Here is a 56330-nt window from a genome sequence, read left to right as displayed (position 1 = left end):
AGCCAGTCGGTGGTCGCGAAGTGGCTGGCCCGCAACTATCGCATTCCCGATCTCGGCCTCAACCTGGACAAGACCATTTCAGAGGGCGCGTTCGATCAACCCTATGAAATGCCGAACGTGTGGATCGGACAACGCGTGATCGAATTGCCGATGCCCGTCGGCTTTTTTCGCTCGGTCGGGCATTCGCATCAGGCGTTCTTTATCGAGAGCTTTATCGACGAACTGGCTGCGTTGGCGCAAAAGGACCCCGTTGCGTTTCGCGCGAGTCTGTTGACGCGGCATCCACGTCATCTCGCCGTGTTGCAGAAAGTGGCGAGCATGTCGGGCTGGCGAGCGTCCGCCGTGTGGTCAGAGAAAGGCATCAAGCATGCGCGCGGTGTCGCGCTTCATGAAGCATTCGGCAGCGTAGTGGCGCAAGTCGCGGATGTGTCGCTCGAAGCGGGCAACACAGCGAAGGTCAATCGCGTGTATTGCGCGATCGATTGCGGCTTGCCAGTGAATCCGAATCTGATCCGTCAACAGGTGGAAGGCGCGATCGTGTTCGGGCTCTCCGCCGCGTTCAAAGAAGAAATCACGCTCTGCAACGGCGCGGTCGTTGAGGGTCTGTATAGCCAGTTCGACGTGGTGCGCATGGACGAGTGCCCCGACATCACTGTCGAGATCATGCCGTCGAGAAGTCATCCGCAAGGCGTCGGCGAGTCCGCGGTGCCACCTGTCGCGCCGGCCGTCGCGAATGCGCTATTCGCGTTGACGGGTACGCGCAGCTACGCGTTGCCGCTGAACACGAGGCTGTATTCAGGGGGCGCAACATGCTGAAGCTGAACATCAACGGCAAGACAGTGGACGTGCATTCTGATCCCGCGACACCGCTGCTTTGGGTCTTGCGCTGCGAACTGAAAATGACGGGGACGAAGTTCGGCTGTGGCGTTGGCGTATGCGGGGCGTGCACCGTGCACGTCGGCAAAGAGGCGAAGACCTCGTGTCAGGAAAAGCTCTCGGATATCGGCGCGAACCGCATCACGACGATTGAGGGTCTGCAAGGGACGCAAGCGCGCGCACTGAAGGAAGCGTGGACGCATGTCGATGTCGTGCAATGCGGCTATTGCCAGAGCGCGCAGCTCATGGCCGCAAGCGCGCTCATCCAGCGCAATCCGACGCCGAGCGTGAAGGAAATAGACTGCGCGATGCACGGCATCATTTGCCGCTGCGGCACCTATCCACGCATCAGGCAGGCGATTCTCGAAGCGACGGGGCAAGCCAAACGTACGTGACGTTACCCCGTCTCGCCTGCTGCAACGGTCTAGTTGTTTCCGTGCGAGTACAACGTCAGCTTGTTGCTGACCGACGTGACGCCGGGTACGCCCTTGGCCACTTCTGCTGCCTGCGGAATCTGCGCTCCATCGGGGACGCTGCCCGACAACACCACCGCGCCGCCGCGCGCTTTCACGAAGACATTCGATACGTTGAAGCCGGGCGCCTTCGACAACGCCTTGCGCACATCGCGGCCGAGTTTCTTGTCTGCGGGAGTCGCCTTCTTCGAAGGTGCCGCCGGAGTGGAGGCCATCGACATCGAATCGCTGGCTTGCGCGTACACGTTCGACGTGAGCATGACGCAACCGGCGACAGCGAGCAGCGTCAGGACGTTGCGGATCTTCATGATTGCTTCTCCTTGTTTGCTTGTGGGACCGCTCAGTAAAGATAAGCCAACAATTCGCTTCCACCAAAGCTGCGTTTGCTTTCTCAGGGAAAACCCGCAGCCATGCACTATCTCAAATTGAGATAACGCTTATTCACGCTATTGCGTTGCTCGATAGAGGCGCCGACGGCACACTTTGACGCACATCAAAGACACGCACCACGCAGTGCAAACATTTTTTTTTGCATGGGACGGGAGTAAGCGCTAAAGCGCTAACTCCCGTCGACACAGGAGACACACATGCGTACTCAAGTCGGCATCATCGGCGCCGGTCCCGCTGGACTGCTTCTTTCCCATCTTCTCCATCTGCAAGGTATCGATTCCGTCGTGCTCGAATCGCGCAGCCGCGAGCAGATCGAATCGACGATACGCGCCGGCGTGCTCGAACAGGGGACGATGGATCTGCTCACGGAAACAGGCGTGGGTGAGCGCATGAAAGCAGAAGGCGCGCTGCATCATGGTTTCGAGCTCGCATTCGAAGGCAAGCGCCGCCGCATCGATCTCACCGACCTCACGGGTAAAGCGATCACGGTGTATGCGCAGCACGAAGTCATCAAGGATCTCGTGGCGGCACGGGTGGCGGCGCAAGGCGCGCTGAAATTCGAAGTGTCGGACGTGTCGCTGCACGATATCGACGGCACGACGCCGAGTATTCGCTATCGCCATCAAGGCGAGGCGCACGAACTGCAATGCGATTTCATCATTGGCTGCGACGGCTCTCAGGGCATTTCGCGCAACGCTATTCCCGAAGCGCTGCGCCGCGATTATCAGCGTGTGTATCCGTTCGGCTGGTTCGGCATTCTGGTCGAAGCACCGCCTTCATCGGATGAACTGATCTACGCGCGCCATGAGCGCGGCTTCGCACTCGTCAGCACCCGTTCGCCGAACGTGCAGCGCATGTATTTTCAATGCGATCCGAAAGATACCGCCGACAACTGGTCCGACGATCGCATCTGGGCTGAAATGCACGCGCGCGTCGATTCCGACGACGGCCATCAAGTCGTAGAAGGCAAGATCTTCCAGAAGAATATTGTCGGCATGCGCAGCTTCGTCTCGACGACGATGCAGCACGGCCGCCTGTTCCTTGCGGGTGACGCTGCGCATATCGTGCCGCCGACGGGCGCAAAGGGCCTGAATCTGGCCGTCTCCGACGTGCGCATTCTGTCCGACGCATTGCGCGCGTTCTACAAGGAAGACCGCAACGACTTGCTGAATAGCTATAGCGAAACGGCGCTCAAGCGCATCTGGCGCGCAGAACACTTCTCGTACTGGATGACGCGCATGATGCACCGCCTCGACGATGCGTCGCCGTTCGAACAGCAATTGCAGGTCGCAGAACTCGAGCACGTGACGACCTCGCGCAGCGCGGCGATTTCGATGGCCGAGAACTATGTCGGCGCGGTGCCGGTATAAGCGGCACGCATTCAGTTCAATGACAGATCGGTGTGCGCGGCGGCCTGGAATTCCTTCGGCGTCGCGCCCGTCTGCTTGCGAAAATAGCGGCTGAAATACGCCGCATCTTCGAAACCGAGCGCGTGCGCGATCTGCTTGATCGTCAGGCCCGAATAGACGAGATCGCGCTGCGCTTCGCGTATCAGATGTTCATTCACGAGCGACATCGGCGAATGGCCGAGTTCGTCGCGGCAAATGCGGCTTAGCTGCGCCGTCGTAATGCCGAGCTTTTCCGCGTAGAACTCGACAGTGCGATGCTCGCGGAAATGCGTGGCAACCAGTTCGCGAAAGCGCTTGATCTGCCCGCTTCGACGGTCGGCGACGGCGCTCGTCGCGGGCATCGCCGCCGCGTCGCCCAATCTCGCCACTTGCACGAAAAGTGCAATCATCAACGACATGCCCGCGGCGATATGGCCGCGTGCATTGCCGCGGTATTCCTGTTCGAGCAGCGTAAAAAGCGGCATCAAGGTGTCGTCGCCCGCTGACGCCTTCACGGGGATCACGGCAGGGCGCTGAAATACGGGCAGCAGCCCCGGCGACACCGCCTTCGAAATCGACTCCAGCGCGCGCTGCGCAGCCGTAATCACTAGCCCGTCGATCTCGGGCGAAAACACAAAAGCATGCACCGTTTGCGCGGGCAAAACGACGATGCACGGCGGCGCGAGCGCGTGCTTCTCGCTTTCGATCACGACATGCCCGCTGCCGCTTCGGATGTACAGAACCTGCAGCAACGCGTCGTGCCGATGCGCGGCGATATGCCAGTCGTTGGGCCGGCTGCGCTCGGGAATCCATTCGAAATTGAACGCGTCGAACCACGGTGGCCGCGCGGATTCGCCGTACAAATCGTAGTTAGGGATTTTCCTCATGCTATTTCCTCTGCCGTGTACGGATTGTCCTGCGATGCGTGCTCTTTGTCCAATCTCGACGAGCGGCGCGTCCCTATACTTTTCTCCATGAACCGAGCAGACCCTTTCGGGGTTCGCCGATAAAGATAAGTACATGGAGATTGGGATGACTAAACAAAACAGCGCCGAATGGCTCGCATTGAATGACAAGGTCTGTGTCGTCACGGGCGCAGCGGGCGGCATAGGCAGTGCGATTGCGAAGGTGCTCGGTGAAAGCGGCGCGCGTCTCGCGTTGCTGGACCGCGAAGCAGGCAAGTGCGAAGACCTCGCTCAGACACTTGGCGCGAACGGCATCGAAGCGTTTGCATTCGCCTGCGATATCGGCGACGTAAAAAGCGTCGAAGCGGCAGCGGCAAGCGTCGAAGCAAAACTCGGCGCAGCGGATGTGCTCGTCAACAATGCGGGGCTGTTGCGGCCAGGTGGCATCGAAGACATCGCGCTCGATGCATGGAACGCGATGCTGCAAGTCAATCTCACCGGCTACATGCTGTGCTCGCAGGCATTCGGCCGCGCGATGTTGCGCAAGGGCGCGGGCAGCATCGTGCACGTCGCGTCGGTGGCTGCGCATCATCCGCAGACCTGGAGCGGCGCTTATAGCCCCGGCAAGGCAGCCGTCGCGATGCTGTCGAAGCAGATCGCGGCCGAGTGGGGACCGCGCGGCGTGCGCAGCAACGCGGTTTGTCCGGGGATGATCCGCACGCCGCTGTCGGCGTCTTTCTACACACAAGGCGATGTCGAACAGCGCCGCAGCGCGATGACGGCGAGCCGCCGTATCGGCGAACCGGTCGATATCGCGGAAGTGGTCGCCTTTCTTGCGAGCCCGCGTGCGGGCTACGTGAATGGCACGGAACTCGTCGTCGACGGCGGACTGGAATGCATGCTGATGGACCTGGTGCCGCGACCCGGTTACGACGCAAAGGCCAACCCGGCGCGCTAGCAACCAAAAGACATCTGGCAGGAGACAGTCATCATGAATTCCAACACCCAATCACCCGCGCCACTGACGTGCGATGTGCTCGTCATCGGCTCGGGCGCCGGCGGATTATCGACGGCGATCACGGCGCGCAAGCACGGGCTCGATGTCGTCGTGATCGAAAAGGAAGCGTATTTCGGCGGTACGACGGCGTTCTCGGGCGGCGTGCTGTGGATACCGGGCAACCGGCACGCACGCGCGAACGGCGTGAACGATACTCGCGAGGCTGCGAAGACGTATATGCGCAACGAAACAGGCGCGTTCTACGACGAAGCGGCCGTCGATGCATTCCTTGACACCGGCCCGCACATGCTCGATTTCTTCGAACGCGAAACGGAAGTCAAATTCGTGCCGACGCTCTATCCCGACTATCACCCGAATGTGCAAGGCGGCGTCGATATCGGTCGTTCGGTGGTCGCGGCACCGTATGACGCGCGAGGGCTTGGCGACGACATTGCGCGTCTGCGTCCGCCGCTAAAGACGATCACGTTCATCGGCATGATGTTCAATTCGTCGAATGCCGATCTCAAGCATTTCTTCAACGCGACGCGCTCGCTCAAGTCCGCCGCCTATGTGGCGAAACGCCTGGCGAGCCATCTGAAGGATCTCGCCCTTTATCGGCGCGGTGTGCAGATCACGAGCGGCAATGCGCTGGCGGCGCGGCTCGCGAAAACAGCGCTTTCGCTGGGTATTCCGATTCACACGAATACGGCTGCGCAGGAACTCACGCTCTCGGACAATCGCGTAACGGGCGCGATCGTCAAAGGTCCGCAAGGCGAGATGCGTATCGCTGCGCGGCGTGGCGTCGTGCTTGCATGCGGCGGCTTCTCGCACGACATCGCGCGCATTGCCAAAGCGTATCCGCATGTGACGCGCGGCGGCGAGCATTGTTCGCCCGTGCCGAAAGGCAACACGGGCGACGGCGCGCGCATGGCCGAAAGCGTCGGCGCTCAGGTGCCCATACGCTATCCGCAGCCCGCTGCGTGGATGCCTGTGTCGCGGGTGCCGATGCGCGACGGCACGTTCGGTGTGTTTCCGCATCTGCTGGATCGCTACAAGCCGGGCATCATCGGCGTGACGCGCAAAGGCAGGCGCTTTACGAACGAAGCGAACTCGTATCACGACGTTGGCGCGGCGATGATCGAAGCATGTCGCGGCGAAAAAGACACGGCGATGTGGCTGATCTGCGATCACGCGACGATTCGCAAGTACGGACTCGGTTACGCAAAGCCAGCGCCGGTGCCTCTGGGGCCACTGCTGCGCAATGGTTATCTGGTCAAAGGGCGCACGCTTGCCGAACTCGCACAACGCGCGGGCATCGATGCCGAACCACTCGAAGCCACCGTACGCATCTACAACGAAAGCGCAGTGCGCGGCGAAGACCCCCAGTTCGGGCGCGGTTCGACATCGTTCAACCAATATCTCGCCGATCCCGAATGCAAGCCCAATCCTTGCGTCGCACCGATCGGCGACGGCCCTTACTACGCGCTCAAAGTCGTGATGGGCGACCTGGGAACCTTCGACGGTATCAACACGGCCGTTACGGGAGAGGTGCTGGATGCGCGCGGCGCCGTGATCGACGGGTTGTACGCAGTCGGCAATGACCGCGCGAGCGTGATGGGCGGCAACTATCCGGGCGCTGGCATCACGCTCGGCCCGATCATGACCTTCGGCTACATCACGGGACGACGCCTGGCGGGTATCGCGGACAACGCGGCGAGCGCGCAACAGAAGCGCCAATCCGAAACGGTATAGAGGATAGAACCATGAGTAGCGGCAAACCTTTTGTCGACCATCGCATTTACACGATCCGGCCGCGCGGCATGGCGGAGTTCATCGAAGTATTCGATCGTCTTGCGATGCCGATTCAGTTGAAGTACCTCGGCGCGCCGGTTGGTTTCTATATGAGCGATATCGGTGCGCTCAACCAGGTCGTGCATCTGTGGGGCTACGAGAGCATTGGCGATTACGACCAGCGCCGTACCGCACGCGACGCGGACCCCGAATGGCCCGCCTATTTGCAGGCATCGGCGCATCTGATCGTCGCGCAGGAAAGCAGGATTATCCGGCGCGTCGAATTCAGAAGCCTTACCGCGCTGCGCTAGAAGAAAAAGAACAGGCAGCGACATCAGATACATGCGCAGGAAGTATCAGACGCATTCAAGGAGACACGCAATGCAGCAGCCCAAACACACGGTCGATGTGCAGAACTTCATCGACAGCCAACGTTTTTCGCCTTTTCAATGGACGATACTTGTCCTCTGTTTTCTGGTCGTCGCGGCCGATGGCTTCGACACGGCCGCAGTCGGTTTCATCGCGCCTTCGCTGGTGCTGGACTGGGGCGTCACGCGCGCGGCGCTGGGGCCCGTGATGAGCGCCGCGCTCGTCGGGCTGGGCATTGGCGCATTGGGCGCGGGGCCGTTGGCCGATCGCGTCGGCCGCAAGACAGTGCTGGTTTTATCGGTGTTTTTCTTTGGCTTATGGAGTCTCGCTGCGGCACGGGCGAACTCGATTGAGTCGCTGACCGCACTGCGCTTCATGACAGGACTCGGACTCGGCGCCGCGATGCCCAACGCGGTGACCTTGATGTCCGAATACGCACCAGCCCGTATTCGCGCGGTCGCCGTGAATGCCATGTTCTGCGGCTTTTCGTGCGGACTTGCGATTGGCGGAATCGCGTCCGCGTGGCTTATTCCGCATTTCGGCTGGCATAGCGTGCTTGTTGCAGGCGGAGTTGGACCGATCGCGTTGACGCTCGTGCTTATTCTGTTGTTGCCTGAATCCGCGCAATTCATGGTGACGAGAAAGCGCGGCGACGCGAGCATTGCGCGGGTACTTTCGCGTGTTGCGAAGGACGCGCGTCTTGGCGAATGCCGGTTCGTTACGGGTGAGCAGTTGGTTGAACATCGCGGGTCTGCATTGCGCGTGGTGCTTTCTTCGCGGTTTCGCTTCGGCACGTTGATGCTGTGGCTTGCGTATTTCATGGGGCTGTTGATCTATTACCTGTTGACTAACTGGCTGCCTACGCTCTTCAAGGACACTGGCTTCTCCGGGCAGAACGCGGCGCTGATGACTTCGCTGTTTCCGCTTGGTGGTGTGCTCGGCAATCTGAGTGTAGGCTGGTTGATGGACCGTTTCAGGGCGAATCGCGTCATTGCGTGCACGTATGTCATGGCGGCCGTGCTGGTTATGCTCGTGGGGCGCGGTCTTGGGCATCAGGTTTGGCTCGGTACGCTGATCTTTCTGACGGGCACGGTTGTGACGTCCGCTGTGACGTCGATGTCGGCGCTCGCTGCGAGTTTTTATCCGACTGAAGGGCGGGCTACGGGCGTCGCGTGGATGCTTGGGGTGGGGCGGATTGGTGGTGTGGCGGGGGCGCTCGTGGGCGCGACGTTGATGGGGCTGGGTTGGCAGTTTGGATCGGTGTTTAGTTTGCTGGCGGTGCCAGCGGCGATTGCTGCGGCGGGTGTGTTTGTCGTCGCGGGGCGTGCGAGGGAGTTGAGGCTCGAAGAGGTTGAATTTGCGCCAGCGGTGGAGTGAAGTGTTTTTTGCTTGCAGCGCATGGGCGGGTTGTCTTTGTGTTTGGTTTGCTTGTGTTTGCGCTGGCGTCCGCGTGATGTTATTGGTTCGCTAGCGTTGCCCCTGTGCGGGGCGGCACCTACTTTTCTTTGCCGCCGCAAAGAAAAGTAGGCAAAAGAAAGCGGCTCACACCGCCAGCCCATGTTCCTATCCACGGGCCCCCAACGTCCCCACGCTTCACTCGGCAGTGCCTTGGCCAGTTCTCGTTGCCATCGATTCGAATGTATGCCTCACCCGCTTCGAATACCCGTACTTGAGCAAGCGGCAGCGAATGGTCTGTGCCGCCCAGGTGGCAAACTGTGTGTAGGTGGTCCCGTCGTATAGCGTGGCGCTCTTACAGCGTGGAACGCGTGCGTTACAGGTCCGAAGTAAGGCGTGTGCAGCACGAATGGCCGACACACAGTTTGCCACCTGGGCGGCGGTGGAATAGCTGGTACGGCGTGCTGTAGTGCGGGAGCGTGAAGCGGGTGAGGCGCACCGCAAGCGCGCTGGCAACGAACGTGGGTCACGTGGTTGCCGTGTGAAGCGTAAGAACCTTTGGGGGCTCTCAGGCAGGAACTAGCACTGGCGGTGTGAGCCGCTTTCTTTTGCCTACTTTTCTTTGCGGCGGCAAAGAAAAGTAGGTGCCGCCCCGCACAGGGGCAACGCTTGAAGCACGAAAGCAAATCGCGGATGCCAGCGAAAACACGGGCAAACAACCCAGCGTCGCCGACAACCAAAAACGTAGGTGCCGCCCTGCACAGGGGCGACGCTTAAAGCACGAAAGCAAATCGCGGATGCCAGCGAAAACACGGGCAAACAACCCAGCGTCGCCGACAACCAAAAACGTAGGTACCGCCCCGCACAGGGGCGACGCGTGAAGCGCGTTAACAAACCGCGGATGCCAGCGAAAACCCAAAAAACCCAAAACCCTGGAACATATTTCGCTCACAGCGAAGCATCAACCCCAATCCCCTCGACAGCCTTGCGTCGATAACCGCCCGTGGCAAGCAAAAGACTCCGCGAATACTCACTCTCAACCTGCTGCGCGCGAACGCGCTCGATATCGAGTTCCTCGACAATCTCACCATTTCGCATAATCGCGACGCGAGAACACAAAAACCCGACCACAGCAAAATTGTGACTGACAAGAATCATCGTCAGATTACGCTCCCGATGCAGCCGCTTAAGCAGGTTCAAAATTTCAGCCTGCACGGACACATCGAGCGCCGAGGTCGGCTCATCGAGCAACAACACACGCGGCTCGACAATCAACGCACGCGCAATCGCAACCCGCTGCCTCTGCCCACCCGACAACTGATGCGGATACCGAAACCGAAACGACGCATTCAACCCCACTTCACGCAGTGCATTCACGATCCGCTCTTCATGCCGATCGATTCCATTGATACGTAACGGCTCCCGCAATGTCTGATCGACGGTGAAGCGCGGATGCAGCGAGCCATACGGGTCCTGAAACACCATCTGCACATCGCGCTTTTGCGCCGGCTGCTCGTGCTGCGCGATACGCATCGTGCCTTGCGCGATCGGCGTGAGCCCACTCAATGCACGCAGGATCGTCGACTTCCCGGAACCCGACTCGCCGACAAGTCCAAATACTTCGCCTTGCGCGACATGAAAGCTCGCATTGCGTACCGCATCCACGGCACCTGCGGCCGTCTTGAAACGCACGGTCACTGCATCGACATCGATCATGCGGGTGCTCCTTGCACATCGTTGAGCCACGCGGGATCGCGCGAGAGAACGGGCAACTCGGCGGGCGGATTGGCAAGCGGCGGATTCGCCGCAAGCAAGCCGCGCGTATAAGGATGCTGCGCATGAACGAGATCGCGCGCCGCACAGGTTTCGACGACGCGCCCCGCGTACATCACCACCACGCGGTCGCAGAACGACATCACGAGCGGCAAGTCGTGGCTGATGAAGATGAGGCCAGTATCATGTTTCTCGATCATCTCGTCGAGCACGGCCAGTACCTGCATCGACACGAGCACATCGAGTGCGCTGGTCGGTTCGTCGGCGATCAACAGGCGCGGCCCCGTCGATACCATCATCGCGATCATCACACGTTGCCCCATGCCGCCCGAAAGCTCATGCGGGTACGAATCCACGACGCGCTCCGGGTTGCGGATGTGCACGGCCTCGAGCGCGGCGATGATCTTCTCGCGCATCGCGCGCCGGCTCAGCTTCGGCTCATGCAGGGCGAATGCTTCGCGCATCTGCTGCGCCACGGTCATCACCGGGTTCAGCGAGTATTTCGGATCTTGCAGGATCATGCCCATCTGCTGACCACACAACTTCCGTCGCTTGTCGGCGCGCATGTCGAGCAGATCGCTTCCGTCGAAGCGCATGGTCTTCGCCGTGCAATGCGCGGCGGGCGGCAACAGTCCCAGCAGCGCGCGCCCCGTCAGTGACTTGCCCGATCCCGACTCGCCGACGATGCCAAGCCGCTCGCCCTTGTTCAGCGTCAGCGAAAGACCGCGCACCGCTTCGTTCATCGTGCCGTCGTGCGTGCGGAACGCAATGCGCAGATCGTCGATTTCGCACAATGCGGGCGTCGTGTCGTGCGTGCTCATGTCAGTCTCCATGACGCGGATCGAAAACGTCGCGCAGTCCGTCGCCAAGCAGATTGAACGCGAGGCTCACGAGCAGAATCGCGAAGCCTGGAAGTGTGGCGACCCACCACGAATCGAGCAGCACGTTGCGGCCCGATGCGACCATGAAGCCCCATTCGGGACTCGGTGGCTGCGCGCCGAGTCCAAGAAAGCCCAGGCCCGCGACGGTCAGAATAATGCCCGCCATATCGAGCGTCGCGCGCACGATCACCGACGACGAACAGAGCGGCACGATATAGCGCAACAGAATGCGCAGGTTAGACGCGCCTTGCAGCCGCGCAACGTGAATGAAGTCGGTCTGCACGAGGCGCAAGGTCTCGGCGCGCGCGAGCCGCGCATACGCCGGCCATGCGGTAATCGAAATGGCGATCACGGCATTGAACACGCCCGGCCCCAACGCAGCCGCGAAGGCGAGTGCGAGCACGATCTTTGGAAACGCGAGCGCGATGTCGGTCACGCGCATCAACACGTTGTCGACCCAGCCGCCGAAGAAGCCCGCCGTCGTGCCGATCAGCAGGCCGATGGGCACGACGACCACCACGACGAGTATCGCGATCGACAGCGTCAGCCGCGAGCCGTAAATGATGCGCGAGAGAATATCGCGGCCGAGCTGATCGGTGCCGAGCCAGTGAGACGCCGAGCCGGGAGGCAACAGCCGGTCGGACAACACCTGCTGCAAGGGATCGTGCGGCGCGATCCACGGCCCGATGATCGCGACGACCACCAGCAGTACGAGAATCGAAAAGCCGAACACCGACAACGGATTGCCCCTGAAACGCCGCCAGCGCCGATAGGCGAGGCCGAACGCAGCTTGCCGGCGCGATGCGGGCGTGTCCGTCAGCAGCCATTCTTTCCAGGTGGGACGGGTCGCGTTCATCGGCCAGTCCGATGTGGAACGGTCAACAGGAGGTCGCACGTCGAAAGTCTCCGTTGCATCAGCGGGCGCGCGGATCGAACACGCGATAGAGCGCGTCGGTCAGCAGATTCAACGCGATGAAGGTGATGCCGATCACGAGCGTGCTGCCGAGCACGGCATTCATGTCGGCGTTGAGCAACGCTCCCGTCAAATACGAGCCGATGCCGGGCCACGCGAAGACGATCTCCGTCAACACCGAACCTTCGAGCAGAAAGCTGTATGAGAGCGCGATCACGGTGAGCAGCGGCACCGCGATATTGCCGAACGCATGCACCCACACCACGCGCCGCTCGGACAGACCTTTGGCGCGTGCCGTGGTGATGTACTCCTGATTCAACTGATCGAGCATGAAAGAGCGCGTCATCCGGCTCAGATACGCGACCGAGTAGTAGCCGAGTATCGCAGCGGGCAATGCGATATGCGACAGCGCATTGAAGAACACATCCCATTCGCCTGCGATCAATGAATCGATCAGCAGGCTGCCCGTTCGCGTATCGACCATGCCGTCGAATACTGGATCGAGCCTGCCCGGCCCAGACACCCAATGCAGCTTTGCATAGAACAGCAACAGTCCCATCAGGCCGAGCCAGAACACCGGCACCGAACTGCCGATCAAACCGATGAAGCGCGCCACGTGATCGATCCAGCGGTTGTGTCGAACGGCGGCTATCACGCCGAGCGGCACGCCCACCAGTACTCCGATGATCGTCGACAGTGTCGCGAGTTCGAGCGTCGCGGGGAACACGCGCTTGATGTCGTCGATCACCGGGTTGGCCGTCAGCAGCGATACGCCGAGATCGCCATGCAGCACCGCGCTTACATAGATGAAGAACTGCTCGGCAAGCGGCTTGTCGAGGCCCAGCTGGATGCGCGCTGCCGCATAGGCGCTCGCCGACGCGCGGTCGCCGAGTATCGCGAGCACGGGATCGATCGGCACCTTGCGGCCGATCACGAACGTCACGGCCAGCAGCCCTATGAACGTGATGGCAAGCGTGAGCGCCCAGCGCAGCACGCGCAACGTCCAGCGCAAGCCCGCGCTGCGCGCGGACGCAGCGCGGATCTGATCGATGGGAGTGAGCGGTGTCGACATGTCTGCCGCGCTTATTGCTTCTTCACGTGCAGATACGACACGAGATCGTTGATCGGACCGACTTCGAGGCCCGACACACCCGGACGCATCGCCACTTGCGACACTTGCTGGAACATGATGACGAACGGCGACTTCGCGAGCATTTCCTTCTGCATCGTTTGATAAAGCTGCGCGCGTTTGGCCGTCGACGATTCAGCGAGTGCCGCGTTGGTCTCTTTCGTCAGATCGGGAATGTCCCACGAATTACGCCATGCGAGCATCTTGTACGAGGACTTGTCGGAGTTGTCGGGATTCCACGCGTAGCCCTGCGCATTGCTGTGCGGGTCGATGTAATCCGCCGACCATTCGCCGATATAGATATCGTGCTGTCGCGCGCGATATTTTGCGAGCGTCTGCTTGTTGTCGCCCGGAATGATCTCGACCTTGATGCCACCTTGTGCGAGATTGGCCTGCACGGCCTGTGCGATTTCGTTGTACGGATACGCGCTGCGCACGTCCATCGTCACGTTGAAGCCATTTGGCAAGCCCGCTTTCGCCAGCAGCGCCTTCGCTTTCGCGACGTCCTGATGATACGGATTGCTGTTCAGCGCACCGAGAAAGCCTTCCGGCAAGAACGTCTGATGAACCTTGAAGGTGTTCTTCGTCACGTTCTTCTGGATGCCGTCATAATCGATCAGCCATTTCATGGCCTCCTGCACTTCCGGCTTCGCGAGATTCGGGTTCTTCACGTTGAGGCCGAGATAGAGCAGCGTCGCCTGCGGCACGGACGTCACGGTCACCTTGTTGCCCTTCGTGAGCGTGGCGAGATCGTCGGGGCTGAGATTGCGCGCGACATCCGCGTCGCCGTTCTCGAGCAACAGGCGTTGGCTCGAAGCTTCGGGCACGTGACGCATCACGATGCGCTTCATCGCCAGCGGCATGCGGTAGCCGTCGTACTTCTGCAGGATGATGCTGTCGTTTGCCGTCCATTTGACCAGCTTGTACGCGCCGGAGCCGGCCTCGTTGGTGCGCAGCCATTCGTTGCCGAAATCATTGCCCTTCTGGTGCGACAGCAGCAGCTTCTTGTCGAGCACGGAAGCAGGCCACGCGCCCAGCACGTTCAGCACGAACGTGGGCGCGTATTTCTGATCGGTCGTGATGCTGACGGTCGAGTCGTCGACCTTCTTGACGTTTTGCAGCGCGTTGTCCTTCGTCAGGCCGATGCCTTGCAGCACGGCAGCCGCGCCCTTGTCGAGCAGCACACAGCGTTGTATCGACCACGCGACGTCATCAGCCGTGAGCGGATTGCCGGAATGGAACTTGAGGTCCGGGCGAATCTTGAAGGTGAACGTGAGTCCGTCCGGGCTGACCGTCCACGACTGCGCGACGTCGCCATTGAATTTCGACGGGTCTTTCAGATCGACACGCACGAGACGGTCGTAGGTGTTCGCGACATATTCTTCGGGCACCAGCTCGTACACTTCGCCCGGATCGAGCGTGGAAAACTCGTCGAGCGTGGTGGCGATCACCAGCATGTCTTTCGGCGTGGCCGCCAATGCGGTGCTTGTTGTCGTCATCGTAAGCGTCAGTGCCGAAACGACGGCGACTGCCGCTAGCGCATTGCGCAGAACCAGATTCATACTTGCTCCGTATCGAGAGGGAACATGCGGGGAAAGGCTGCAAAAAAGAGGCGGATTACATCAGCTTGAACGGGCCGCTTTCGCTGTTGTCGATAATGGGCAGCGCGCGCGAGCCGGGAATTTCGTAATGCCACCACTCGCTGGCGATATGCGTGAAGCCGGCGGCATGCATGATGCCGAGCAGCAGCAAGCGGTTTCGCTGCACATGCTGCGGCAGGCCCGGGTGAAAATGCTCTGACTCCTTCACCATCGCGTCGAAGCCCGTGCCCATGTCGAGCGCTTCTCCATGGCTGTCGATCAAGGTCAGATCAAGGGCAGTGCCGCGGCTATGATTCGAGCCGCGCCCGAGTTCCGCGATATAGGTTGGATCAGGCAGGAAGTCCCACAGTACCTGTTGCGCCTGCGGCGGACGGTACGCGTCGAAAATGCGCAGCTTCATGCCGATACTCGCCGCGAGTTCGACCGCCTTGCGCAAGCCCGCTTCAGCGGGCGCGAGCAACAGGCAGTGCGCTTCCTTATAGATCGGCTTGCCAGTGAAGTTGTTGGCGGTCGCGTAGGCGAGGTCGAGTTCGACGCCATGCGTTTCCGGGGTGATATGAATCAGTTGTGGGGTATCGGTCATGAGAATCAGAGGTCGAATTGATCGAGTTCGCGCTGCAACTCCCGGTTGCGCGCAACACGTTGGTCGATAGCCGGACCCAGTCGTTCGACAATCGACGTCAACAGCAGGTTGAACAGGCACGTAAGCGGCGCGAGCGAATCCCAGAACTGGCCAACGTCCGTCTTCACCTGAATCAGGTCGCTGGGGAATTCGCGCGCCCATGGGCAGTAGAGATCGGTGACGAGCGCAAACGGCAATTCGCGCCGCGTCGCCGCTTCGCAATAGCGCCGCGCGATGCGCGAATACGCCCGCGTGTCGGTGACGATCAGATAGGGTGACGCGAACTCCGAATTGAGCGAGTCGACGTACGAGCCGGACATCCCGTCGGAATAGAACACGCGCGGGCGCAGGTACTCCAGGTAGCTGTAGAACGCGTTGGAAATGCCGCGCGTCGATTGAATGCCGAGGATGAAGACGGCATCCGCCTCGGCAATGCGCTGCGCGATGCGCGCGAACGTCTCGCCTTGCGCCAGCTGATAAACGTAGCGGATGGCGTCGACTTCGAGATCGAGCGAGTGCGAAACGGCAAGGTCGCCTGGATCGACGCCGTTTGCGCCGTTATCGTTGTCATCGCGCTCGCTACGGTAAGCATCGAGCCGGTCGGTGATGAACCACGGGCGAGATTGCGCGCCGCGCAACTCGCGCTTCAGGTCGTCGAGATTGCGATAGCCGACGCTGCGCAAAAAGCGCCCCACCGATATACCGCTCGTGCCCGTTTGCTGCGCGATCTGGTCCGCCGTTTCCAGGCCGAGGCGTTCCAGATTCGCCAGCATGTAGCTGGCGATGCGCTTGGCCGTGGGCGTCAGCGTCGCGAAGCTGGCTTCGACTGTGTGGGCGAATGCGGTGGACATCGAGTGTCGTCGGCGTGTTCTTCGTTAGTTATCTGTCATGGTCCGGCAATCTGGTATGTATATGACAGGGACAATAAAGCCAGCGCTAACTTAAAATTTTTATCGGATTTCGCAAACTCATAGCACTTTGACCCGGTGCGCATTGAACGTCATTCATCCGTCGTCCGCTTCAGGCATTGCAACTTGCACGTGCTGCATGCGTTGCCATTCGAGGCTCGCCCCTTCTCTGCTCGCTTGTTCGAATGGCGCTAAGATCGCTCGGCAGTAACTGGTCCGCGCGTTGTGAGCACTGCGCAGACTGACATGACGACGGCATGACCGTCCCCGATTTCGCCTTCAGAGACTGCGGTTGCCGATCTGCCATGGCGACCGCCGTCGCTGGAAATCCCACAGTACGATCCGGTGGCGCGTCCCCGGAGCTTCCTATCAGTGTTGGAGGGCTAGACGTGAACAAACTGACGACTGCTTTTGGCGCACCCGTTGTAGACAATCAGAACATCCAGACGGCGGGGCCGCGCGGCCCTGCGTTGCTGCAGGACGTGTGGTTCCTCGAGAAGCTCGCGCACTTCGACCGCGAAGTGATTCCCGAGCGCCGCATGCATGCGAAAGGCTCGGGTGCGTTCGGCACGTTCACGGTCACGCATGACATCTCGAAGTACACGCGCGCCAAGATCTTTTCGCAGATCGGCAAGAAGACGGAACTGTTCGCGCGCTTCTCGACGGTAGCAGGCGAACGCGGCGCAGCCGATGCCGAGCGCGACATCCGCGGCTTCGCCGTGAAGTTCTATACGGACGAAGGCAACTGGGATCTCGTTGGCAACAACACGCCCGTGTTCTTCCTGCGCGATCCGCTGAAATTCCCCGACCTCAACCACGCGATCAAGCGCGACCCGCGCTCGGGCCTGCGCAGCGCCGAAAGCAACTGGGACTTCTGGACGCAATTGCCCGAAGCACTGCATCAGGTGACGATCGTGATGAGCGATCGCGGCATTCCGAAGTCGTTCCGTCATATGCACGGTTTCGGCAGCCATACGTTCAGCTTCATCAACGCCGACAAGGAACGCTTCTGGGTGAAGTTCCATCTGCATACGCAGCAGGGAATCCAGAACCTGTCGGATGCGGAAGCGACGGCGCTGGTCGGCGCGGACCGCGAGAGCTCGCATCGCGACCTGTACGAATCGATCGAAGGCAACGAATTCCCGAAGTGGACGATGTACGTGCAGGTGATGCCGGAGAAGGACGCATCGAAGACTTCGTACAACCCGTTCGATCTGACCAAGATCTGGCCGAAGAAGGATTACCCGCTGATCGAAGTCGGCGTGATGGAATTGAACCGCAACGCGGACAACCATTTCGCCGATGTCGAGCAGTCCGCGTTCAATCCCGCCAACGTGGTGCCGGGCATCAGCTTCTCGCCGGACAAGATGCTGCAAGGCCGCCTGTTCTCGTACGGCGACGCGCAGCGTTATCGCCTTGGCGTGAATCACAGCCTGATTCCCGTGAATGCGCCGAGGTGCCCCGTGCATAGCTATCACCGCGACGGCTCGATGCGCGTCGACGGCAACATGGGCGGCGCGACGCCGTACAACCCGAATACGCGCGGCGAATGGCTCGATCAGCCGGACTTCAGCGAGCCGCCGCTGTCGATCGAAGGCGCCGCCGATCACTGGAACCACCGCACCGACGACGACTACTTCTCGCAGCCGGGCAATCTGTTCCGCCTGATGTCGCCGGAGCAGAAGCAGACGCTGTTCGACAACACGGCGCGCGCGTTGGCGGGCGTGTCGGAGCCGATCCGGAAGCTGCACATCGAGCACTGCACGAAGGCCGATCCCGCGTATGGACAAGGCGTCGCGGCTGCGCTCGAATCGGCGAGCAAGGCGAGCGCGACGCCCAATCGCGCGCTGTGAGACGCGTTTTGACTAGCACCTGACGGCTGTTGCCGCTCGCGCTGAACCCGCCCCGAAGGTCGAACGGCCTTCGGGGCTTTTTATTTCGACTGCGCGACAGAATCGGACGCAGATGCTTCTTGTGTGGAAGGTTTCCATTCGATCGCGCACTCATCCACGAACCACGCAATGCGCGACTGACAGAACTCGAGATAGGTCCGCACGATCGCGGAAGGATGCCGGTGCGACGGATACAGCAGATTGACCTGCTGATCCGGCAACGGGTGCGATGGCAGCAGTGGGACGAGCCGTCCTTGCCGGATCGGCTCGGCGGCGAGAAAGGGCGGAAGCTCGGTGACGAACTCGCCGTTCAGCGCGCGATATCGAAGTTGCGCGTAGTCGTTGGTCGTCAGCAAAATGTGCGGTTCCACCGTGGTCTTGCCAAGGTGCCATATGTTGGCGTCGTTGGGCGCGCGGTTCCAGAGCGCGCAGGGCAGACGGGCGAGGGCGGACGGTTCGCGCGGCATGCCGAAGCGCGCGATCAGTTGCGGGCTCGCCACCAGCACGTGACGATACGACAGCATGCGCCGTGCAACCATCGCCTCATGCGCGATCGCGCCGACGCGCAACGCCACGTCGATGCCTTCCTCGATCAGATCGACGCGCCGCTCGGTCGTGTACACATGCACGCGAATGTCGGGATAGCGGCGCTGAAAGTCGTGCAGGAGATCCCACCAGATATCGAACGCGGGCGGCAGCGACAGGCGCAACCGACCTTTGAGCATGGCCTGATCGGAGACGACGGCTTCCTCGCCGTCTTTCAGAATCTCGACGCCGAGACTCGCGTGCTGGTAGAGCCGCGCGCCGGCGTCGGTGAGCCGGGTGCCGCGTGCCGAGCGCTCCAGCAGTTGCACGTTCAGCTCTTTTTCCAGCGCACGAATGCGCCGGCTGATGGTGGCGAGCGGCATGCCCATCCGGCTGGCCGCGTTCAGGAGACTGCCAGTCTGGACGACGTTGACGAAGATGCGGACGTCGTTGAGGTCCACCGCGTATCACCCGGACGAAACGATGTGATCGCGATCTTAGTGCAAACGCTTCGCGATGGCGGGAGGCGAAACCCGCCAGGTGTTCAGCTTTTCAGTGCAGCGATGCGACGAAGATCTGCGCGACTTCTTCGAGCCCGCGACGGTCTTCGTCGTCGAAGCGCGCGAGCACGGGGCTGTCGATATCGAGCACACCGACCAGTTCGCCGTTCGCCTTTTGCAGCGGGATCACGATCTCCGAGCGCGATGCCGAATCGCAAGCGATATGCCCCGGAAACGCGTCGACATCCGGCACGACCTGCGTCTCACGCGTTTCGGCTGCGCGGCCGCATACGCCGCGGCCCATCGGAATGCGCACGCAGGCGGGCTTGCCCTGAAACGGGCCGACGACCAGCTCGCCGTCGAGCGCGAAATAGAAACCCGCCCAGTTCAGTTCCGGCAGGCTGTGAAAGATCAGCGCCGACAGATTGGCCGCATTGGCGATCTGGTTCGATTCGCCTTCGAGCAGCGAGCGCGCCTGAGACGCCAGCTCCTGATAGAACTCGGCCTTGGGCAGCTCGGTATTGATGGTGGCTTCGAACATCGGTTGCACTCGTGTTGGCTTCAGGAAAGCATGATTTTCGCATCAATGCGCAAAACGCGGCGCCAGCCTGCCTGATGCGTGCGCTTTCGTCATACACAGTACAGAATGTTGCTGTCTCTCCGTCAACCTGGCAGTCGTATTGGCACGATGAGCGGCCCGGCGTGGGCCTAAAGGACAGCTGATGCGTAAACCGTTTGCGAAGTTCTCCCTGATGCTCGCGGCCATCGCCGCGCTTTTCATCGCGCTGGCGGCCGATGCGTGCACCCGCGCGCTCTATGTCGGCGACGGCAATCTCGTCATTACGGGCCGCTCGATGGACTGGTCCGAAGACATGATGTCGAACCTGTGGGTGTTTCCCGCGGGTATCGAGCGCGATGGGCGCGCAGGGCCGCGTTCGCCGCGCTGGAAAGCGAAGTACGGCAGCGTGATCGTGTCGGGCTATGAGATCGGCAGTGTGGACGGGATGAACGAACGCGGACTGGTGGCGAACGCGCTCTATCTCGCGGAGACCGACTACGGCAAGCCCGACGCCACGCGCGCGCCGATGTCGATCAGCCTGTGGGCGCAGTATGCGCTCGACAATTTCGCAAGCGTCGCGGAAGCCGTCGACGTGTTCGGCAAGGAACCGTTTCAGATCATTGCGCCGCCTTTGCCCAACGGCAAGCCGCTCACGATTCACCTGTCGCTCTCCGACGCGAGCGGCGACTCCGCCATTCTGGAGTATCTGGACGGCAAGCTCGTCATTCACCACGGCAAGTCGTACAGGATCATGACGAATTCGCCCATCTACAGCGAGCAGCTTGCGCTCGATACCTACTGGCGCGGCGTCGGCGGCCTGACGTTCCTGCCCGGCACGAACCGCGCGGCCGACCGTTTCGTGCGCGCGTCGTTTCTGCTCGAGGCGATTCCGAAGCAACTGGATCCGAACTATATCGTCGGCGTGCCGAACCGTTCGTATGCGTATCAGGCCGTGGCGAGCGTGATGAGCGTGATGCGTTCCGTCAGCGTGCCGCTCGGCATCAGCACGCCGGACCAGCCGAACCTGTCGTCGACGATCTGGCGCACTGTCGCCGATCAGACGAACCTCGTCTACTACTTCGATTCGTCGACGCGTCCCGATACCTTCTGGATCGACCTGCACAAGCTGAACCTGAAGCCGGGCGCGCCCGTGCTCAAGCTCACCATCGACAAAGGCCAGGTCTATTCCGGCGAAGTGTCGAGACAGTTCGTGCCGACGCCGTCGTTCAACTTCATGCCCGCGATGGGATCGTGACGCTTTCTGCGGATAATCAGATGCCGATGAACTGCGCGAATTCGTCCAGCGGCGTGCGCTGCGAGCGCCACTGGTTGATCGCAGCATCCGTATCTTCGTAGCCGATCGCCATGCCGCTGAACAGCATGCGGTCGGTGGGCAGGTCGAGAAACGCGCCGATCGTCTGCGGATACTGCGCCCAGCATTCTTGCGGGCAGCTATGCAGCCCTTCTTCACGCAACAGCAGCATGACCGTCTGCATGAACATGCCGAGATCGGCCCATTGCGGCGGCCCCATGCGTCGGTCGACGGTGCAAAAGAGCGCGAGCGGCGCATCGAAGAACGTGAAGTTGCGCGCGAACTGCGCGAGTCGCGCGGGCCGGTTTTCACGCGCAACGCCGATGCTGCGGTAAAGATCTTCGCCCACCTGAAAGCGCCGCTCGCGATACGGCGAATGAAGGCTGGGGGGATAGACGTTGTACTCCATCTCTTCGCCGTCCGGCGCATCCGCGACGCGTTCGCGCATGATGTGCTTGAGGCGCGCGAGCGCGTCGCCGCCTACCACATGGATATGCCAGGGCTGCAGATTGCCGCCCGACGGCGAGCGCGCGGCGGTGGCGAGCACGCGGCGGATCGCGTCGGGTGGAACGGGCGTCGAAAGAAACTGGCGGACGGATTTGCGGCTCGTGACGGCTTCACTGACGTTCACGCTGTGCTCCTCGAAGGCATTGCGTTGTGCTCGTGCGGGGTGCCGAAGATCGACACAAACCGATGATACAGGCGGTGGCCAGGTAGCTGCCGCGCTAAAGCTTCTGTAAGACTTTGCCGTTAATGCGAGCGAATCAGAACGACCACATAAAACGGGGAGCCGCATTTGAACACGATGAAGCTGGCCACATCTTTCGCGGCGGTTGCCGCATTTGCCGCCCTGGCGGGTTGCGTCACCAGCGAGCAGCAGATTTCCGCCGCGCCCACGCGGCCGAGGCCGCAGCCCGCCGTCGTCGCCGTGCAGGCGCCGCCGCCACCTCCGCCTGCCGTTGTGGTGCGTGCGCCGGCGCAGCCTGTTTATGTATCTGCGCCGAGCGATGTCTATATTGCGGGTGTGGTGGATCGCGATGTGGTGTTCGTCGGTGGCAGCACGTATCTGTGGGTGGTGGGCCCGGATGGCAAGCGTCATCGGCATTTTTATGCGCGCGGCGACCGGCGCGCCGAAGTGTTCCGCCGACGCGAGCATCTGCGCGTCGAGATGGCGCATCGTGGGGGGCATCCGCCTGTTCATGCTGCCATGCCGCCGCGGCGCGATGAGCATCGTGCGCATTCGCATGGCGAGCGTCCTGTGTATGCGCGTGAGGCGCATCGGTCGGATCATCGCGATGGTGGGCCAGCGCGGGTGGCCCGTGCGCGTGGACATGACGCGGGTCCGCGGGATCACAATCACCCGCCGCATGTTGAGGAGGCGCAGCAGCCGCCGCATCGGCAGGGGCACGCGGGGTAATGCGCTGCGCGGCTGGTTTGGGTTTTTGGGGGTATGCGCTGGCATTCGCGGTTTGCCTCTGCGCTGGCATCCGCGTGATGTTATTGGTTCGCAAGCGTTGCCCCTGTGCGGGGCGGCACCTACTTTTCTTTGCCGCCGCAAAGAAAAGTAGGCAAAAGAAAGCGGCTCACACCGCCAGATCTAGTGTTTGCCTGAGGGCCCCCAACCGGTCCAACGCTTCACGCGGCAACCTTTCTGTTCGCGCTCGTTGCCAACGTTCTCTCTCTACGCCTCACCCGCTTCACGCGGCCGCGTCGCGGCGCACTGTGCCAGACAGTCCACCGCCGCCCAGGTGGCAAACTGTGTGTAGGTCGCAGTACTCCACACGCCTCACTTCGGACCGATAGCACACGCGTTCCACCCTGTAAGAGCGCCGAGCTATACGACGCGACAACCTACACACAGTTTGCCACCTGGGCGGCACAAGCCGTTCGCTGCCGCTTGCTCTTGTGAGGGTGTCTGAAGCGGGTGAGGCATTTGTTCGAAGCGTTGGCAACGAGCACCAACGGGGGCACTGTGGTGTGAAGGGTGGGGACGTTGGGGACCCGTGGATAGAAACACGGGCTAGCGGTGTTAGCCGCTTTCTTTTGCCTACTTTTCTTTGCGGCGGCAAAGAAAAGTAGGTGCCGCCCCGCACAGGGGCAACGCTAGCGAACCAGAGACGAAACGCGGATGCCAGCGCAAGCCCTAAAAAAACCAGAACCGCCCGCGCCACGAAATCGCAGCCACCCGCACGCGCAAAAAAATCATCTCCCTACCCCATACGCACGCAAAAAAAACGCAATCGTAATGCAACCCGTCACGAGCAACGTGCCATAGCGTATAACGGCCGCGGGCGCCCGTCGGCCCACTAGCGCGCCGCCATATCCCCCCAACAACGCGCCGACCAACATAACGATCGTCTCCTGCCAATGCACCGCCCGCGCAGCGATGAAAACGACAACGGCCATCGTATTCGCCGCACTCACCAGCAGCGTGCGCGGCGCATTGAGCAGCTTCAACTCGCGGCTGTCGAGCAGTCCCCACACGGCCATCATCATGATCCCGACCGCGCCGCCGAAATAACCGCCATACACGCCCAGTGCGAACTGCACGACGAGCACAGCCGCTCGCCCGATATGCCAGCGCGCGCGCATCCATTCGCCGAAGCGGCGCCCAAACGCGAGCGCGACCGACGCGACGAGCAACAGCCACGGCACGACGATATCGAAGGTCGTCGACGGCGTGAGCAGCAACAGCATCGCGCCGACTATCCCGCCAATGAGCGTCGTGAACAGCAGCCCACGCAACGACACGGCGCCGATCGGACCGAGCCCGTCGCGATACGCCCACGCGCTCGCGAGCCCGCCCGGATACAGCGCGACGGTGCTCGATGCGTTCGCCTGAACCGAAGGCACGCCCGCCGCGATCAGCGCGGGCAGCGTGACGAAAGAGCCGCCGCCCGCTAGCGCGTTCATGCCGCCCGCGAGCAGCCCGGCGCCCGCCACGAGGAATAGATTGTTCATCCGACGGATCATAGCGGCGCGCGCTTCGCGGATACAATCGGGAATCTCCGATGCCAGAGTTCGCCTTAGACGAAGATGACGACCACGTCGCGTTTCGACCTCACCGACCTGCGGCTATTCCTGATGGTCGTCGAGCATGGCAGCCTCACGCGCGGCGCGCAGGCGATGCATCTCGCGCTCGCTTCCGCGAGCGAGCGCATCTCCGGCATGGAGTCCGCGCTCGGTGCGCCGCTGCTCGAACGCACGCGGCGCGGCGTTCGCGCGACGCCCGCGGGCGAGGCGCTCGTGCGTCACGCGCGGCTGATCGTCGGGCAGATCGAACAGATGCGCGGCGAACTGCGCAGCTACGCTAAGGGTCTCAAGGGCCGCGTGCATCTGATGTCGAACACCGCGGCGCTCGCGTCGTTTCTGCCCGAGCAGATTTGCCGCTTCCTCACCGCGCACCCCGATCTTTCCGTCGATATCGACGAGCGTCCGAGCGCGGACATCGTGCGGGCCGTCGCCGAAGGGCGCGCGGATCTCGGCATCGTCGCGGATACCGCCGATCTTGCGGCGCTGCAGACACATGTGATCGCCGACGATCAACTGGTGGTGGCCACGAACCGCGTGCATCGCGTGGCGAACGACGAACGGGTTGCATTTGCCGATATCGTCGACGAGCCTTTCGTGGGTTTGTCCGATGCGGCGCTGGAGCGTCATCTGACGGACCACGCGTCGCGACTCGGACGACAGCTGCAATACCGCGTGCGCTTGCGCAACGTCGCGGATCTGGGCCGGCTGATCGCGGCGGGCGTGGGCATCGCGATTCTGCCCGCGGCCTGCGTGCAGCCGCTGCGTAGTGCGGAGATCGTCGTGTTGCCGTTGTCGGAGGCGTGGACGACGCGGCGTCTGCATTTGTGCGCGCGGGATTTTTCCGCGCTGACGCCGCATGCGCATGCGCTCGCACAGCAGTTGATGACGCTCGAGGGGTGAGGTCACGGGACAGCGTCTTACCGCCCATCCCGTCACTCTTCGTTCTTGTAGCGGTTCAACAGGCTGCGTAACCGGGCATTCTGCTGCTTGCGTGTTTCATAGACACCTCGGCGTAAATGCCGTCCCACATGTTGTAGGCGTTGGGTGACGGCGACGGCATCCAGCCCGTTCCCGCTTTCTTTTCCAACGTGCAGAACTTCTCGGCTGCCGTTTGCGCTGACATGTACTCATCCAGCAACTGGCGGTTCGCGTTCCCTCGTGGCATCGAATCGGCGAGTTGCCTGTAGATGCGTTCGGAATCCGCCTTGATATCGGTCGTGAGCCCGCCATAGCAGTTGACGTCGAAACCTGTACCGCCCAGATGCTTGAGACATTCGGGGCTTGTGCTGGCCGATGCGGAGAGGCTCAACGGGAGTAAGAGAAACACTAGCCCGAGTCGCCTGGTGAGAGGCATCGTACACCCCTGCAGCGAACATTTTTGCCTCGGTGTAACGTCGATACGCGAGTGTCTGGTGATGTCCGCGCCGATAGTAGCGTATGAAGTCGAACATCGTTTCGTACGTTTCTTTATTGACTCGTTCGAGATCGTCCACGGCTTTGTTAGTCGTCTGCTATAGCGCGTTACGATCGTAGATGGATTCAGAATGCTGGTTGCCGTAGTGAGCGGATCGGACATTGAAGTATTGATGTATGGACAGGGCGCAAGCGCTCATGCCTGCGCGCCACGCGGGGCAAAAGACCCGCGCTATGGCCGCCAAAGCATGCCCGTTCCATCCTCGATCAGCTTGTGAAGGTCCAATATGAGTAACCTCAGAAGGTTAGTCCGAACGCCTTGCGCAATGTCAGCAACGCTCGAGATTCGAACCATGCTGTCAGACTCACTCTGGCTTTGGCCCGCTCCCCAACACCGCACTAAACCGCCGCATATGCACCGCCACGCGGCGCGCATACCCTTTCCCGCCGCCGCTATAGCGCCACAGCGCGGCATCGATATCGCCGCCCGCAGCATCGAGATAACCGCGCAGAATCGACGAGCCGATGCGCACGTTGATCGCGGGATCGTCGAGTTCTTTCACATTGGAGAACGCGCGCGGATGCGCGGCGGGCAGCACCTGCATCAGTCCGCGCGCGCCGAGCGTGCTCACGGCGCGCGGATCGAAGCCCGATTCGACGGCCATCACCGACAACAGCAGCACGGGCGACATCGAGTAGCGGTTGGCTTCGGTGAGAACGGCTTGCGCGATCGTCAGCGCATCGGCGGCCGAGACGCGGAATTGCGCACGCAAGGTGGCGACGATGTCGGCGGGAGAGGGAAGAGCGGGCGTATCGGCGGCCTGCGGTATCTGAGGTGCCAGAGGCGCTTGAGATGCCTGAGGCGCGGTTTCCGCCTGCGCATGGCCGAACGGCAGCGCCGTGCATAGCGCGAGGCTCGCCGCCATCAACGCGAGCCGGATAAGCGTGTACGTCCACCGCGCTTTGGCGAGATCCTGTTGTTCTTGCATATCGTCTGGTACGAGCCCGGATGCAAGCACTCTACGAACATCGCCGTCGAGATTTTCAAAAGAAATGCATGGTGCGCGTAAAGACCGCATAAAAACAGCATGAAGCCACTGCCGTCGCGCACACGCCGCTATAGCTGCGACTCAATCGGCAAAATGCCCAGAAACCAGATGCCCGCCTTGCGCATCGCCGATACGTCAGGCTCGCTATCGAGTACCTTGACGGTGCCGTCGGGCGCCGTGTCGATCCAGACCACGCTGCTCGTGCCATTCGGGTTCGCGCGCAGTTCGAGCCGCCATGCAATGCGATCGAGGTTCGGCTCGAGCGTATCGACGACTTGCGCGGCGGCTGGCGCGCTTTCGCAGTACACGCCGATCTCTGTGTTGAGTTCGACCGAACGCGGATCGAGATTCATCGAGCCGATAAAGATGCTGTCGCGGTCGAACACATAAGTCTTCGCATGCAGCGATGCCTTCGACGAGCCGAACACATGCTTCTTGTCGTCCGCTTTGCCCGCGCTTTTGTCTTCTGCGACGGGCTTCAGTTCGTAGAGACGCACGCCTGCTTCGAGCAGCGCCTTGCGGTACCGCTGATAACCGGCGTGCACAGCGGCGACGTCGGTGGCGGCAAGCGAGTTGGTCAGCACGGTGACGTGCACCTGCTTTTGCGTGAGCCCCGAGAGCCACGCGACGCCTTCTTTTCCGGGCACGAAATACGGCGAGACGACGAGCATCTGTTGCGTCGGCTGCAATTCGAGCGCTTTGAACTGCGTCATCAGATGGCCTTGCGAGTCGCCCGGCGCGCGCGTGATTTTCGCGGGATCGTCATAGAGCAACGTGGCTTTGCCCCATGAAAACACGGCGTCCTGCGAATGAATGACCTGCGTGAGCCGTGCGCGCGCGTTCACGACGTACGGGTTGTTGTCCTGGGATGCCAGATACGCGTCGAGCTGCTTGCGCACGTCGGCCAGCGCCGCAGGGTCCGCCTTGCGGCCCATCAGCCCGTCGATCGGATACGCAGCCTCGGAGTTCCAGAAGAGGTCGAATGCCGACGATACTTCGTGCACGACAGGCCCATGCACGAGCACGTCGAGGTCGCCGAACGCGACGTCGTTCGAAGCGCCGAAGTATTCGTCGCCGATATTGCGCCCGCCGAGTATCGCGCCCTGGTTGTCCGCGATCATCGCCTTGTTGTGCATGCGCCGGTTCACGCGAAAGAACTCGGCGGCCATGCCGAGCTTCTTGAAGGTGCGGTTGGCGACGGGATTGAAAAGGCGGATCTGCACGTTCGGATGCGAGTCGAGCGCGAGCAGCAGATTGTCGTCGGCGTTGGTGCCGAGATCGTCGAGCAGGATACGCACGCGCACGCCGCGATCGGCTGCGCGCAGCACGGCTGCCGCGAGTCCGCGGCCCGTCAGGTCGTCATGCCAGATGTAGTACTGCAGGTCGAGTGTGCGGTCCGCCGCTTCCGCCAGCACGAGCCGCGCGACGAGCGCATCGACGGCGTCGGGCAGCAGGTGAAACGCGCTTTCGTCGGGATGCTGCTTTTCCTGCGGTGTGAACGCGATGGCAAGCCGCGTGTTCTGCGTGTCGGTGACGGCGTGCGTCTGGATGCGGTCCGCCTGCGGCGGCAGACTCGCGCACGAAGTCAGCAGGGCGACCGTGAAAGCCGCGACAAGACTTCGTAGTGTGATCATGGGCGCGCTCCGCGACGGCGATGCGCGTCAGATTAACGGGACGGAACGCCCGTTACAAGCGGAATGCGCAGTAGTCGCGCGCGGTGGCGCGAGTCGATCACGAGTGGTAGTACCCGCGCCTCAATGCGGGCATGGCCAGCAGCGTGGTGAGGATCTCGACGACCATCAGCGGGTCGATGGGCTTCGCGCATACGCCATCGAAGCCGCCCGCGCGCAACTCGGCGTAGTTGTCGCCCGTTTCGTAGGCGGTGTAGGCGAGCAGCGGCACGCAAGCCGTTCCTGGCGACTCTCGCAGCGTGCGCGCGACGGCAAGCCCCGACACGCCTGGCATTGCGATGTCGAGCACGACGCTGTCGGGGTGCCATTCATTGGCGACCTTCAATGCGTCGCAGCCGTTGTACGCGACGCGCGTGTCGAAACCGCTGGTGGCGAGAAACGCGGCGAGCGCGTCGGCGGAGTCGATAAAGTCGTCGACGACCAGCACGCGCGGCGGCATCGAATGCGCGGCGAAGCGTGCCGCCGTCCAGACGCAACTTCGGGTTGGTGTGAAGGTTCGTTCGTGCATGCTGTGCTCCCTGTTCGTCTGATGCGGTTGAGGGATGTCTCGCCATTGAACGCAGCAACGGGCATTCCACGCGGTGGAGGCATCCCGTTTGCATTGGGCATCGACGGTTGCAACGACTGAAATGGTGGGCGTTAGCGTGCAATGCACCGCAAAAGGAAATTCGGACACGCGATTTGCCATGCTACGATTGATTCATCCGCCGGGAGAAACCCAAGCCCGGATTGCATCGCACTTTCTTCGCTTCAGGAGGTTTGCCATGCATTTCGACTACAAGGGATTTCACATCGACTGCCGGGCCAGACATGACGAAGACGGCCACTACGTCGCCCAAGCCAAGCTCACTCGCGGGGCAACGGCGAATACACCTGCTGAAACACATCAATCGGGTGATATCGATTCATTCGTCGACGAATCCGACGCCATGACATGCGCCCGCACATGGGCGATCGAATGGATCGACGAAAACTGGGATTGATCATTCCCTTTCACGAAAACCAACACACGTACGTTTTGCCGCCGCATCCGGCGGCGCGTCGCGTTGTTCGTTTCTCCCATGTATTTTTCGAGTATTGAGTACTTTGGCCAGGAAATCCTGCTGATTGTCACTCATTCACCATCGAATATCTTCGTGAAAACCCGGAAATGTTAAATATTGGGGAGATGCGCGCCGATATCCAGTAAGTCGAAGCGAATCCGCGTGCAGCAGCGCGGGCGTGCACGAACAGCGCCTGAACCTGAGAGCAGGCGCTTTTTTCGCAAATAAAAGATTCATAGGCGAAGCAGATTTTCTAGGTAAAAACCCGGGGGCCAGCAGTGAAAAAGAACTTGACCATCAAGACGAGGCTGTTCGTCGGTTTTCTGTCGATGGCGGCCATAGCAGTCGTGATTTCCGTTGTTTCGCTGTTCAGTCTTGCCAGCACGACACAAGCGTTCAGCCAGTATGTGCATGGCATCGACGCGCGCGCGCAGGTGGCGGCCGAACTACGCGCGGCCGTCGATCGCCGCGCGATCGCTGCGCGCAATCTCGTGCTCGTCACGAGCCAGGCGGATCTCGATCTCGAGACGGCAGCGGTGAAACGCGCGCACGAGGATGTCGGCATCAAGCTCAAGCAGCTCAACGACATGATCAACAACGCGAGCGACACGAGCGAATCGGCTCGCTCGCTGGTCGCCGAGATGAATCGCGTCGAAGGGCTCTATGGGCCCGTTGCGCTGAACATCGTGGGCCTCGCGCTCAACAACCGTCACGACGAGGCGATCAAGGAAATGGACGATCATTGCCGTCCGCTGCTGGCCGCGCTCGTCAAGGCAACCGACGACTACGCCACCTACACGAAGACGCGCCAGAGCGAGATCGTGCAGAACTTCGAGGAACGCTATGCGATGCTGCGCAACGCGATTCTCGGCGTGAGCGCGCTGGCGATACTCGCATCGCTCGTGCTGGCCGTGCGCATGGTGCGCTCGATCACGCAACCGATCACTCGTGCCGTCGAGGTCGCGCGCACCGTTGCGACGGGCGACCTGACCAGCCGTATCGTTGTCGACCGCGATGACGAAGCAGGCGAACTGCTTAAGGCGCTGCGCGACATGAACGACCGGCTTACGGAAACGGTCGGCCGCGTGCGATCGAGCAGCGCGAACGTCTCCACGGCGACCAATGAGATCGCTACGGGCAACAGCGATCTGAGCCGTCGCACGGAAGCGCAGGCTGCATCGTTGCAGGAAACGGCGGCGAGCATGGAGCAACTGACTTCGACCGTGAAGCAGAACGCCGATAGCGCGCAGCACGCGAAGTCGCTGGCATCGAATGCGTCGGAGATTTCCCAGCGGGGCAGCCACACGGTCGAGCGCGTGGTGACGACGATGGAAGCGATCAGTTCGAGTTCGGGCAAGATCGCCGAGATCACGGGGATCATCGAAGGCATTTCGTTCCAGACGAACATTCTCGCGCTGAACGCCGCAGTCGAAGCGGCGCGCGCAGGCGAGGAAGGCCGCGGCTTCGCAGTAGTCGCGGGCGAAGTGCGCAGTCTCGCGCAGCGCTCGGCGCAAGCGGCGAAGGAGATCAAGGAACTGATTACGCGCTCGGTGCAAGAGATCCAGAACGGCGCTTCTCTCGCCGATGACGCGGGCCGCACGATGGCCGATGTGAACCAGGCCGTCGCGCGCGTTTCCGAAATCATCGAAGAGATCGCAGCTGCTTCGGAAGAGCAGGGGCGCGGCATCGAACAGATCAACCAGGCGATCTCGCAGATGGACACGGTGACGCAGCAGAATGCGGCGCTGGTCGAACAGGCTGCGGCTGCCTCGCAATCGCTGCGGCATCAGGGCCTCGAACTCGACGATACGGTTTCTTCGTTCAAGCTCGCTGCGGCCTGATCTTGATGTGCGCGTGACCCGCGCGCGACACGTTGCAAGCGGCGTGATTCAATCGCGCCGCGTTGCGCATTCGCCCACGTATCGCACCGCTAAACGACGAATGATTTTCCGGCTTCATGTTTGCGCGCGCGACAACCGGTAAATCATCGAGTCATATATGCACTTTTCTTTCTATTCGAAAAGAAAACGAAATACCAATCGTATCTGCATTGCAAACAGGTTGCAGTGCGGTATAAACCTACTATGATAGGAACAACACGCAAGTCTCAATACAAATGCTCATGAACGCCTTGTATTGCGGCGTTTCAAGGGGTTTTGCGTTGTTGGGGCCTGCGTGTCGAAGGCGGTTGGGCCGCGTCATGCGCGCGGTTTATCGGCAAATCAGGCGGTATTTTTCTGGCGCAAGCATTATGCGATGCAATTGCGTTGTCATATTCTGCGTCGAGAAAACATGCGCGGCCGTTTGATGCACTCAATTCAATCGCGCTTAACAGATGTGCATGGATGCACGGATTTGTAGTGCAATCCCATTTGCACACGGAACCTGAGAGAGCAAACGCCGCAGCGGTGTGGTCGAGCCATGGCGTTCAAGCGGAGAGGGCACGATGAATGCGGCATTGACCATTGAATCGTTCTGGAAGGCATTTTGCGCGCGTCAGATTTCGCGTGGTGTATCGCAGGTGCAGCTTCGCGAATCGGAGACGGCGTTCTATTCGGGCGCGGTGGCCATGTACGACATCATGATGACCGTCACCGATCCCAATCTCGATCCCATGGAAGCACACTCGATACTCGCCGCGCTTTACGACGAGCGGGAAGACTTCCTGCGTATCCACGATATGGCGACCATCGACCGCTAGCCGTGGAGCACGCCGCGCGGCAGTGCGCCGCGCGATGATGGATAGAACTACTGCGCTGTTTGCTGGCGCTGGTACTCGTTCTTCTTCATCTGCAGGTACTCTTGCCGGTCGAGTTCGTGCAACTGACGCGGATATTGCTCGGTCGCATCGAACCACGTCGCGAAACGCTGATCGACGCGCTTGTCGGCGGGCAGAGCGAGCGAAGCAAGATACGCGTCGATAGCAAGGTAGTAACGCATCGTGTTGCGCTCCACCAGCCCGCGCACACCGCCTACATAGTCGCCCGACGCTTTGGTGAATCCCACTTTCGCACTGCCGATCGTCGCGAGATACGTCTTCATCGCGATGCGGCCCGCTGTGCCGAATCCATATGAATACGTGAGATGCAGGAACGTGTGCCCTTTGCCGATATCGACGGCTTCCAGCACGATGCGATAGTCCCTGGTGCTGAGCGGGCCCGTTGCCGCACTCAGGTCGACCTGGAAATAATCCGGGTTCGTTGCCACCGACCGGTAACTGAATTGCACGCGGTACGTATCGCTCAGTTCCTGCTCCGTCTTCTTGCCCACGTTCATGCTGATGGTCGCGCCGTTGCCGCCAACGGACGCGCGACAGTACTTGGTGTTCAAGTGGAGTATCAACACGTCGCACCAGTTCGCCGGGCCTTGCTGCGGATCGTTGAACGCTCGGTTGACGGTCGCGAACGGATAGTCGACGACGGCGTAGATGTCGCCCTTCAGCGTGCTCGACGTCTCTTCCGAGTCCAGATAGATCGGCCGGTTGAAGACGTTCGACTTGAGCTGCGGCGCGAGCGTGTCGTACTTGTCCTTGAGTGCTGGCGCGTTGTCGTCGGCCCAGCTGAACGCGCCGAGCGTGAGGCCCATTAGCGCGAACACAACCAGTACGAATCGTTTTGTTATCCGCATGATCCCGTGAGTGCTCATGGCACGCGCTCCCGCTGACGGCGCTGTTATTGGGGCAAACATTGGGGCAAACGTCGCACGAATATAGCAGAGACGGCGCACGGCGCCGATGAGCCGTTCGAGCATAAACGTGATTTGAACCAGCATTCACCGTAGCAACGCGCGTTCCTAGAATGTGTTCCATGCGCTGACCCAGTCGCGCAACGCAAAAACCCCGTCAACATATGGAGAACATCATGGAACGTCTGAATCGCCAACCCATCAGCGAAGCCACCGGCCAGGCAGCGGAACTCTTTGCAGGCATCAAGCGCGCGGTCGGCATGGTGCCGAACGCTTACGCGGCGATCGGCTCGAATAGCCCGGCTGCGCTGCAGATCGTGCTCGCAACGGGCGACGTGCTCGGCAAGGGCGCGCTGTCGCGCAAGGAAGTCGAAGCGATCAAGCTCGCGATCAGCGGCGCCGCGGATTGTGACTACTGTCTCGCCGCTCACTCGCTGGCGTCGAAGAAAGTCGGCATCGCGGCTGACGATATCGCCGCGCTGCGCGAAGGACGCGATTCGGCGGACGCGCATCTGAACGCCATCGCCACTTTCGCGCGGACCGTGTTCACGTCGCGCGGCACGGTGCCCGCAGCAGTGGTCGATGCCGTGAAGGCGGCGGGTTATAGCGATCAGCAGATCACGGAGACATTGCTCGCGATCGCCGATATCACGTTCACCAACCTGTTCAACCGGGTCAACGACACGACAGTCGATTTCCCGAAGATCTAAACGATGAGCACATCGGCCGCTTCGAATCGCGGCTCGTTTCCCGCGGCGGGTGTCGGCCCGTCGCGGGCGTTGCCGTTTCAGGCGCACAGCGATCGGAACGGCGCAACAGGATAACGCGCGTGTATTTGTAGCAAGTTGATTCAGGTCTCCTGCCGCTAAGGGGCGATCCGCTAGAATGAGGCTCGCATTCACACCAAGGAGATACGCGTGAAATCAGTTGTTGCCCTGCTCGCTGCGGCCGCGCTCGCATCAGTGTCGTTCACCGCAAACGCTGCATCGACGGAGAAACTGCCCTCCGGCGTCGTCGTCGAACACCTGACGCAGGGAAGCGGCCCGCAACCCACGGCTGCCGACGTCGTGCGCGTCAACTATCGCGGCACGCTCGCGAACGGCACCGAGTTCGACAACTCGGCCAAGCATGGCGGCCCCGCAGAGTTTCCGCTCGGCCGCGTGATCCCCTGCTGGACGCAAGGCGTCGCAACGATGAAAGTGGGCGAGAAAGCCAAGCTGACCTGCCCGGCGGCGACCGCGTACGGTTCGCGCGGCGTCGGCGTGATTCCGCCGAACAGCGACCTGACGTTCGAAGTCGAACTGCTCGCAATCGTCAAGTAACCTGTCTAGCAATCCCCACGGACAACCCGGCAACGCAGGCGCCGGGTTGGCCGCGCAGCGCCCGGCGCAGCGTCGCGCATCCTTGCGCAGCGCGCCACACCCGGTGTCCGCCATGCTTGCCCAACCCGACAATTGGGATCGGGCACTTCATTATCGTTAACGCTGGCTGGTTGAACGCAAATTGGCGTGATAACTAAACGGTCTTGCGGCGAATCGGTTGGACGATTGGGATTCTGTCACCAATATGAAAAACTGTACGCTCAGAATCCCGCAAAAAATAAAATCTGCATGACGGGGTGTAGGGTGACCAGAAAACAAAGAGTGCTGTTCCTTTGCAGGGACAACGCGGCGCTGAGCATTTTGGCGGAAGCCTTGCTACGCGAGCTGGACGGATTGCATTTCGACGCATTCAGCGCAGGTCTTGAACCCGCCGACAAGGTTCAAGCGGCGGCGATGGGCGAGTTGCGCCATGGCTTTTCCAGTCTGGAACTGCTGAATCCGAAAAGCTGGCTGGAATTCACGAGCGAATGGGCGCCGCAGATGGATTTCGTGGTGACGCTGTGCGACGAGTCGGCGCGCGTCGACGTGCGCGCGTTCCATGGCGCGCCGGAGCTTCGTCGCTGGACGCTCACGCCCTCCGCCTATGCCGCTGGGAGCGCGGTCGAAAACGCGTTCTGGCAGATATTGAAGCGCGTCGAGGACTTCATCGCGGCCGAGCGCCGCCCGTGGCCGTCGCTGAAGCTGCCCGCCGTGGCGAGTTGCGCGTCGGACGCCTGCGATCTGCTGCTCAGCGGGCAATGAGTCGCCGATGAACCGCCGATGAACGGCAACGCCCGTGCGGCATCGTGCGCCGCAACGGACGTGAACTGGCGGACCAGCGAACTAGCAGGAACCTGACTTGCTTACTCGATCATTACAGACACGGGTCAGCAACCCATTCAGGGACCACCATGAAAGACGACACACGGACCGCGCTGCCGCACGATGGCAACGCGCAAGCCCATTTCTCGCACTACGCCGCGCCGTTGATCGACAACGCGCTTGCTTGCGCAGCCGCATTGCGCGCGGATCCCGACGCCGAAGTCCTGCACAAGCTGCGCGTCTCGCTGCGGCGACTGCGCACGTTGCTGTGGGCGTATCGGCCGCTGCTCGACGAACAGTTCGACAACCAGCAGCGCGCGCTTTTCAAGTTTTACGCGAGCGCGGCAGGCAAGACGCGCGATTGGGACATCCTGATCGGTTTGCTCGATGAATCGGAAGACGCGCAGGCGCAACCCCGCGACGCGATGCGCGCCGCCCGCTCCAGATCGCTCGATTCGAGCCGCGAGACCCTCGAACAGGCCGACGTGAAGGGCGCGTTGCGCGACACGCTCAAGGAAGCGAACCGCGAGCTGAACACCGCGCACGAACGCACGCCGCTGCCGAAGTTCGCCCGCAAGCGTCTCGGGGCGGCGCAGAAGTCGATGGCGAAGCGCATGAAGCGCGCGGCCCGCGCCAAACGCTCCGACTACGCGTCGTATCACGAGGTCCGCAAGGCGGGCAAGAAACTGCGCTATCTGACCGAGTTCTTCGAGCCGATGCTCGCCAGGAAACAGCTGAAGGCCATCAAGCCGCTGAAGAAACTACAGAAGCGCTTCGGCGCATTGAACGATGTCGTCGCGAGCGAGCAACTGCTGCGCGACAACCCGACGCTGTTCGCCGACGATGCAGCCGCCGGCCACGCGCTCGATGCGCTTGCGAAAGAACGCAAGCGCCGCATGCGCGCTGCCGCGAAGCTGTTGTGATGCGGATGGGGTGTTACGGGCTCGTCACCGCCGCGATGCGGTCCGCGAGCGCAACGTTTCGCGCACGCGCCTGGCCGCGAAGAGTGGCACGTAGTCGAGAACGCGTGCGTCGCGCTGATACGCCTGCACGGCGTCGGTGTACATCTGGGAGACGACTTCTTCCGGGCTGTCGGTGGATTCTGCGATTTCGTGCACGATCTTCTGCGAATCTTCCGTCTTCATGCAAGGCTCCTTGGAGTCAGTCGGCAATCACTCGATAATCGGAACCCTGAATTGAAGGACATGCGTCGCGCGTGCGCCAATAGAACTTCCCAATCGGTGGACCCGCCGCACCGGGGCGGCGAGGTCACGGGCGAAGAAAGCCTGATTGATCAGACAGATAGCGCGCGAGCCCCGCACTTTTCCACAGGTCTTTCAACAGAAATTGTGGATAACATGCGCGCAAATCGGCCTTGACCGATGCGTGGTTATTGGAGCCACTTGCGTACGTCTTTTTCCCATTCGGGATCGCCGCAGCCCTTCGGATTTTCCGGGCCGAGCACGGTGATATAGCCTTTGCTCTTCATACACGACTCGTAGGCGCGCACCTTCGTGCATTGCCCCTGACCTGCGTTGCGCGAGACCGTCTTGCACTGCGCGATGGTGCGGTCCATCGGGCCGAAGTCCATGTCGTTCGCGTTGTTGGTCATCGGCGCGTCCGCGCCTGACAGCGAGAACTCGACGGGGCCGGTGTGGGTGCAGGCGGTGGTCAGCATCGCGAGCGAGGCCGCCGCGACGAGAATAGGCGCACGCAAAATCATGATTCGCTTCCTTGTTGGTGTTGTGCGTTGAAAAGTCATTCGCCGATCAGATGCAGCACGATATCGCGCTCCTGCGGCCGCGCGCGATGCTCGAACAGATAAATGCCTTGCCATGTGCCGAGCGTCATGCGCCCATGTTCGACGGGTATCGACAGTTGCACTTGCGTCAGCGCAGTGCGCAGATGCGCGGGCATGTCGTCGGGGCCTTCCGTGTCGTGTTCGTAGCGCTTGGGATCTTCGGGTGCGAGCATCGCGAAGTGCCGTTCGATATCGCGCTGCACGGAAGGGTCCGCGTTCTCCTGGATCAATAGTGACGCCGACGTGTGCCGGCAGAACACGGTCAGGATGCCCGTGTCGATCGACGTGTCGCGTACGAACGCGGCGACCTCCGTGGTGAACTCGAACAGTCCGCGAGCGCGCGCCCGCACGTTCACGTGGCGAATGGCCTGGCGCATGAATCGTTCTCCGTGGTGCGATATGAAATGACGGTTGTTGCCAAGTTTACCGCGAGCCGCGCTGCCGATCCCTTAATGCAAAAGCGGCTATGCTGATGCTTCAGCGTCATCGCAAACACGAGAAAGGAAGGTCGCTATCATGGAACGCAACGAATTCATCGATGCATTGAAGCGCGAAGGCTACGCGGAAATCGCGAGCGTCACGCGCGACGCGAACGGCACGGTGGACGATCATGTCCACTCGTTTGAAGCCAAGGCATTGATCCTGCACGGCGAACTGATGATAAGCATCGGCGCCGCACAGCAGATCTACAGAACGGGCGATGTATTCCATCTGCAAGCTAATGTAAACCATTCGGAACGTTACGGGCCCGAAGGTGTTCAGTATCTGGTCGGCCGTAAATAGGCGCGGCGACGTCAGCCCGGTGAAATTGGTCAGACCGCCTGCAGGTTTCGCGTCGAGCGGCTACCATTTTTTTCGAAGCATCGACGTACTGTGTGTGCGTCGATGCCAGATCGCTCATTTCCATCATCGAGGAGGTTTTGAATGCCCACGTCCACGACACCCGTCTGGTTCATCACTGGCTGTTCAACCGGCTTCGGCAAGGAACTGGTCCGCGCGGTGCTCGAACGGGGCTGGCGCTGCGTGGCGACGGCGCGCAACGTCGCGTCGCTCGCCGATCTCGCGGAGCCGGGCAGCGACGCCGATGCGCGTCTGGCCCGCGTGAAACTCGACGTGACGGATGCCGCGCAGATCGCCGCCGCCGTCGAGACCGCGCAACAGCGCTTCGGCGCGATCGACGTGCTGGTGAACAACGCGGGCTATGGTTATCAGTCGTCGGTCGAAGAGGGCGACGAAGCGGAGATACGCGCGCAGTTCGACGCCAATGTGTTCGGCCTCTTCGCGATGACACGCGCAGTGCTGCCCGGCATGCGTGAGCGGCGCAAAGGGCACGTGCTGAACATCACGTCGGTGGCGGGCATTGCGGGCTTTCCGGGCTCGGGCTATTACGCGGCGAGCAAGCATGCGGTGGAAGGCTGGTCCGATTCGCTCGCGACGGAAGCCGGGCCGCTCGGCATCCGCGTGACCTGCGTCGAGCCGGGACCATTCCGCACCGACTGGGCCGGCCGGTCGCTCAGGCAGACGCCCAACCTTATCGCCGACTATGCGGACACGGCGGGCAAGCGCATGCAGGCCACGGCGCAAAACAGCGGCCATCAGGCCGGCGATCCCGTGCGTGCTGCGCAGGCGATGATCCGCATCACGGAGAGCGACCAGCCGCCACGTCATCTGGTGCTGGGCGCGTTCGGCGTCGATGCTGTCTCGAAGCGCCTGCATTCGACGCTCGCCGATATCGAAGCGTGGCGTGACACGAGTGTCGGCGCGGACTTTCCGGACAGCGAGAAATAAGCGTCACGCAGGCCGCGAAGCGTCCGGATAGTATTGCGGCGCTTCGCGGCGGTCGAACATGCCATAGTCGCGCACCACGCGCACGCTGCGCAGGCGTGCGCCATCGGGCAATGTGAGGGCGTTCGCAAATGCATCGGCGGCGCGGGCATCGCGCCATGCCGTGAGCAGAACGACGTCGCCCGGCGTCAACACGGCATCGAACACGTCCCACGATACGAGGCCCGCTGCGTCTTCGCGCAAGCCCAACTCGCCTGCGACTTCGCCCGCGCCGGCCTGTTTCACCCAGTCGGAGTCGCGCCGCGCATCGATCAACACGATGGTGGTCGCGTCCCCCGTTTCCGTTTCGTCGAGTCGTTGCTCGTGCAACGTGTGGCCAGTGGGCAGACGCGTGTCGCGCGTCACCTGCCCGACGCGCAGCCGATAATCGCTAAACGTCTGCGTGCGGCCTTTTTCCTGCACGCCATGATGCGTCGCCTGCGTGCGCCACCGCACCAGCGCCTTTTCGTCGCGCCAGCCGGACAGCGACAGCAGCACACCGTCGCGCGTCAGACTGCCATAACGGACGTTGTCGACGAAACCGTCGATCTGCTCCAGTTCCGGCTTCAGCATCTTCCCGTAGCCGAGATAAGCGTCCCACCGGTCGGCACGCGGTTGCACTTCGAACAGCACTGAAAACATCGTGTTCTCCACGTAAGCGCAGGCGGTTCAAACCGCCGCGATGCAATCGATTTCGATATCGAAGCGCCCCGGCCACGCGGGCACGCAGACAAAGATACGCGCGGGCGGGTCGTTCGGGAAATAGCGCGCGTAAATCGCATTGACGGCCGCGAACTGCTCGACCGACGTGCAATAGACATTGCACTTGAGCACGTTCTCGAGCGACGACCCCGCCGTCTCGACGCACAGCTTCAGTTGCTCCAGCACCAGTTCGGTCTGCCGTTCGAGCGGCACATCGGCGACTTCGCCCGTTTCTGGATCGAACGGCGGCAAGCCCGACACATAGATCGTGTCGCCGTGCCGCGTGACGACGGAAGTCGGTGCCTTCCAGCGTTCGAGCCAGCCCGACAGCGGCTCGACCCGGATGATCTCCCGTTTCATGGCTGCGCTCCATTTGCATGATCTGGCTGCCATCGTAGCGCCGCGCGCCGCACCGACGTTTCAGGCTGAGACGAAATGACGGGTGCGAATGCGCAAATGGGCTCCTCATTTTTCTCTCATTCTTCGAGCTTACGATTCCACACATCGAAAGAACCTGCAGCGCCCCGAACAAGCCGGCGCGCTGCTCATAGAGGGGAACATCATGAACAGGTCATTCGTTACAGCATGTGCATCGGCACTCGTCGTTTCGCTCGCATTGAGCGGCTGCGCAACCTTCGACGGCTCCGCCAACGTCTATAGCGCGTCGCAGGCTCAGCGCGAGGAAACGGTCCGCTTCGGCACCATCGAAAGCGTGCGCCCCGTCACGATCGACACGAGCAACGGTCAGCCCGGCATTCTCGGTGCGCTTGGCGGCGGCGCGATTGGCGGCATTGCCGGCAGCGCGATCGGCGGCGGACGCGGCTCGATCCTGACGGGCATCATCGGCGGCATTGCGGGCGCGGTGGCGGGCAACGAGGTACAGAACCACTTCGAGAAGAAGCAGGGCGTCGAAATCACCGTGCGGCTCGACGATGGCTCGCTGCGCGCCATCACGCAAAGCACCGACGGTCCGATCTTCTATGCAGGCGAACGTGTGCGGCTGCTGTCGGAAGGCGGCGTGACGCGCGTGACGCTGTAAGCGCGGCAACAGAAGCAACTGAGGTAAAGGAAGAAGGAGGTCATCATGTTCATGCGCGACGACGTGATCTACGAGTTTCATCACATCGGCATTCCGACCAGCGAAGTGCGCGAAGGCGAACGCTACAGCCCGCAGTACCGGATGTACACGAGCGACAGCGATTGCAAGCTCGCGCACATCCAGTACCACCGCTTCGAAGCGGATAGCCCGCTGCATGAACTGATGCGCCGGATGCCGCACCTGGCGTTCAAGGTCGACGATCTCGACCGGGCCATCGAAGGGAAGGAGGTCGTGCTCGGGCCGTACGAACCGATTGATGGCTTCCGCGTGGCCGCGATCATCGACGGCGGCATGCCCGTCGAGCTGATCCAGACCATCCTCGACGACGAAGATATCTGGAGCCGCACGGTGACGGGCAGGCATGCGCGGCTGTACGCGGCCCAGTACGAGGCCTGATCAGGGCAGACTTCAGGCGGCGCGTTGCAGCCAGGCGCGCCAGCCGCCGTATTGCGTGATATCGACGGCGCCTTCAAGGCCGTATGCCTCGCAAACGAAGCCGGTTTCCCAGCGTCCGTCCGCAAGCTCGACCTTGCCGAGCGCGAGCGGTGCCGGAATGCCAGCGAGGAACGAACCGGCTTCGCTGCCCGGCAGTTCCCACACTTCGACTTCGATTGCCGCGCCGTTCGTCGCATCTCGCATCATGCCCGGCCGCTGCGTCGCGCCGCCGCCAGCCAGCGCATAGAGCCGGTAGCGCGGCGCGCTGGCAGTCTTCTCGACGAGCCGCGCGCCACGCGCAACTAGCTGTCCGTTCAGCGCCAGCCCTTGCAGATGTGCGCCGCACACGACGAGCTTCATCCTGTCGTTGCGCGCCGCGCGCGCGGGCGTATCCGCACTCTGCTGCGCGCCGCCGATCAGCGGCACGTCTAGCTTGCGATGCAGCGCATCGGCGACGCTCAAAAGATATTGATCAGTAAATGCACGGCCGAACAGCGTCACGCCCCACGGCAGCCCGTTGCGCATGAAACCAGCGGGCGACGCGACGGCGGCGTAATCGAGCAGATTCATGAAGTTCGTGTAGTACCCGAGCAGCGAGTTCGGACCGATCGGATCGTGCTCCAGCTCGTCGAGCGTGACGGCGCGCGGAATGGACGGCGTCAGCACGCAATCGAGTTCCGCGAGCACGGCGTCGCAACGCTGCTTCAGCGCCTGAAGTTTGTACTGCGCGCGAAATGCATCGACGGCCGTCGTGCCCGGCGCCTTCGCGAGCACGTCGCGGATGACGGGCAGCACGGCGTCGGGTTGCGACTCCATCAGCGCGCCTGCCACGCTATAGCGTTCGGCGACCCACGGTCCTTCGTACAGCAGTCGCGCCGCTTCGACGAAGGGCGCGAAGTCGATCTCGACGGCTTCGCCCCCAATCGCTTCGAGCGCGGCGCGCGTCTGCGCGAACAGCGCGGGGCTCTCTTCGCAGCCGGCAAATTCGAGCTGACGCGGCACGCCGAAGCGAAAGCGCGTGACAGCACCGAACGCCGTGGCGTCGTTCCATTGCGGATTCGCGCGGCTATAGGCGTCGGCGGGATCGTGGCGGGCGGTGAGCGCGAGCAGTTCGCTCGCCTCGCTGGCTGTCGCGGTGAAATAGGTCACGCAGTCGAGCGTGCGGCAAGCGGGCACGACGCCCGCCGTCGATAGCAAGCCCTTCGTGCCTTTCGTGCCGACGAGGTTGTTCAGCGCGGCGGGTACGCGGCCCGAGCCGGCCGTATCGGTGCCGAGCGCGAAGCTGGCGACGCCGAGCGCCACGGCCAGCGACGACCCCGCGCTCGATCCACCCGACGGATACGCGGCGTGCACACTGTTACGGCACTTGCCATACGGCGAGCGCGTGCCGTTGAGGCCCGTCGCGAACTGGTCGAGATTCGTCTTGCCGATCGGCACCGCGCCGAGCGCGATCAGCTGCGCGGCCAGCGTCGCGGATTCGTCCGGCGTATAGGCGAAAGCGGGGCAGGCGGCCGTCGTCGGAATGCCGGCGAGATCGATGTTGTCCTTCAGCGCAAACGGCACGCCGTAGAGCGGCAGCGAATCGATATCGCGCCCGTCGAGTGCGGCGAGATAAGGCTCGATTTCCGCGTCGGACAGCAGATGAATGAACAGGTGATAGTCCGGGTTCAGCGCCGCGGCGCGCTCGCGCAATGCGCCAATCAACGCGCGCGGTGTGACGCGGCCTTCGCGATACGCGGCGCGCACGGCGGGAAGACGCAGATCGAATGAATCCATGTTCGGTGATTCCTTTAATGCGTTTGTATGAAGTGTGCGCGTCATGCGTGCTGTTCGATCACGACGACGCGTTGTCCCGCGCGAACGGGCGAACCCGGCGCGACGTGAATCTCGCCGACGGTGCCCGCGCAAGGCGCGATAACGGATATCTCCATCTTCATCGACTCGATCACCAGCAGCACATCGCCCGCTTCGACAGTTGCGCCTGGCTCGACGCGCACTTGCCACAGGTTGCCCGCGATCTCGCTGTCGACGGCGATCTGGCCGTCGGTGAGCGGCGCGATTTCCGCGTCGGCGGTGACGGGCGGCTCCAACGTGTCTTCGTTGCTGCCCGCTTCGTGCCAACGCTGGCGCTCGGCCTGAAACGCGGCTTGCTGACGCGTGCGGAATTGCGCGATGTCGTCAGCCTCGCGTTCGAGAAACGCCTGATAGTCGGCCAGCGACAACTCGGTCTCTTCGATCTTCAACGGATAACGGCCGAGCGGAAACGCTTCGCGGATGCGCAGCAATTCGTCGGCGGAGACTTCGTAGAAGCGGATCTGATCGAAGAAGCGCAACAGGTACGGACGTCCCGCGAAATCCGCGACTTCGCGATAGCGGTTCCACATCTGCAGCGTGCGTCCGACGAACTGATAGCCGCCGGGCCCTTCCATGCCGTACACGCACAGATACGCGCCGCCGATGCCGACCGAGTTCTCGGCCGTCCACGTGCGCGCCGGGTTGTACTTCGTCGTCACGAGGCGATGACGCGGATCGAGCGGCGTGGCGACGGGCGCGCCGAGATAGACGTCGCCGAGACCCATCACCAGATAGCTCGCGTCGAACACGATGCGCTTCACGGCGTCGATCGAATCGAGATCGTTGATGCGGCGGATGAACTCCAGATTGCTCGGACACCACGGCGCATCCTTGCGCACGGTGGTCATGTACTTGTCGATGGCGAGCTGGCACGCGGGGTCGTCCCATGACAGCGGCAGATGCACGATACGCGACGGCGCGCGCAGATCCTTTTGCAGCAGCACGCGTTGCCATGTCGCTGCGACGTGATCGAGCAGCGTCGCGAGCGGCAATTGCTCCGGCTGATAGTGAACCTGCAGCGAACGGATGCCGGGCGTCAGATCGATCACGCCGGGCAACTGCAACGCTTCGAGCGATTGCATCAGCGCATGGCCGCGAAAGCGCAGCACGAGATCGAGTTCGGACGGTCCAATTTCGAGCAGCAGATGCGTGTCGCCCGACAACCGCGCGACGAGCCGGTCATCGCCTTCGCCGACGTTCAGCACGATGGGCGACTGCAGGTCTGCGCGTTGTTCTGCGGTATGCAGTGACGTCGCTTGTGCAGCGAGCGTTTCTGCTTCATCACGGCGTGCAAGTGCCGCCGCGCGTGCGGTCGCGACATCCACAGGCACGAAGCGCACCTTGTCGCCCGCTTTCAACTGACCGATCTGCCAAAGGTCTGCTTCGATCACTGTGACGGGGCATACGAAGCCGCCGAGGCTCGGACCATCCGGGCCGAGAATCACGGGCATGTCACCCGTGAAATCGACTGCGCCGACGGCATACGGATTGTCGTGAATGTTCGACGGATGCAGTCCTGCTTCGCCGCCGTCCGCGCGCGTCCATTCGGGCTTCGGGCCGATCAGCCGCACACCCGTGCGGCTCGAATTGAAGTGGATTTCCCAGTCGGTGTCGAGAAACTGGTCGATATAAGGCGCGCTGAAGTATTCGGGCGCGCCATGCGGACCGTAGATCACGCGCAATTCGCGCACGTCGTCGAGGCGATGGGTGAGCGCGGCGGGCAACGTCGCCCCCGCATCGCGATCGGACAACGGATGAAGATGCAGCACGTCGCCCGCGCGCAGCGCGCGTCCGCCGTGGCCGCCGAACTGCCCGAGCGTGAACGTGCTGCGGCTGCCCAGATACTGCGCGACGTCGAGCCCGCCGCGCACGCACAGATAGGCGCGCGCGCCTGCGCCGCGGATCGTGCCGAGCGCGAGCGTCGAACCGGCTGCAACAAGGAACGTCGTGTTCATCGGTTGCGGGATGTCGTCGAGCATCACAGGCAACGTCGCGCCCGTCACCGTGACGACGGCATCCGTGTTGAAGCGCAGCGTGGGCCCGCTCATCGTGATTTCGAGCGCGGCCGCCTGCGCGTCGTTGCCGAGCAGACGGTTGCCGAGACGCAGCGCGCGATCGTCCATCGGTCCCGAAGGCGGCACGCCCACGGCCCAGTAGCCCGGACGGCCCGGATAGTCCTGCACAGTCGTCTGCGTGCCGCCGCCGAGCACTTCGAATGTCGATGCGCGATAACGCAGGCCTTCGAGGCAACGCGTCCACGGATGGCCGCTTGCGAACGGTGCGTCGGCAAGAATTTGCCGCAGATAGTCGCGGTTCGTTTCGACACCGTAGATGCGCGATGCTTCGAGCGCGGCGTCGAGCGCGTGGCGCGCTGCGTCGCGAGTCGGCTGCCAGGCGATCAGTTTCGCGAGCATCGGATCGAACCACGGCGGCACTTCACAGCCGGCTTCGATCCATGTGTCGATGCGCAGCGCGCGGCCATCGGCTTGCGGAAACGACACGTCGGTCAGTAGCCCCGGGCAGGGCTTGAAATCGCGGCCCGGATCTTCCGCATACAGACGCGCCTGGATCGCGTGACCTTGCGGCTTCAGATCGCGCGACAGCACATCCAGCGGTGCCAGCGTGCCCGCTGCCAGTTCGATCATCCAGCGCACCAGGTCCACGCCCCACACTTGTTCCGTGACGCCGTGCTCGACCTGCAAGCGCGTGTTCACTTCGAGAAAGTAGAAGCGTGCGGCGTCGCTGTCGTAGACGAATTCGACGGTGCCCGCCGAGCGATACGACACCGCTTGCGCGAGCCGGATCGCCGCGTTGCATAGCGCGGCTTCGACGCCGTCGGGCAGATTCGGCGCGGGCGTTTCTTCGAGCACCTTCTGGTTGCGCCGCTGCACCGAGCAGTCGCGCACGCCGAGCGCAATCGCCGCGCCTTTGCCGTCGCCGAACACCTGCACTTCGAGATGCCGCGCTTTCTCGATGTATTTTTCGAGGAACACGCCGGCGTCGCTGAAATTGTTCTGCCCGAGTCGCTTCACATTGTCGAACTGCGCGACGAGTTCATCCGCCGAGCGGCACACGCGCATGCCGATGCCGCCCCCGCCCGCCGTGCTTTTCAGCATCACCGGATAGCCGATGCGCGCTGCCGCTTCGAGTGCAGCGTCGAGGCCGTCGAGCAGGCCCGTGCCTTCGAGCATCGGCACGCCCTGTTCGGCCGCGATGGCGCGGGCCGTGTGCTTGAGACCGAACGCGCGCAATTGCGCGGGCGTCGGGCCGATGAACGCGATGCCCGCGGCTTCGCACGCCTCGGCAAAGGCCGCGTTTTCCGACAGGAAGCCGTAGCCTGGATGAATCGCCTGCGCGCCTTGTGCACGCGCGATTTCCAGAAGTTTCGCGATGTCGAGATAGGTGACGCTCGCCGCGCCGTCGCCGAGACTGCATGCCGTATCGGCGAGGCTGACGTGACGACTCGCGCGGTCCGCTTCGCTGTAGACGGCGATGCCTTCGACGTTCAGTTCGCGCAGCGTGCGCAGAATGCGGCAGGCAATCGCGCCGCGATTCGCAATGAGGACTTTATCGAACATGAGTGGATGTTCAATGCGTGGGCGGGTCGTCCCGCCACGTGGGCATGCATGCCGAGGTCGTCCACGGCAGGTCGCTTCGTTTCAGGTCTTGAAAGCGGGCTCAGTGTTTCGCGTGCTTCATGTAGGCCGCAGAGCCTTCGATGCGCATGAAACGCTCTGCGCGCACTTTCATCACGGTGTAGAGCCAAAGACGCAGCGTGCTCAGTTCCATATCGTCAGCTCCGCGGGAGTGGGGTTGTACGCGTTGCACGGATTGTTCAGTTGCGGGCAGTTCGAGATCAGCACGATTACGTCCATTTCCGCGCGCACTTCGACGTATTTGCCCGGCGCGGAAATGCCGTCCTCGAATGTGAGGCCGCCCTCGGATGTGACGGGCACGTTCATGAAGAAATTGATGTTGGCGGCGATGTCGGTTTTCGACAGACGGCCGTCGTGCGCGCAGGCACGCAGGTAGTTGTCGCGGCAGCTGTGCATGTAGCGCTTTTCCAGCGCATAGCGCACGGTGTTGCTCTCCTGCGCGCACGCGCCGCCGAGCGTGTCGTGACGCCCGCACGTATCGGCGACGATCGTCAGCATCGGATTGCCGAGGTTCGAATAGAGCACGGTGCCCGTCGTCAGATAGAGGCTTTGCTGGCGGCGCAGCGTGCGTTGCGCGTCGTAGCGCTCGCGCGGATCGGCGAGGCTGTAGAACAGCGTGTCGATCGCCTGATTGCCTTCTACGTCGCGAATGCGCAGCGTCTGGCCGGCTTTCAGTTCCTTGAGCCACGGCTCGCCCGCAGGCAAGGTCTCGCGAAAGATCGCGTCGGCGGGATCGAGCGTGCTGGTCGTGAGGATGGATGTCGTCATGGCGCGCGTTCCGCTCAGAGAAAAAATCGTTCGGTGTTGATGAAGCCGCGTGCGTTTTCATCGCACGACGTGCGGCAGATTTCCGCGACTTGAGGATCAGCGGCGCGCAGCGTGAGCTTGACGGGCTTCGGCGCATATTCCGGGTTCGGGTCGAGCGGATGCTGGATCGCCGTCAGCACGACGAGCGTGTTCATCGGCGCATACAGTTCGATGTAGTCGCCCGTTTTCGAATTGCCTTCGACGAAGCTGAGCGCGCCCGCATCGGTCACATCGACGCGGCTGAACAGATTCAGCGTCATCAGCAGATCCGAAATACCGAGTCCCCACTTGCCGAGTTCGACGAGCAGATTGTCGGTGCCGTTGCGATAGAACGCGTTGCGCAGTTCCTGATAGCGGCCTTGCCCGTACTTCTCGAACACTTCGGCTGCATTCGATATGCCGGCCAGACTGTCATGCCAGCCACACGTATCCGCGACGATCGCGGCGAGCACACGGCCCATGTCGGAATAGAGGCAATGGCCTTTGGTGAGCCTGGCTGTGTGCTGGCACTTGAGCGTGTCGGGCAGATTCAGGCGCTCGCTTTTTTCGGCCGCGTTGAAGAGCAGCATCGCGACGTTCGCGCCGCCGCGCGGATCGGTGATACGCAGCAACTGGCCGCGCTTGACGATCAGCGACGCATGTCCGCCGCCAGGCACGGTTTCTTCGAGCAATGTTTCGTTCATATTTTTGTCCTTTCGATCATGCGGGTACAGCGAGCAGCGGCGGAATCGTCATCGCCGCATGCGTTTCGCGCACGCCGTTGCGTTCGAGGGGAATGTCGTAGGTGATGCGCGCGCCGTACGCCTGCGGCGCTTGCGGATCGACGCGCACCTTGTCGAATACGAGCACGCGGCTGCCGAGCGTGAAGCCTTCTTTCAGGTCGTGCGTAACCATGAAGACCGTCAGCTTCGCTTCGCGCCACAGCCCGATCAGCAGTTCGTGCATGTCGCGGCGAATGCCCGGATCGAGCGCGCCGAACGGTTCGTCGAGCAGCAGCACGCGCGGCTTCATCACCAGCGCCTGCGCAAGCGCGAGACGTTGCTGCATGCCGCCCGACAGTTGATGCGGATACTTGTCGAGCGAATCGGCGAGGCCGACACGCGCGAGCATTGCAACGGCTTCATCGCGAGCGAGGCGGCGGCGCGCGCCGAACAGACGGCCCGTGAGCGGCGCATGCGGCAATTCGAGGCCGAGCATCACGTTGCGCAGCACGGTGAGATGCGGAAACACCGAATAACGCTGAAACACCACGCCGCGATGCGGGTCCGGCTCCGGCGGCAAGGGCTCGCCGTCGAGCAGGATGGCGCCGCGTGTCGGACGTTCCTGGCCGAGCAGCAGGCGCAGGAAAGTCGACTTGCCGCAGCCCGACGCACCGACCATCGAGCAGAACTCGCCTTCCGCGATGCGCAGATTGAGCCGCTCCAGCACGACCTGATCGCCGTACTGCTTCCACAGGTTGCGGATCTCGATCATGCGCGGCCTCCGTTGTACCAGGGGAAAGCCCATTGCGTGAGGCGGCGCAGCGCTTCGTCGATCAACCACGCGAGCAGCGTGATCCACGCGACGTAAGGCAGGATCACATCCATCGCGAGATAGCGGCGCACGAGAAAGATGCGATAGCCGAGGCCATCCGTCGACGCAATCGCCTCCGCTGCGATCAGGAACAGCCACGCCGACGTCAGCGCGAGACGCAGTGCAATCAACAGACGCGGCAGCAGTTGCGGCACGATCACCCGCAGAATCAGCGTCCAGCTCGATGCGCCGAGCGTTTGCGCCTTGATCCACAGTTCCTCGGGAATCTCGCGCGTGCGCTGCTGCAGATCGCGGATCATCATCGGCGTGATGCCGATCACGATCAGCACGACTTTCGAGAGCTCATCGAGTCCGAACACGATGAAGAGAATCGGCAGCACCGCGAGCGGCGGGATCATCGATATCACCGTGATGAACGGCGATAGCGTCGTGCCGGCGAGCGGAATGCTGCCCGTCACGATGCCGAACACGAGCGCGATCGCCGCGCTCGCGATCAGCCCGATGCCGAGCCGCCGCATGCTCGACACCGTGTCGTCCCACATCATGTATTCGCCCGTGCGCTTGTCCTCGGTGAACGCGTATTCGTGCAGCGCGTCCTTCATCTGCGTGGCGGACGGCAACAGCTTGTCGTCGGGATTGGCCTGCAGCCGCAGCGACGAGCCGGTGAGGTACACCGCGATCAGCACGATGAAGGGCAGCAGCAACAGCATGAGACTGCCGGTGCGGCCAGGATGTCGGTTGATGAGCCGCATGGGCCTCTCCTTCAGAACCAAGCCGCGATTACAGCTTGCCTTGCGCGGCCATCCGCACGTACGTCGGATCGAAACGCAGCTTCAGGTTGCTTTTGCTGCCGACCACCACGTTGTTGTCGAATGCCATGCCCACTGCGCCCGCGTTCGGCGCGCCCTTGCCGAGCAGGCCGTGATCGAACGAGAACTGCGCCACGCGCGTCATGATCTTCGGCATGTTCGGGCTGGTGGCGAAATCGAGTGCCTGTTGCGGCGTGTAGAAGAGCGCCGTGGTGGAGAGTTGCGCCTTGTAGCCGGCGAGATCGGTGCCCGAGGCTTTGGCCATCGACGTGAGCGCGGCCTCGGTGTCCGGCGACGTGCCGTGCATCGTCTGCATGATTTCGAACCATGCGCCCGTCAACGCCTTGCCGAGCGCCGGGTTGTCATGCAGCGTCTTCGTGTTGACGACCATCATGTCCATGATCTCGCCCGGAATGCGGCTCGAATCGAACACTTCGGTGACGTTCGGCTTCGCCTTCAGATCCGCGAGCATCGGGTTCCACGTGACGGCGTTGTGCACGGTGGGCGTCGCGAACGCGCCGGAGATATCGGCGTCGGACGTATTGACGGTCTTGATATCGCGCTCGCTCATGCCTGCCGACTCGAGCGCGCGCGCGAGCAGATAGTGCGAGACGGAGAGTTCGACCAGATTGACGGGCTGGCCCTTCAGGTCCGCGACCTTCTTGCCCGCGCCCTTGATGAGCACGCCGTCGTTACCGTTCGAATAGTCGCTGACGATCAAGGCCGTGCTGTCCACGCCGCCCGTTGCGGGGATGGTCAGCGCGTCCATGTTGGTCATCGCGCAGCCGTCGAATTTGCCGGCCGTGTACTGGTTGATCGATTCGATGTAGTCGTTCAGTTGCACGACATCGACGTTGATGCCGTACTTCTTCGCCCACTTGGACATGATGCCTTGCGTCTTCGCATAGCCCCATGGCATCCAGCCGGCGTAGATGGTCCAGCAGACCTTGAAGTCCTTACGGGCTTGAGCGAATGAGGGTGTGGAAAAGCACAGGGAGAGAGCGACGGCAGCGGCGAAAAATCGGAGCTTGCGCATGAGGTTGACCTCGCAGGGACGGTTATCGACGGCAGGAGCGGCGCGACGCATCGCGTTCTCTCCCGGGCTTTTATCCCGCCGTGTAACCTCATCGAGGTCGACAACTCTCGGACCAGCGTCGCGCACCGAATGCTTGTGTTTGCATCGATGCGGACCGGAACCCTAGTCGTCCATTTGCCAGATTGTGACTGCTAAACCGGATGCTGCACCGGCTCCTGCACATGACTAAGCGATAAGCATGCCACTGCCGTCTTTACTGGGTTTCGGCGCTTTTCGCATACGCTTCGTGCACAAGGTTGAAGCGTGATCGCGATCCGCATGCGCGTGTTCGCACCAGTCAGGTGCTTCGCACGCGAGTCATTTGCCTAGTCGTTCCGACAGCGCATAGCGGCGCATGCAGCGCTCCATGCTGTCGAGAAACGCGTGATCCGCCGCATTCATCTTGCGGTCGCGATGCCACAGCAGATGCACGTCGACATCGACGAGTCCTTCTTCGGGCGGCAGGCGCCACAGGCGCTGCTGTGCGATGTCATCGCGCACGATGTGCTCGGGCAGGCAGCCGATGCCGAAGCCCGCGAAGATCAACCGCCGCACTTCATCGAGCGATGGCGACGACGCGACGATGCGCCCCGTAAAACCCTTCTGGTCGCGAAACACGGTGAGGGGCGAGAGGCTGTCGCCGATCTGGTCGCTCGTGAACGACACGAAGTTTTCGGCGAGCAGGTCTTCCATCGTCAAGGGCGACTTGCCGTACAGCCGGTGATGACGCCCGCAGAAAATCGCATAGCGTTGCCGCAGGAAGCAGCGCATTTCCAGCTTGTCGTGCGGCGAGCGGCACAGGCCGAGGCCCGCAGTCGCCGTCTTTTGCAGCAGCGACGAGATGATGTCGGACGAACGCATCACTTCGATCTGCAAGTCGATGCGCGGATACGCGCGATGAAAGTCCGCGAGAAACTCGTCGTACACGGGCGACTCGATGCGGCTGATGGTCAACAGGCGAATCGAGCCGCTGATGTCCTCGGTGCGGTCGTCGATCTCGGTTTCGAGCCGCGAGATGTTGCCGTAGATATCGCTGGCGATGCGATAGACCTCTTCGCCCGCTTGAGTCGGCGCGAAGTACGGGCCGCGCCGTTCGATCAGCTTGCGCTCCAGCGTTTCCTCGAGCCGCCGCAACGCCTGGCTCACGGCCGGTTGCGTGACGTGCAGGCGCGCGGCGGCGCGGCTCAGGCTGCGCTCCTGCATGATGACGAGGTAGGTGCGCAACAGATTCCAGTCGAGCCGGTCGTTCAGAAAACGGGCGATGTCGGGGCGCATCGAAGGCAACTATAAGTTGAATTTATGTGGTGAATAATAACTCGAAATTTGACTAATGTTTTCTGGCCGCCGATAAATGACACATGCCGTGGCGCGCGCCTGCTCCGAGAGAAGAGCGGCACATCGATTCCAACACCGCGCGCAATGCCACGGGTTCAACCCACGTCAGACGTGCATCAGGAGCCAGCATGACCCAAACCATCAGTACCGCCCGTCAGCCGGGGCGCGCCGCGACGGCCGCGTTCATCGGCACGATGATCGAGTGGTACGACTTCTATATCTACGCGACGGCCGCCGCGCTCGTATTCGGCGAGCTGTACTTTCCGTCGAATGACCGCTTCGTCAGCACGATGGCGTCGTTTGCGACCTTCGCGGTGGGCTTTTTCGCGCGGCCTTTGGGCGGCATCGTGTTCGGCCATCTCGGCGACCGCATCGGCCGCAAAAAAGCGCTGATGACCACGCTGATGATGATGGGCGTCGCGACCGTGTGTGTTGGCCTGCTGCCTGACTATTCGAAGGTCGGCATGCTCGCGCCTGTGCTGCTCGTGCTGCTGCGCGTGGTGCAGGGCATTGCCGTCGGCGGCGAGTGGGGCGGCGCAGTGCTGATGGCGGGCGAACATGCGCCGCAAGGGCGCCGCACGTTCTTCGCGTCGTTTGCGCAGTTGGGCAGTCCGGCGGGGCTGATTCTGTCGCTGATCGCGTTTCGCGCGGTGACGTCGATGGACAAGGCGGACTTCATGTCGTGGGGCTGGCGTCTGCCGTTTCTTGCGAGCTCCGTGCTGCTGATCGTCGGTATCGTGATCCGTCTCGGCGTGAATGAATCGCCGGAATTCCAGCGTGTGAAAGAATCGAACCGCACGGCGAAGCTGCCGATTGCCGAAGTATTCAGCTCGGCATGGGGTCTCGTGCTGCTGTGCATCGGTGCGAACACGATCGGCATTGCGGGCGTGTACTTCACCAACACGTTCATGATCGCGTACACGACGCAGTACGTCGGCGTGACGCGCTCGCTGATTCTCGACTGCCTGTTCGCCGTCGCGATCATCCAGTTTCTGTCGCAGCCGCTCGCTGCATGGACGGCCGAACGCATCGGCAGCGCGCGCTTCCTGAAGATCGCCGCCTTGCTCGCGATGATCTCGCCGTATCCGATGTTCGTGCTCGTGCAAAGCGGCTCGGTCGTGCCGATGGTGATCGGCATCGCGATCGCCGTGGTCTGCATGGCGAGCTTCTACTCGGTGATCGCGGGCTTCGTCAGCGGCATTTTCCCGACGCGCGTGCGCTACTCGGGCATCTCGCTCGCGTATCAGGTGTGCGGCGCGGTGGCGGGCGGTCTCACGCCGCTCGTCGGCACGTGGCTCGCGCATCGCTATACGGGCCAATGGTGGCCGCTCGCCGTGTTCTATACGTGCCTCGCGGGCATCTCGCTGGTGTGCATCGTCGCGCTCGACGCACGTCGCGCGTCGCATGCCGAGCAGGCTGAAGCTGTCGGCGCGCATTGAACCGAATTCATGTTGAACGACCCGGAAGACTCATGAAAGACCTGTTGCAAATCGACGGCGCACGCCTTTGGCGAAGCCTGATGGAGATGGCGAAAATCGGCGCGACGCCGAAGGGCGGCGTGCGGCGTCTCGCGCTCACCGATGAAGACGTGCGTGGCCGCGATCTGTTCGCTACGTGGTGCCGCGACGCAGGCATGACGGTGAGTGTCGATGAAATCGGCAATCTGTTTGCACGCCGTGAAGGTACGCGGGACGACGCAGCGCCTGTGCTGATCGGCAGCCATCTCGACACGCAGCCCGAAGGCGGGCGCTTCGACGGCGTCTACGGCGTGCTCGCCGCGCTCGAACTGGTGCGCGCGCTGAACGACGCGAACATCGTGACGGAGAAGCCGATCGAAATCGTGTCGTGGACCAACGAGGAAGGGGCGCGCTTCACGCCTGCGATGCTCGGCTCGGCGGTGTTTACGGGCATCACGTCGCTCGACGAAGCGCTTGCGAAGAAAGACGCGGACGACATCACGCTCGCGGATGCGTTGACGCAGAGCGGCTATCGCGGCGCGCGCGCCGTCAACGGCCAGGCCGTCGATGCATATTTCGAAGCGCATATCGAACAGGGCCCCGTGCTCGAAGCGAACGGCACGACGATCGGCGTGGTGACGGGCGGCCAGGCGATCCGCTGGCTCGACGTCACCGTGACGGGCATGGCCGCGCACGCGGGCACGACGCCGATGCCGTATCGCAAGGATGCTTACTTCGCGAGTGCGCAGATGGCGGCGGAGCTGGAACGTATCGTCGCGAGCTATGCGCCGCGCGGACTCGTGACGATCGGGCAGATCGGCATCAGGAACGCTTCGCGCAACACGATTGCAGGTGAAGTGTCCTTCACCGTCGATCTGCGTCATCACGAAGACAGCCAAGTCGATGCGATGGAGCGCGATCTGCGCGACGCATTCGAGCGCGTCGCTCAAGCGCGCGGCGTGACGCTCCGCGTCGAAACGTATTGGCGCAGCCCCGCGACGCCGTTCGATAGCGAATGCGTTGCGCTGGTGGCGAACGCAGTTGAAGCACTCGGCTATTCGAACGAGCGCATCGTCAGCGGCGCGGGTCACGATGCCATTCATCTCGCGCGCTATTGCCCGACGGCGATGGTGTTCATTCCGTGCGTCGACGGCTTGTCGCACAACGAAGCCGAAGACGCACTGCCCGACGACGTTACGCGCGGCGCCAACGTGCTGCTCAATGCGGTGCTCGCGCGCGCGGGCGTGATGGCAACAGCGGACGAGCAATAAGAAAGGACCTGCAATGAAGACTTTTTTCCATCCCGAACAGCTGCTGCATCATCCGCGCAGCTATCTGTCGCGTGGGCAGATGCGTGAGCCGCAGGAAGTGCCAGAGCGTGCAGCCCGGCTCGTGGCCGCGGCGAAATCGCTGGACTTCGATGTCGTCGAACCGGCGGACCACGGCACGGCCGCCATCGCCGCCGTGCACGACATGAACTATCTGCGCTTTCTCGAAGAAGCGCATCGCGACTGGAAAAAGATGCCCGACGATTGGGGCGACGAAGTGATGTCGAACATCTACGTGCGCGATCCGAATCCGTTACGCGGCGTGCTCGCGAAGGCAGCGCGCTATCTCGCCGATGGCAGTTGCCCCGTTGGCGCGAATACATATCGTGCCGCGTACTGGTCGGCGCAGAGCGCGTTGGCGGCGGCATCGGCTGTCAATGACGGCGCGCGCGAAACGTATGCGCTGTGCAGGCCGCCAGGCCATCACGCACGCGTCGATGCTGCGGGCGGCTTCTGCTATCTGAACAACGCGGCGATTGCTGCGCAGTCGTTGCGCAGCCGCTTCAAACGCGTCGCGATTCTCGACACCGACATGCATCACGGCCAGGGCGTGCAGGAGATTTTCTACGGACGCGACGACGTGCTGTACATCTCCATTCACGGCGATCCGACCAACTTTTATCCCGTGGTCGCGGGTTATGAAGAAGAGCGCGGCGCGGGTGAGGGCGACGGCTTCAACGTCAATCTGCCGATGCCGCACGGTTCGTCGGAAGCGGTGTTCTTCGACAAGCTCGACGACGCGCTGCGCGTGTTGAAGCGCTTCGAACCGGATGCGCTGGTGCTTGCGTTGGGCTTCGATATCTACAAGGACGATCCGCAATCGCAGGTTGCTGTGACGACGGAAGGTTTCGGGCGGCTCGGCGAAGCCATCGGCTCGTTAAAGCTGCCCTCCGTGATCGTGCAGGAAGGCGGCTACCACCTGGAGAGCCTCGAAGCGAATGCGCGCGCGTTCTTCGGCGGTTTCATGGAGAAGCGCGGCGGGTAAGCGCTGATATTCACGCTCCACATAGAAACGGCCTCGCAGCGATGTGAGGCCGTTTTTGTTTCGTCGACGCGGAAGGGGCAACGCCAGTTGCGCAAATAAAAACGGGCGTCCACTGGACGCCCGTCGAATGCTTGCAGTTGACGCTGTTTAGCCCGGCATACGCGGCGAAGCAGTCGGCGCGCGGTTGTTCGAAGCGACACCCGTGTCCGTCGGCAGCGCGGAGCCTTGTGCTTGCGCAACGAGGTTCTCCGTGGCTGGACCGATCGCGTCGGTGAAGGTCTTCGGACGCACGCCGATCGCCAGCACCAGCACGGCCATCGCGCCGAGCAGCACGA

The 56330-nt window shown here is 62.2% G+C and carries 56 protein-coding genes and 1 riboswitch (2 of these 57 only partly in view); of the genes, 24 read left to right on the top strand and 32 right to left on the bottom strand.

Going from position 1 to position 56330, the window contains the following annotated elements; all coding sequences use genetic code 11:
• Both PPGU16_RS23845 and PPGU16_RS23840 read left to right on the top strand, forming a co-directional pair.
• Positions 1-816, top strand: partial view of a xanthine dehydrogenase family protein molybdopterin-binding subunit gene (locus PPGU16_RS23845; RefSeq protein WP_180722872.1) — the 3' end only. It extends 1485 nt beyond the left edge of the window; the window shows 816 of its 2301 coding nt (coding positions 1486-2301); the start codon falls outside the window, past its left edge; its stop codon occupies positions 814-816.
• The gene (locus PPGU16_RS23840) at positions 810-1271 is read left to right on the top strand and encodes a (2Fe-2S)-binding protein (protein ID WP_180722871.1); all 462 of its coding nucleotides are present in this window, start codon (positions 810-812) and stop codon (positions 1269-1271) included. Before PPGU16_RS23845 ends, PPGU16_RS23840 begins: the two co-directional genes overlap by 7 nt.
• Positions 1272-1300: 29 nt before the next feature.
• Here the strand turns inward: PPGU16_RS23840 and PPGU16_RS23835 are convergent, their stop codons facing one another.
• A complete protein-coding gene (locus PPGU16_RS23835) occupies positions 1301-1657 on the bottom strand; it encodes a BON domain-containing protein (protein ID WP_180722870.1) in 357 nt (118 codons plus the stop codon).
• 279 nt (positions 1658-1936) lie between these two features.
• Between PPGU16_RS23835 and PPGU16_RS23830 the strand changes: the two genes are divergently transcribed.
• Positions 1937-3109, top strand: a complete 1173-nt coding sequence (locus tag PPGU16_RS23830) for a 4-hydroxybenzoate 3-monooxygenase (protein WP_180722869.1) — start codon at positions 1937-1939, stop codon at positions 3107-3109.
• An 11-nt stretch (positions 3110-3120) separates the two neighbouring features.
• Here the strand turns inward: PPGU16_RS23830 and PPGU16_RS23825 are convergent, their stop codons facing one another.
• Positions 3121-4014 (bottom strand): helix-turn-helix domain-containing protein, encoded by an 894-nt coding sequence (locus tag PPGU16_RS23825; RefSeq protein ID WP_180722868.1) that lies wholly within the window; start codon positions 4012-4014, stop codon positions 3121-3123.
• A gap of 145 nt (positions 4015-4159) precedes the next feature.
• Between PPGU16_RS23825 and PPGU16_RS23820 the strand changes: the two genes are divergently transcribed.
• From PPGU16_RS23820 to PPGU16_RS23805, 4 genes are all read left to right on the top strand, one after another.
• Positions 4160-4990, top strand: a complete 831-nt coding sequence (locus PPGU16_RS23820) for an SDR family NAD(P)-dependent oxidoreductase (RefSeq protein ID WP_180722867.1) — start codon at positions 4160-4162, stop codon at positions 4988-4990.
• 33 nt (positions 4991-5023) lie between these two features.
• A complete protein-coding gene (locus PPGU16_RS23815; protein ID WP_180722866.1) occupies positions 5024-6781 on the top strand; it encodes an FAD-dependent oxidoreductase in 1758 nt (585 codons plus the stop codon).
• An 11-nt stretch (positions 6782-6792) separates the two neighbouring features.
• Positions 6793-7131, top strand: coding sequence for an NIPSNAP family protein (locus PPGU16_RS23810; protein ID WP_180722865.1), 339 nt, complete (start codon positions 6793-6795; stop codon positions 7129-7131).
• Between the two features lie 70 nt (positions 7132-7201).
• A complete protein-coding gene (locus PPGU16_RS23805; RefSeq protein ID WP_180722864.1) occupies positions 7202-8566 on the top strand; it encodes an MFS transporter in 1365 nt (454 codons plus the stop codon).
• Positions 8567-9532: 966 nt separating this feature from the next.
• Here the strand turns inward: PPGU16_RS23805 and PPGU16_RS23800 are convergent.
• Genes PPGU16_RS23800 through sapR form a run of 7 tightly spaced genes read right to left on the bottom strand, consistent with a single transcriptional unit; the run spans position 9533 to position 16354 of the window.
• A complete protein-coding gene (locus PPGU16_RS23800) occupies positions 9533-10300 on the bottom strand; it encodes an ABC transporter ATP-binding protein (protein WP_180722863.1) in 768 nt (255 codons plus the stop codon).
• Positions 10297-11178 (bottom strand): ABC transporter ATP-binding protein, encoded by an 882-nt coding sequence (locus PPGU16_RS23795; RefSeq protein WP_180722862.1) that lies wholly within the window; start codon positions 11176-11178, stop codon positions 10297-10299. The genes PPGU16_RS23800 and PPGU16_RS23795 overlap by 4 nt, the downstream gene beginning before the upstream one ends.
• Position 11179: 1 nt before the next feature.
• Complete coding sequence (gene nikC / locus PPGU16_RS23790; RefSeq protein ID WP_180722861.1) at positions 11180-12094, bottom strand: nickel transporter permease; 915 nt, start codon at positions 12092-12094, stop codon at positions 11180-11182.
• A 58-nt stretch (positions 12095-12152) separates the two neighbouring features.
• Positions 12153-13223 carry an ABC transporter permease gene (locus PPGU16_RS23785; protein WP_180722860.1) on the bottom strand — a complete coding sequence of 357 codons (1071 nt, stop codon included), beginning with the start codon at positions 13221-13223 and terminating at the stop codon, positions 12153-12155.
• An 11-nt stretch (positions 13224-13234) separates the two neighbouring features.
• A complete protein-coding gene (locus tag PPGU16_RS23780; protein ID WP_131243931.1) occupies positions 13235-14842 on the bottom strand; it encodes an ABC transporter substrate-binding protein in 1608 nt (535 codons plus the stop codon).
• Between the two features lie 55 nt (positions 14843-14897).
• Complete coding sequence (ddpX, locus tag PPGU16_RS23775; RefSeq protein ID WP_180722859.1) at positions 14898-15464, bottom strand: D-alanyl-D-alanine dipeptidase; 567 nt, start codon at positions 15462-15464, stop codon at positions 14898-14900.
• Between the two features lie 5 nt (positions 15465-15469).
• Complete coding sequence (gene sapR, locus PPGU16_RS23770) at positions 15470-16354, bottom strand: sap1 transcriptional regulator SapR (protein WP_180722858.1); 885 nt, start codon at positions 16352-16354, stop codon at positions 15470-15472.
• A gap of 446 nt (positions 16355-16800) precedes the next feature.
• On the opposite strand from sapR, the gene PPGU16_RS23765 reads away from it, so the two are divergent.
• Entirely contained in the window at positions 16801-18264 is a 1464-nt protein-coding gene (locus PPGU16_RS23765) for a catalase (RefSeq protein WP_180722857.1), read from the top strand.
• Between the two features lie 80 nt (positions 18265-18344).
• Here PPGU16_RS23765 and PPGU16_RS23760 read toward each other — a convergent pair whose 3' ends face one another.
• Positions 18345-19289 (bottom strand): LysR family transcriptional regulator, encoded by a 945-nt coding sequence (locus PPGU16_RS23760; protein WP_180722856.1) that lies wholly within the window; start codon positions 19287-19289, stop codon positions 18345-18347.
• Between the two features lie 91 nt (positions 19290-19380).
• Entirely contained in the window at positions 19381-19869 is a 489-nt protein-coding gene (locus PPGU16_RS23755; protein ID WP_180722855.1) for a GAF domain-containing protein, read from the bottom strand.
• 181 nt (positions 19870-20050) lie between these two features.
• Here PPGU16_RS23755 and PPGU16_RS23750 point away from each other — a divergent pair, with 181 nt between their 5' ends.
• Positions 20051-21142, top strand: a complete 1092-nt coding sequence (locus PPGU16_RS23750) for a linear amide C-N hydrolase (protein ID WP_180722854.1) — start codon at positions 20051-20053, stop codon at positions 21140-21142.
• Between the two features lie 16 nt (positions 21143-21158).
• Here PPGU16_RS23750 and PPGU16_RS23745 read toward each other — a convergent pair whose 3' ends face one another.
• Together PPGU16_RS23745 and PPGU16_RS23740 are read right to left on the bottom strand one after the other, a co-directional pair.
• Positions 21159-21830 carry a nitroreductase gene (locus tag PPGU16_RS23745; protein ID WP_180725193.1) on the bottom strand — a complete coding sequence of 224 codons (672 nt, stop codon included), beginning with the start codon at positions 21828-21830 and terminating at the stop codon, positions 21159-21161.
• Positions 21831-23401: 1571 nt separating this feature from the next.
• Positions 23402-24160 (bottom strand): sulfite exporter TauE/SafE family protein, encoded by a 759-nt coding sequence (locus tag PPGU16_RS23740; RefSeq protein ID WP_180722853.1) that lies wholly within the window; start codon positions 24158-24160, stop codon positions 23402-23404.
• Positions 24161-24235: 75 nt separating this feature from the next.
• Here PPGU16_RS23740 and PPGU16_RS23735 point away from each other — a divergent pair, with 75 nt between their 5' ends.
• Positions 24236-25132 carry a LysR family transcriptional regulator gene (locus PPGU16_RS23735; RefSeq protein WP_180722852.1) on the top strand — a complete coding sequence of 299 codons (897 nt, stop codon included), beginning with the start codon at positions 24236-24238 and terminating at the stop codon, positions 25130-25132.
• 55 nt (positions 25133-25187) lie between these two features.
• Here PPGU16_RS23735 and PPGU16_RS23730 read toward each other — a convergent pair whose 3' ends face one another.
• The 4 genes from PPGU16_RS23730 to PPGU16_RS23715 all read right to left on the bottom strand — a co-directional run bounded on the left by PPGU16_RS23730 (position 25188) and on the right by PPGU16_RS23715 (position 28893).
• A complete protein-coding gene (locus PPGU16_RS23730; RefSeq protein ID WP_180722851.1) occupies positions 25188-25559 on the bottom strand; it encodes a hypothetical protein in 372 nt (123 codons plus the stop codon).
• Between the two features lie 451 nt (positions 25560-26010).
• Positions 26011-26634, bottom strand: a complete 624-nt coding sequence (locus tag PPGU16_RS23725) for a lytic transglycosylase domain-containing protein (protein WP_224031416.1) — start codon at positions 26632-26634, stop codon at positions 26011-26013.
• Between the two features lie 128 nt (positions 26635-26762).
• Positions 26763-28328, bottom strand: a complete 1566-nt coding sequence (locus tag PPGU16_RS23720) for a phospholipase D family protein (protein ID WP_180722850.1) — start codon at positions 28326-28328, stop codon at positions 26763-26765.
• A 97-nt stretch (positions 28329-28425) separates the two neighbouring features.
• On the bottom strand, positions 28426-28893 hold the full coding sequence (locus PPGU16_RS23715; protein ID WP_180722849.1) for a response regulator: 468 nt from the start codon (positions 28891-28893) through the stop codon (positions 28426-28428).
• A 256-nt stretch (positions 28894-29149) separates the two neighbouring features.
• On the opposite strand from PPGU16_RS23715, the gene PPGU16_RS23710 reads away from it, so the two are divergent.
• From PPGU16_RS23710 to PPGU16_RS23700, 3 genes are all read left to right on the top strand, one after another.
• Positions 29150-29368 (top strand): hypothetical protein, encoded by a 219-nt coding sequence (locus tag PPGU16_RS23710; RefSeq protein WP_180722848.1) that lies wholly within the window; start codon positions 29150-29152, stop codon positions 29366-29368.
• A 389-nt stretch (positions 29369-29757) separates the two neighbouring features.
• Positions 29758-31269, top strand: a complete 1512-nt coding sequence (locus tag PPGU16_RS23705; RefSeq protein ID WP_243460663.1) for a methyl-accepting chemotaxis protein — start codon at positions 29758-29760, stop codon at positions 31267-31269.
• Between the two features lie 605 nt (positions 31270-31874).
• Entirely contained in the window at positions 31875-32129 is a 255-nt protein-coding gene (locus tag PPGU16_RS23700) for a hypothetical protein (RefSeq protein WP_180722847.1), read from the top strand.
• A gap of 47 nt (positions 32130-32176) precedes the next feature.
• Here PPGU16_RS23700 and PPGU16_RS23695 read toward each other — a convergent pair whose 3' ends face one another.
• Entirely contained in the window at positions 32177-33073 is an 897-nt protein-coding gene (locus PPGU16_RS23695; protein WP_180722846.1) for a hypothetical protein, read from the bottom strand.
• Between the two features lie 215 nt (positions 33074-33288).
• Between PPGU16_RS23695 and PPGU16_RS23690 the strand changes: the two genes are divergently transcribed.
• The 4 genes from PPGU16_RS23690 to PPGU16_RS23675 all read left to right on the top strand — a co-directional run bounded on the left by PPGU16_RS23690 (position 33289) and on the right by PPGU16_RS23675 (position 36218).
• On the top strand, positions 33289-33822 hold the full coding sequence (locus PPGU16_RS23690) for a carboxymuconolactone decarboxylase family protein (RefSeq protein WP_180722845.1): 534 nt from the start codon (positions 33289-33291) through the stop codon (positions 33820-33822).
• A gap of 207 nt (positions 33823-34029) precedes the next feature.
• Positions 34030-34434, top strand: a complete 405-nt coding sequence (locus PPGU16_RS23685) for an FKBP-type peptidyl-prolyl cis-trans isomerase (RefSeq protein WP_042314990.1) — start codon at positions 34030-34032, stop codon at positions 34432-34434.
• Between the two features lie 372 nt (positions 34435-34806).
• Positions 34807-35235, top strand: coding sequence for an arsenate-mycothiol transferase ArsC (locus tag PPGU16_RS23680; RefSeq protein WP_434064424.1), 429 nt, complete (start codon positions 34807-34809; stop codon positions 35233-35235).
• Positions 35236-35384: 149 nt separating this feature from the next.
• A complete protein-coding gene (locus PPGU16_RS23675) occupies positions 35385-36218 on the top strand; it encodes a CHAD domain-containing protein (protein WP_180722843.1) in 834 nt (277 codons plus the stop codon).
• A 24-nt stretch (positions 36219-36242) separates the two neighbouring features.
• Here PPGU16_RS23675 and PPGU16_RS23670 read toward each other — a convergent pair whose 3' ends face one another.
• From PPGU16_RS23670 to PPGU16_RS23660, 3 genes are all read right to left on the bottom strand, one after another.
• On the bottom strand, positions 36243-36440 hold the full coding sequence (locus tag PPGU16_RS23670; RefSeq protein ID WP_180722842.1) for a DUF3562 domain-containing protein: 198 nt from the start codon (positions 36438-36440) through the stop codon (positions 36243-36245).
• A 245-nt stretch (positions 36441-36685) separates the two neighbouring features.
• Positions 36686-37018 carry a hypothetical protein gene (locus PPGU16_RS23665; RefSeq protein WP_180722841.1) on the bottom strand — a complete coding sequence of 111 codons (333 nt, stop codon included), beginning with the start codon at positions 37016-37018 and terminating at the stop codon, positions 36686-36688.
• 35 nt (positions 37019-37053) lie between these two features.
• On the bottom strand, positions 37054-37473 hold the full coding sequence (locus PPGU16_RS23660) for a secondary thiamine-phosphate synthase enzyme YjbQ (RefSeq protein WP_180722840.1): 420 nt from the start codon (positions 37471-37473) through the stop codon (positions 37054-37056).
• A gap of 139 nt (positions 37474-37612) precedes the next feature.
• On the opposite strand from PPGU16_RS23660, the gene PPGU16_RS23655 reads away from it, so the two are divergent.
• Both PPGU16_RS23655 and PPGU16_RS23650 read left to right on the top strand, forming a co-directional pair.
• Positions 37613-37879, top strand: coding sequence for a cupin domain-containing protein (locus PPGU16_RS23655; protein WP_180722839.1), 267 nt, complete (start codon positions 37613-37615; stop codon positions 37877-37879).
• A gap of 141 nt (positions 37880-38020) precedes the next feature.
• Entirely contained in the window at positions 38021-38884 is an 864-nt protein-coding gene (locus PPGU16_RS23650) for an oxidoreductase (protein ID WP_180722838.1), read from the top strand.
• Positions 38885-38887: 3 nt separating this feature from the next.
• On the opposite strand, the gene PPGU16_RS23645 is transcribed toward PPGU16_RS23650, so the two are convergent.
• Together PPGU16_RS23645 and PPGU16_RS23640 are read right to left on the bottom strand one after the other, a co-directional pair.
• Positions 38888-39562: an antibiotic biosynthesis monooxygenase family protein gene (locus tag PPGU16_RS23645; RefSeq protein WP_180722837.1), complete on the bottom strand. Its 675-nt coding sequence runs from the start codon at positions 39560-39562 to the stop codon at positions 38888-38890.
• A gap of 27 nt (positions 39563-39589) precedes the next feature.
• A complete protein-coding gene (locus PPGU16_RS23640; RefSeq protein WP_180722836.1) occupies positions 39590-39982 on the bottom strand; it encodes a RidA family protein in 393 nt (130 codons plus the stop codon).
• A 202-nt stretch (positions 39983-40184) separates the two neighbouring features.
• Here PPGU16_RS23640 and PPGU16_RS23635 point away from each other — a divergent pair, with 202 nt between their 5' ends.
• Complete coding sequence (locus PPGU16_RS23635; protein ID WP_180722835.1) at positions 40185-40661, top strand: outer membrane lipoprotein; 477 nt, start codon at positions 40185-40187, stop codon at positions 40659-40661.
• Between the two features lie 45 nt (positions 40662-40706).
• Positions 40707-41117, top strand: a complete 411-nt coding sequence (locus tag PPGU16_RS23630) for a VOC family protein (RefSeq protein ID WP_180722834.1) — start codon at positions 40707-40709, stop codon at positions 41115-41117.
• Positions 41118-41129: 12 nt separating this feature from the next.
• Here PPGU16_RS23630 and atzF read toward each other — a convergent pair whose 3' ends face one another.
• The 8 genes from atzF to PPGU16_RS23590 form a co-directional block, all read right to left on the bottom strand.
• Positions 41130-42932, bottom strand: a complete 1803-nt coding sequence (gene atzF, locus PPGU16_RS23625) for an allophanate hydrolase (RefSeq protein WP_180722833.1) — start codon at positions 42930-42932, stop codon at positions 41130-41132.
• A 41-nt stretch (positions 42933-42973) separates the two neighbouring features.
• On the bottom strand, positions 42974-46588 hold the full coding sequence (gene uca / locus PPGU16_RS23620; protein WP_180722832.1) for an urea carboxylase: 3615 nt from the start codon (positions 46586-46588) through the stop codon (positions 42974-42976).
• A 201-nt stretch (positions 46589-46789) separates the two neighbouring features.
• The gene (locus PPGU16_RS23615; protein WP_035999893.1) at positions 46790-47434 is read right to left on the bottom strand and encodes an urea amidolyase associated protein UAAP2; all 645 of its coding nucleotides are present in this window, start codon (positions 47432-47434) and stop codon (positions 46790-46792) included.
• Positions 47435-47448: 14 nt separating this feature from the next.
• Entirely contained in the window at positions 47449-48156 is a 708-nt protein-coding gene (locus PPGU16_RS23610; RefSeq protein ID WP_180722831.1) for an urea amidolyase associated protein UAAP1, read from the bottom strand.
• 16 nt (positions 48157-48172) lie between these two features.
• On the bottom strand, positions 48173-48946 hold the full coding sequence (locus PPGU16_RS23605) for an ABC transporter ATP-binding protein (RefSeq protein WP_180722830.1): 774 nt from the start codon (positions 48944-48946) through the stop codon (positions 48173-48175).
• Positions 48943-49758: an ABC transporter permease gene (locus PPGU16_RS23600; protein WP_180722829.1), complete on the bottom strand. Its 816-nt coding sequence runs from the start codon at positions 49756-49758 to the stop codon at positions 48943-48945. The genes PPGU16_RS23605 and PPGU16_RS23600 overlap by 4 nt, the downstream gene beginning before the upstream one ends.
• Before the next feature lie 28 nt (positions 49759-49786).
• On the bottom strand, positions 49787-50851 hold the full coding sequence (locus PPGU16_RS23595) for a putative urea ABC transporter substrate-binding protein (protein WP_180722828.1): 1065 nt from the start codon (positions 50849-50851) through the stop codon (positions 49787-49789).
• Between the two features lie 57 nt (positions 50852-50908).
• Positions 50909-51028: riboswitch (guanidine-I (ykkC/yxkD leader) on the bottom strand.
• 180 nt (positions 51029-51208) lie between these two features.
• Positions 51209-52165 carry a LysR family transcriptional regulator gene (locus tag PPGU16_RS23590; RefSeq protein ID WP_180722827.1) on the bottom strand — a complete coding sequence of 319 codons (957 nt, stop codon included), beginning with the start codon at positions 52163-52165 and terminating at the stop codon, positions 51209-51211.
• 188 nt (positions 52166-52353) lie between these two features.
• On the opposite strand from PPGU16_RS23590, the gene PPGU16_RS23585 reads away from it, so the two are divergent.
• Genes PPGU16_RS23585 through PPGU16_RS23575 form a run of 3 tightly spaced genes read left to right on the top strand, consistent with a single transcriptional unit; the run spans position 52354 to position 55995 of the window.
• The gene (locus PPGU16_RS23585; RefSeq protein ID WP_180722826.1) at positions 52354-53664 is read left to right on the top strand and encodes an MFS transporter; all 1311 of its coding nucleotides are present in this window, start codon (positions 52354-52356) and stop codon (positions 53662-53664) included.
• 32 nt (positions 53665-53696) lie between these two features.
• A complete protein-coding gene (locus PPGU16_RS23580; RefSeq protein WP_180722825.1) occupies positions 53697-54953 on the top strand; it encodes a Zn-dependent hydrolase in 1257 nt (418 codons plus the stop codon).
• Positions 54954-54966: 13 nt separating this feature from the next.
• Positions 54967-55995 (top strand): histone deacetylase family protein, encoded by a 1029-nt coding sequence (locus PPGU16_RS23575; protein ID WP_180722824.1) that lies wholly within the window; start codon positions 54967-54969, stop codon positions 55993-55995.
• A gap of 147 nt (positions 55996-56142) precedes the next feature.
• On the opposite strand, the gene PPGU16_RS23570 is transcribed toward PPGU16_RS23575, so the two are convergent.
• Positions 56143-56330 carry the end of a complex I subunit 4 family protein gene (locus PPGU16_RS23570; protein ID WP_180722823.1) on the bottom strand. 1348 nt of this gene lie beyond the right edge of the window, so the window shows 188 of its 1536 coding nt (coding positions 1349-1536); its start codon lies beyond the right edge, outside the window; it ends in the stop codon at positions 56143-56145.

Source organism: Paraburkholderia largidicola (assembly GCF_013426895.1).
Lineage (GTDB): Bacteria > Pseudomonadota > Gammaproteobacteria > Burkholderiales > Burkholderiaceae > Paraburkholderia > Paraburkholderia largidicola.
This window is presented reverse-complemented; position numbering and strand designations above follow the sequence as displayed.

Bases quoted from the DNA above. Each gene is read 5' to 3' on its own strand.
- PPGU16_RS23840 (WP_180722871.1), top strand. From the start codon at position 810: ATGCTGAAGCTGAACATCAACGGCAAGACAGTGGACGTGCATTCTGAT.
- PPGU16_RS23835 (WP_180722870.1), bottom strand. From the start codon at position 1,657: ATGAAGATCCGCAACGTCCTGACGCTGCTCGCTGTCGCCGGTTGCGTC.
- PPGU16_RS23830 (WP_180722869.1), top strand. From the start codon at position 1,937: ATGCGTACTCAAGTCGGCATCATCGGCGCCGGTCCCGCTGGACTGCTT.
- PPGU16_RS23825 (WP_180722868.1), bottom strand. From the start codon at position 4,014: ATGAGGAAAATCCCTAACTACGATTTGTACGGCGAATCCGCGCGGCCA.
- PPGU16_RS23820 (WP_180722867.1), top strand. From the start codon at position 4,160: ATGACTAAACAAAACAGCGCCGAATGGCTCGCATTGAATGACAAGGTC.
- PPGU16_RS23815 (WP_180722866.1), top strand. From the start codon at position 5,024: ATGAATTCCAACACCCAATCACCCGCGCCACTGACGTGCGATGTGCTC.
- PPGU16_RS23810 (WP_180722865.1), top strand. From the start codon at position 6,793: ATGAGTAGCGGCAAACCTTTTGTCGACCATCGCATTTACACGATCCGG.
- PPGU16_RS23805 (WP_180722864.1), top strand. From the start codon at position 7,202: ATGCAGCAGCCCAAACACACGGTCGATGTGCAGAACTTCATCGACAGC.
- PPGU16_RS23800 (WP_180722863.1), bottom strand. From the start codon at position 10,300: ATGATCGATGTCGATGCAGTGACCGTGCGTTTCAAGACGGCCGCAGGT.
- PPGU16_RS23795 (WP_180722862.1), bottom strand. From the start codon at position 11,178: ATGAGCACGCACGACACGACGCCCGCATTGTGCGAAATCGACGATCTG.
- nikC (WP_180722861.1), bottom strand. From the start codon at position 12,094: ATGAACGCGACCCGTCCCACCTGGAAAGAATGGCTGCTGACGGACACG.
- PPGU16_RS23785 (WP_180722860.1), bottom strand. From the start codon at position 13,223: ATGTCGACACCGCTCACTCCCATCGATCAGATCCGCGCTGCGTCCGCG.
- PPGU16_RS23780 (WP_131243931.1), bottom strand. From the start codon at position 14,842: ATGAATCTGGTTCTGCGCAATGCGCTAGCGGCAGTCGCCGTCGTTTCG.
- ddpX (WP_180722859.1), bottom strand. From the start codon at position 15,464: ATGACCGATACCCCACAACTGATTCATATCACCCCGGAAACGCATGGC.
- sapR (WP_180722858.1), bottom strand. From the start codon at position 16,354: ATGTCCACCGCATTCGCCCACACAGTCGAAGCCAGCTTCGCGACGCTG.
- PPGU16_RS23755 (WP_180722855.1), bottom strand. From the start codon at position 19,869: ATGTTCGAAGCCACCATCAATACCGAGCTGCCCAAGGCCGAGTTCTAT.
- PPGU16_RS23750 (WP_180722854.1), top strand. From the start codon at position 20,051: ATGCGTAAACCGTTTGCGAAGTTCTCCCTGATGCTCGCGGCCATCGCC.
- PPGU16_RS23740 (WP_180722853.1), bottom strand. From the start codon at position 24,160: ATGAACAATCTATTCCTCGTGGCGGGCGCCGGGCTGCTCGCGGGCGGC.
- PPGU16_RS23735 (WP_180722852.1), top strand. From the start codon at position 24,236: ATGACGACCACGTCGCGTTTCGACCTCACCGACCTGCGGCTATTCCTG.
- PPGU16_RS23725 (WP_224031416.1), bottom strand. From the start codon at position 26,634: ATGCAAGAACAACAGGATCTCGCCAAAGCGCGGTGGACGTACACGCTT.
- PPGU16_RS23720 (WP_180722850.1), bottom strand. From the start codon at position 28,328: ATGATCACACTACGAAGTCTTGTCGCGGCTTTCACGGTCGCCCTGCTG.
- PPGU16_RS23715 (WP_180722849.1), bottom strand. From the start codon at position 28,893: ATGCACGAACGAACCTTCACACCAACCCGAAGTTGCGTCTGGACGGCG.
- PPGU16_RS23710 (WP_180722848.1), top strand. From the start codon at position 29,150: ATGCATTTCGACTACAAGGGATTTCACATCGACTGCCGGGCCAGACAT.
- PPGU16_RS23705 (WP_243460663.1), top strand. From the start codon at position 29,758: ATGGCGGCCATAGCAGTCGTGATTTCCGTTGTTTCGCTGTTCAGTCTT.
- PPGU16_RS23700 (WP_180722847.1), top strand. From the start codon at position 31,875: ATGAATGCGGCATTGACCATTGAATCGTTCTGGAAGGCATTTTGCGCG.
- PPGU16_RS23695 (WP_180722846.1), bottom strand. From the start codon at position 33,073: ATGAGCACTCACGGGATCATGCGGATAACAAAACGATTCGTACTGGTT.
- PPGU16_RS23690 (WP_180722845.1), top strand. From the start codon at position 33,289: ATGGAACGTCTGAATCGCCAACCCATCAGCGAAGCCACCGGCCAGGCA.
- PPGU16_RS23675 (WP_180722843.1), top strand. From the start codon at position 35,385: ATGAAAGACGACACACGGACCGCGCTGCCGCACGATGGCAACGCGCAA.
- PPGU16_RS23670 (WP_180722842.1), bottom strand. From the start codon at position 36,440: ATGAAGACGGAAGATTCGCAGAAGATCGTGCACGAAATCGCAGAATCC.
- PPGU16_RS23665 (WP_180722841.1), bottom strand. From the start codon at position 37,018: ATGATTTTGCGTGCGCCTATTCTCGTCGCGGCGGCCTCGCTCGCGATG.
- PPGU16_RS23660 (WP_180722840.1), bottom strand. From the start codon at position 37,473: ATGCGCCAGGCCATTCGCCACGTGAACGTGCGGGCGCGCGCTCGCGGA.
- PPGU16_RS23655 (WP_180722839.1), top strand. From the start codon at position 37,613: ATGGAACGCAACGAATTCATCGATGCATTGAAGCGCGAAGGCTACGCG.
- PPGU16_RS23650 (WP_180722838.1), top strand. From the start codon at position 38,021: ATGCCCACGTCCACGACACCCGTCTGGTTCATCACTGGCTGTTCAACC.
- PPGU16_RS23645 (WP_180722837.1), bottom strand. From the start codon at position 39,562: ATGTTTTCAGTGCTGTTCGAAGTGCAACCGCGTGCCGACCGGTGGGAC.
- PPGU16_RS23640 (WP_180722836.1), bottom strand. From the start codon at position 39,982: ATGAAACGGGAGATCATCCGGGTCGAGCCGCTGTCGGGCTGGCTCGAA.
- PPGU16_RS23635 (WP_180722835.1), top strand. From the start codon at position 40,185: ATGAACAGGTCATTCGTTACAGCATGTGCATCGGCACTCGTCGTTTCG.
- PPGU16_RS23630 (WP_180722834.1), top strand. From the start codon at position 40,707: ATGTTCATGCGCGACGACGTGATCTACGAGTTTCATCACATCGGCATT.
- atzF (WP_180722833.1), bottom strand. From the start codon at position 42,932: ATGGATTCATTCGATCTGCGTCTTCCCGCCGTGCGCGCCGCGTATCGC.
- uca (WP_180722832.1), bottom strand. From the start codon at position 46,588: ATGTTCGATAAAGTCCTCATTGCGAATCGCGGCGCGATTGCCTGCCGC.
- PPGU16_RS23615 (WP_035999893.1), bottom strand. From the start codon at position 47,434: ATGACGACATCCATCCTCACGACCAGCACGCTCGATCCCGCCGACGCG.
- PPGU16_RS23610 (WP_180722831.1), bottom strand. From the start codon at position 48,156: ATGAACGAAACATTGCTCGAAGAAACCGTGCCTGGCGGCGGACATGCG.
- PPGU16_RS23605 (WP_180722830.1), bottom strand. From the start codon at position 48,946: ATGATCGAGATCCGCAACCTGTGGAAGCAGTACGGCGATCAGGTCGTG.
- PPGU16_RS23600 (WP_180722829.1), bottom strand. From the start codon at position 49,758: ATGCGGCTCATCAACCGACATCCTGGCCGCACCGGCAGTCTCATGCTG.
- PPGU16_RS23595 (WP_180722828.1), bottom strand. From the start codon at position 50,851: ATGCGCAAGCTCCGATTTTTCGCCGCTGCCGTCGCTCTCTCCCTGTGC.
- PPGU16_RS23590 (WP_180722827.1), bottom strand. From the start codon at position 52,165: ATGCGCCCCGACATCGCCCGTTTTCTGAACGACCGGCTCGACTGGAAT.
- PPGU16_RS23585 (WP_180722826.1), top strand. From the start codon at position 52,354: ATGACCCAAACCATCAGTACCGCCCGTCAGCCGGGGCGCGCCGCGACG.
- PPGU16_RS23580 (WP_180722825.1), top strand. From the start codon at position 53,697: ATGAAAGACCTGTTGCAAATCGACGGCGCACGCCTTTGGCGAAGCCTG.
- PPGU16_RS23575 (WP_180722824.1), top strand. From the start codon at position 54,967: ATGAAGACTTTTTTCCATCCCGAACAGCTGCTGCATCATCCGCGCAGC.